Annotated in this window: 59 protein-coding genes, 1 pseudogene and 2 other annotated features (1 of these 62 running past the window's edge); of the genes and pseudogenes, 16 read left to right on the top strand and 44 right to left on the bottom strand. The window is 33.2% G+C overall.

Annotation, left to right across the window (positions count from 1 at the left end; translation table 11 throughout):
- From ACLTBU_RS00300 to ACLTBU_RS00270, 7 genes are all read left to right on the top strand, one after another.
- Nucleotides 1-40, top strand: partial view of a hypothetical protein gene (locus ACLTBU_RS00300; protein WP_249333181.1) — the end only. Its footprint begins 164 nt before the window's first position; only the last 40 of its 204 coding nucleotides appear in the window; its start codon lies off the left edge, out of view; the stop codon is at nucleotides 38-40.
- Nucleotides 41-219: 179 nt separating this feature from the next.
- A complete protein-coding gene (locus tag ACLTBU_RS00295) occupies nucleotides 220-1,023 on the top strand; it encodes a helix-turn-helix domain-containing protein (RefSeq protein ID WP_412217336.1) in 804 nt (267 codons plus the stop codon).
- Between the two features lie 25 nt (nucleotides 1,024-1,048).
- Nucleotides 1,049-4,156 carry a glycoside hydrolase family 2 protein gene (locus ACLTBU_RS00290; protein WP_412217030.1) on the top strand — a complete coding sequence of 1,036 codons (3,108 nt, stop codon included), beginning with the start codon at nucleotides 1,049-1,051 and terminating at the stop codon, nucleotides 4,154-4,156.
- Nucleotides 4,157-4,171: 15 nt separating this feature from the next.
- Nucleotides 4,172-4,810: a nicotinamide riboside transporter PnuC gene (gene pnuC, locus ACLTBU_RS00285; protein ID WP_177669932.1), complete on the top strand. Its 639-nt coding sequence runs from the start codon at nucleotides 4,172-4,174 to the stop codon at nucleotides 4,808-4,810.
- 701 nt (nucleotides 4,811-5,511) lie between these two features.
- A complete protein-coding gene (locus tag ACLTBU_RS00280; protein WP_412217028.1) occupies nucleotides 5,512-6,288 on the top strand; it encodes a pentapeptide repeat-containing protein in 777 nt (258 codons plus the stop codon).
- A 147-nt stretch (nucleotides 6,289-6,435) separates the two neighbouring features.
- A complete protein-coding gene (locus ACLTBU_RS00275; RefSeq protein ID WP_249333952.1) occupies nucleotides 6,436-7,479 on the top strand; it encodes a helix-turn-helix domain-containing protein in 1,044 nt (347 codons plus the stop codon).
- A gap of 266 nt (nucleotides 7,480-7,745) precedes the next feature.
- A complete protein-coding gene (locus ACLTBU_RS00270) occupies nucleotides 7,746-8,168 on the top strand; it encodes a hypothetical protein (RefSeq protein ID WP_249333950.1) in 423 nt (140 codons plus the stop codon).
- Nucleotides 8,169-8,502: 334 nt separating this feature from the next.
- On the opposite strand, the gene ACLTBU_RS00265 is transcribed toward ACLTBU_RS00270, so the two are convergent.
- The 7 genes from ACLTBU_RS00265 to ade form a co-directional block, all read right to left on the bottom strand.
- On the bottom strand, nucleotides 8,503-8,733 hold the full coding sequence (locus tag ACLTBU_RS00265) for a sugar ABC transporter permease (protein ID WP_249333948.1): 231 nt from the start codon (nucleotides 8,731-8,733) through the stop codon (nucleotides 8,503-8,505).
- Between the two features lie 433 nt (nucleotides 8,734-9,166).
- A complete protein-coding gene (locus ACLTBU_RS00260; RefSeq protein ID WP_412217025.1) occupies nucleotides 9,167-11,554 on the bottom strand; it encodes a valine--tRNA ligase in 2,388 nt (795 codons plus the stop codon).
- Between the two features lie 61 nt (nucleotides 11,555-11,615).
- Nucleotides 11,616-11,880, bottom strand: a binding site (T-box leader).
- A gap of 201 nt (nucleotides 11,881-12,081) precedes the next feature.
- The gene (locus ACLTBU_RS00255) at nucleotides 12,082-12,609 is read right to left on the bottom strand and encodes an HAD-IIIA family hydrolase (RefSeq protein ID WP_412217024.1); all 528 of its coding nucleotides are present in this window, start codon (nucleotides 12,607-12,609) and stop codon (nucleotides 12,082-12,084) included.
- Between the two features lie 190 nt (nucleotides 12,610-12,799).
- Nucleotides 12,800-14,557 (bottom strand): arginine--tRNA ligase, encoded by a 1,758-nt coding sequence (gene argS / locus ACLTBU_RS00250; protein ID WP_249333943.1) that lies wholly within the window; start codon nucleotides 14,555-14,557, stop codon nucleotides 12,800-12,802.
- A gap of 57 nt (nucleotides 14,558-14,614) precedes the next feature.
- Nucleotides 14,615-14,833, bottom strand: a binding site (T-box leader).
- Between the two features lie 44 nt (nucleotides 14,834-14,877).
- On the bottom strand, nucleotides 14,878-15,483 hold the full coding sequence (locus ACLTBU_RS00245; protein ID WP_412217021.1) for an NUDIX hydrolase: 606 nt from the start codon (nucleotides 15,481-15,483) through the stop codon (nucleotides 14,878-14,880).
- Nucleotides 15,484-15,571: 88 nt separating this feature from the next.
- A complete protein-coding gene (locus tag ACLTBU_RS00240) occupies nucleotides 15,572-16,453 on the bottom strand; it encodes a YitT family protein (RefSeq protein WP_177669948.1) in 882 nt (293 codons plus the stop codon).
- Between the two features lie 101 nt (nucleotides 16,454-16,554).
- Nucleotides 16,555-18,264, bottom strand: coding sequence for an adenine deaminase (gene ade / locus ACLTBU_RS00235; protein ID WP_412217019.1), 1,710 nt, complete (start codon nucleotides 18,262-18,264; stop codon nucleotides 16,555-16,557).
- Between the two features lie 384 nt (nucleotides 18,265-18,648).
- On the opposite strand from ade, the gene ACLTBU_RS00230 reads away from it, so the two are divergent.
- Nucleotides 18,649-19,371, top strand: coding sequence for a tRNA 2-thiocytidine biosynthesis TtcA family protein (locus ACLTBU_RS00230; protein WP_177669952.1), 723 nt, complete (start codon nucleotides 18,649-18,651; stop codon nucleotides 19,369-19,371).
- Nucleotides 19,372-19,375: 4 nt separating this feature from the next.
- On the top strand, nucleotides 19,376-20,437 hold the full coding sequence (locus ACLTBU_RS00225; protein WP_177669954.1) for a tyrosine-type recombinase/integrase: 1,062 nt from the start codon (nucleotides 19,376-19,378) through the stop codon (nucleotides 20,435-20,437).
- A 36-nt stretch (nucleotides 20,438-20,473) separates the two neighbouring features.
- Here the strand turns inward: ACLTBU_RS00225 and ACLTBU_RS00220 are convergent, their stop codons facing one another.
- Nucleotides 20,474-23,710 (bottom strand): hypothetical protein, encoded by a 3,237-nt coding sequence (locus ACLTBU_RS00220; RefSeq protein WP_412217018.1) that lies wholly within the window; start codon nucleotides 23,708-23,710, stop codon nucleotides 20,474-20,476.
- Nucleotides 23,697-26,153 (bottom strand): efflux RND transporter permease subunit, encoded by a 2,457-nt coding sequence (locus tag ACLTBU_RS00215; RefSeq protein ID WP_412217017.1) that lies wholly within the window; start codon nucleotides 26,151-26,153, stop codon nucleotides 23,697-23,699. Before ACLTBU_RS00215 ends, ACLTBU_RS00220 begins: the two co-directional genes overlap by 14 nt.
- Nucleotides 26,154-26,320: 167 nt before the next feature.
- Here ACLTBU_RS00215 and ACLTBU_RS00210 point away from each other — a divergent pair, with 167 nt between their 5' ends.
- The 3 genes from ACLTBU_RS00210 to ACLTBU_RS00200 all read left to right on the top strand — a co-directional run bounded on the left by ACLTBU_RS00210 (nucleotide 26,321) and on the right by ACLTBU_RS00200 (nucleotide 28,633).
- Nucleotides 26,321-26,887: a TetR/AcrR family transcriptional regulator gene (locus ACLTBU_RS00210; RefSeq protein WP_177669959.1), complete on the top strand. Its 567-nt coding sequence runs from the start codon at nucleotides 26,321-26,323 to the stop codon at nucleotides 26,885-26,887.
- A gap of 118 nt (nucleotides 26,888-27,005) precedes the next feature.
- Nucleotides 27,006-27,620: a transcriptional repressor LexA gene (gene lexA / locus ACLTBU_RS00205; RefSeq protein WP_412217333.1), complete on the top strand. Its 615-nt coding sequence runs from the start codon at nucleotides 27,006-27,008 to the stop codon at nucleotides 27,618-27,620.
- A 74-nt stretch (nucleotides 27,621-27,694) separates the two neighbouring features.
- Nucleotides 27,695-28,633, top strand: coding sequence for a tyrosine-type recombinase/integrase (locus tag ACLTBU_RS00200; RefSeq protein ID WP_412217014.1), 939 nt, complete (start codon nucleotides 27,695-27,697; stop codon nucleotides 28,631-28,633).
- Nucleotides 28,634-28,682: 49 nt separating this feature from the next.
- Here the strand turns inward: ACLTBU_RS00200 and ACLTBU_RS00195 are convergent, their stop codons facing one another.
- Complete coding sequence (locus tag ACLTBU_RS00195; protein WP_412217013.1) at nucleotides 28,683-28,949, bottom strand: hypothetical protein; 267 nt, start codon at nucleotides 28,947-28,949, stop codon at nucleotides 28,683-28,685.
- A gap of 23 nt (nucleotides 28,950-28,972) precedes the next feature.
- On the opposite strand from ACLTBU_RS00195, the gene ACLTBU_RS00190 reads away from it, so the two are divergent.
- Nucleotides 28,973-29,353 (top strand): helix-turn-helix domain-containing protein, encoded by a 381-nt coding sequence (locus ACLTBU_RS00190; protein WP_412217011.1) that lies wholly within the window; start codon nucleotides 28,973-28,975, stop codon nucleotides 29,351-29,353.
- A 5-nt stretch (nucleotides 29,354-29,358) separates the two neighbouring features.
- Nucleotides 29,359-29,790 (top strand): hypothetical protein, encoded by a 432-nt coding sequence (locus ACLTBU_RS00185; protein WP_412217009.1) that lies wholly within the window; start codon nucleotides 29,359-29,361, stop codon nucleotides 29,788-29,790.
- A 46-nt stretch (nucleotides 29,791-29,836) separates the two neighbouring features.
- Here the strand turns inward: ACLTBU_RS00185 and ACLTBU_RS00180 are convergent, their stop codons facing one another.
- The 9 genes and pseudogenes from ACLTBU_RS00180 to ACLTBU_RS00140 all read right to left on the bottom strand — a co-directional run bounded on the left by ACLTBU_RS00180 (nucleotide 29,837) and on the right by ACLTBU_RS00140 (nucleotide 36,432).
- Complete coding sequence (locus ACLTBU_RS00180) at nucleotides 29,837-30,244, bottom strand: arsenate reductase ArsC (RefSeq protein ID WP_412217007.1); 408 nt, start codon at nucleotides 30,242-30,244, stop codon at nucleotides 29,837-29,839.
- Between the two features lie 4 nt (nucleotides 30,245-30,248).
- Nucleotides 30,249-31,130 (bottom strand): annotated as a pseudogene (gene arsB / locus ACLTBU_RS00175) (ACR3 family arsenite efflux transporter); the annotation flags it as partial.
- Entirely contained in the window at nucleotides 31,093-31,593 is a 501-nt protein-coding gene (locus ACLTBU_RS00170) for a hypothetical protein (RefSeq protein WP_412217006.1), read from the bottom strand. The pseudogene arsB and the gene ACLTBU_RS00170, both read right to left, overlap by 38 nt.
- Nucleotides 31,594-31,831: 238 nt before the next feature.
- Nucleotides 31,832-31,999, bottom strand: a complete 168-nt coding sequence (locus ACLTBU_RS00165; RefSeq protein ID WP_412217004.1) for a hypothetical protein — start codon at nucleotides 31,997-31,999, stop codon at nucleotides 31,832-31,834.
- A gap of 43 nt (nucleotides 32,000-32,042) precedes the next feature.
- Nucleotides 32,043-33,260, bottom strand: coding sequence for a hypothetical protein (locus ACLTBU_RS00160; protein ID WP_412217003.1), 1,218 nt, complete (start codon nucleotides 33,258-33,260; stop codon nucleotides 32,043-32,045).
- Nucleotides 33,261-33,325: 65 nt separating this feature from the next.
- A complete protein-coding gene (locus ACLTBU_RS00155; RefSeq protein WP_412217001.1) occupies nucleotides 33,326-34,732 on the bottom strand; it encodes an N-acetylmuramoyl-L-alanine amidase in 1,407 nt (468 codons plus the stop codon).
- 54 nt (nucleotides 34,733-34,786) lie between these two features.
- Nucleotides 34,787-34,918: a hypothetical protein gene (locus ACLTBU_RS00150; RefSeq protein ID WP_412216999.1), complete on the bottom strand. Its 132-nt coding sequence runs from the start codon at nucleotides 34,916-34,918 to the stop codon at nucleotides 34,787-34,789.
- 62 nt (nucleotides 34,919-34,980) lie between these two features.
- Nucleotides 34,981-35,175 carry a hypothetical protein gene (locus ACLTBU_RS00145; protein WP_412216998.1) on the bottom strand — a complete coding sequence of 65 codons (195 nt, stop codon included), beginning with the start codon at nucleotides 35,173-35,175 and terminating at the stop codon, nucleotides 34,981-34,983.
- A 1,008-nt stretch (nucleotides 35,176-36,183) separates the two neighbouring features.
- Nucleotides 36,184-36,432: a hypothetical protein gene (locus ACLTBU_RS00140; protein ID WP_412216997.1), complete on the bottom strand. Its 249-nt coding sequence runs from the start codon at nucleotides 36,430-36,432 to the stop codon at nucleotides 36,184-36,186.
- Nucleotides 36,433-36,540: 108 nt separating this feature from the next.
- Between ACLTBU_RS00140 and ACLTBU_RS00135 the strand changes: the two genes are divergently transcribed.
- Both ACLTBU_RS00135 and ACLTBU_RS00130 read left to right on the top strand, forming a co-directional pair.
- Nucleotides 36,541-36,789 carry a transposase gene (locus ACLTBU_RS00135; protein WP_412216995.1) on the top strand — a complete coding sequence of 83 codons (249 nt, stop codon included), beginning with the start codon at nucleotides 36,541-36,543 and terminating at the stop codon, nucleotides 36,787-36,789.
- 149 nt (nucleotides 36,790-36,938) lie between these two features.
- Complete coding sequence (locus ACLTBU_RS00130) at nucleotides 36,939-37,700, top strand: IS3 family transposase (protein WP_412216994.1); 762 nt, start codon at nucleotides 36,939-36,941, stop codon at nucleotides 37,698-37,700.
- Between the two features lie 94 nt (nucleotides 37,701-37,794).
- Here ACLTBU_RS00130 and ACLTBU_RS00125 read toward each other — a convergent pair whose 3' ends face one another.
- The 25 genes from ACLTBU_RS00125 to ACLTBU_RS00005 form a co-directional block, all read right to left on the bottom strand.
- Nucleotides 37,795-38,259 carry an NUDIX hydrolase gene (locus tag ACLTBU_RS00125; protein ID WP_412216993.1) on the bottom strand — a complete coding sequence of 155 codons (465 nt, stop codon included), beginning with the start codon at nucleotides 38,257-38,259 and terminating at the stop codon, nucleotides 37,795-37,797.
- Nucleotides 38,260-38,340: 81 nt separating this feature from the next.
- The gene (locus tag ACLTBU_RS00120; protein ID WP_412216992.1) at nucleotides 38,341-39,402 is read right to left on the bottom strand and encodes a phage tail sheath C-terminal domain-containing protein; all 1,062 of its coding nucleotides are present in this window, start codon (nucleotides 39,400-39,402) and stop codon (nucleotides 38,341-38,343) included.
- Nucleotides 39,399-39,836: a DUF6838 family protein gene (locus ACLTBU_RS00115; RefSeq protein WP_412216991.1), complete on the bottom strand. Its 438-nt coding sequence runs from the start codon at nucleotides 39,834-39,836 to the stop codon at nucleotides 39,399-39,401. The genes ACLTBU_RS00120 and ACLTBU_RS00115 overlap by 4 nt, the downstream gene beginning before the upstream one ends.
- On the bottom strand, nucleotides 39,833-40,273 hold the full coding sequence (locus ACLTBU_RS00110) for an HK97 gp10 family phage protein (RefSeq protein WP_412216990.1): 441 nt from the start codon (nucleotides 40,271-40,273) through the stop codon (nucleotides 39,833-39,835). The genes ACLTBU_RS00115 and ACLTBU_RS00110 overlap by 4 nt, the downstream gene beginning before the upstream one ends.
- Complete coding sequence (locus ACLTBU_RS00105; RefSeq protein WP_412217331.1) at nucleotides 40,260-40,601, bottom strand: phage head closure protein; 342 nt, start codon at nucleotides 40,599-40,601, stop codon at nucleotides 40,260-40,262. The genes ACLTBU_RS00110 and ACLTBU_RS00105 overlap by 14 nt, the downstream gene beginning before the upstream one ends.
- A gap of 76 nt (nucleotides 40,602-40,677) precedes the next feature.
- The gene (locus ACLTBU_RS00100) at nucleotides 40,678-41,388 is read right to left on the bottom strand and encodes a DUF4085 family protein (protein WP_412216989.1); all 711 of its coding nucleotides are present in this window, start codon (nucleotides 41,386-41,388) and stop codon (nucleotides 40,678-40,680) included.
- Nucleotides 41,389-41,455: 67 nt separating this feature from the next.
- Nucleotides 41,456-41,749: a head-tail connector protein gene (locus ACLTBU_RS00095; RefSeq protein WP_412216987.1), complete on the bottom strand. Its 294-nt coding sequence runs from the start codon at nucleotides 41,747-41,749 to the stop codon at nucleotides 41,456-41,458.
- Complete coding sequence (locus tag ACLTBU_RS00090) at nucleotides 41,749-42,972, bottom strand: phage major capsid protein (RefSeq protein WP_412216986.1); 1,224 nt, start codon at nucleotides 42,970-42,972, stop codon at nucleotides 41,749-41,751. The genes ACLTBU_RS00095 and ACLTBU_RS00090 overlap by 1 nt, the downstream gene beginning before the upstream one ends.
- A 67-nt stretch (nucleotides 42,973-43,039) precedes the next feature.
- Nucleotides 43,040-43,978 carry a helix-turn-helix domain-containing protein gene (locus tag ACLTBU_RS00085; protein ID WP_412216985.1) on the bottom strand — a complete coding sequence of 313 codons (939 nt, stop codon included), beginning with the start codon at nucleotides 43,976-43,978 and terminating at the stop codon, nucleotides 43,040-43,042.
- A gap of 267 nt (nucleotides 43,979-44,245) precedes the next feature.
- Nucleotides 44,246-44,491, bottom strand: a complete 246-nt coding sequence (locus ACLTBU_RS00080; RefSeq protein ID WP_412216984.1) for a hypothetical protein — start codon at nucleotides 44,489-44,491, stop codon at nucleotides 44,246-44,248.
- A 63-nt stretch (nucleotides 44,492-44,554) separates the two neighbouring features.
- A complete protein-coding gene (locus ACLTBU_RS00075) occupies nucleotides 44,555-45,139 on the bottom strand; it encodes an HK97 family phage prohead protease (RefSeq protein WP_412216983.1) in 585 nt (194 codons plus the stop codon).
- On the bottom strand, nucleotides 45,117-46,403 hold the full coding sequence (locus ACLTBU_RS00070) for a phage portal protein (protein ID WP_412216982.1): 1,287 nt from the start codon (nucleotides 46,401-46,403) through the stop codon (nucleotides 45,117-45,119). Before ACLTBU_RS00070 ends, ACLTBU_RS00075 begins: the two co-directional genes overlap by 23 nt.
- Before the next feature lie 17 nt (nucleotides 46,404-46,420).
- On the bottom strand, nucleotides 46,421-47,965 hold the full coding sequence (locus ACLTBU_RS00065; RefSeq protein WP_412216981.1) for a terminase large subunit: 1,545 nt from the start codon (nucleotides 47,963-47,965) through the stop codon (nucleotides 46,421-46,423).
- 131 nt (nucleotides 47,966-48,096) lie between these two features.
- Nucleotides 48,097-48,525: a phage terminase small subunit P27 family gene (locus ACLTBU_RS00060; RefSeq protein WP_412216980.1), complete on the bottom strand. Its 429-nt coding sequence runs from the start codon at nucleotides 48,523-48,525 to the stop codon at nucleotides 48,097-48,099.
- A gap of 171 nt (nucleotides 48,526-48,696) precedes the next feature.
- Entirely contained in the window at nucleotides 48,697-49,653 is a 957-nt protein-coding gene (locus tag ACLTBU_RS00055; protein ID WP_412216978.1) for a copper amine oxidase N-terminal domain-containing protein, read from the bottom strand.
- Between the two features lie 425 nt (nucleotides 49,654-50,078).
- Entirely contained in the window at nucleotides 50,079-50,432 is a 354-nt protein-coding gene (locus tag ACLTBU_RS00050; protein ID WP_412216977.1) for a hypothetical protein, read from the bottom strand.
- Nucleotides 50,433-50,658: 226 nt separating this feature from the next.
- On the bottom strand, nucleotides 50,659-50,913 hold the full coding sequence (locus tag ACLTBU_RS00045; RefSeq protein ID WP_412216976.1) for a hypothetical protein: 255 nt from the start codon (nucleotides 50,911-50,913) through the stop codon (nucleotides 50,659-50,661).
- 332 nt (nucleotides 50,914-51,245) lie between these two features.
- The gene (locus tag ACLTBU_RS00040; RefSeq protein ID WP_412216975.1) at nucleotides 51,246-51,728 is read right to left on the bottom strand and encodes a copper amine oxidase N-terminal domain-containing protein; all 483 of its coding nucleotides are present in this window, start codon (nucleotides 51,726-51,728) and stop codon (nucleotides 51,246-51,248) included.
- A 66-nt stretch (nucleotides 51,729-51,794) separates the two neighbouring features.
- Nucleotides 51,795-52,673: a stalk domain-containing protein gene (locus tag ACLTBU_RS00035; RefSeq protein WP_412216974.1), complete on the bottom strand. Its 879-nt coding sequence runs from the start codon at nucleotides 52,671-52,673 to the stop codon at nucleotides 51,795-51,797.
- Between the two features lie 60 nt (nucleotides 52,674-52,733).
- A complete protein-coding gene (locus ACLTBU_RS00030) occupies nucleotides 52,734-53,528 on the bottom strand; it encodes a hypothetical protein (protein WP_412216972.1) in 795 nt (264 codons plus the stop codon).
- Nucleotides 53,529-53,933: 405 nt separating this feature from the next.
- The gene (locus ACLTBU_RS00025; protein ID WP_412216970.1) at nucleotides 53,934-54,452 is read right to left on the bottom strand and encodes a GNAT family N-acetyltransferase; all 519 of its coding nucleotides are present in this window, start codon (nucleotides 54,450-54,452) and stop codon (nucleotides 53,934-53,936) included.
- A 471-nt stretch (nucleotides 54,453-54,923) separates the two neighbouring features.
- On the bottom strand, nucleotides 54,924-55,190 hold the full coding sequence (locus ACLTBU_RS00020) for a hypothetical protein (protein ID WP_249334468.1): 267 nt from the start codon (nucleotides 55,188-55,190) through the stop codon (nucleotides 54,924-54,926).
- 159 nt (nucleotides 55,191-55,349) lie between these two features.
- On the bottom strand, nucleotides 55,350-56,198 hold the full coding sequence (locus ACLTBU_RS00015; RefSeq protein WP_412216969.1) for a stage II sporulation protein P: 849 nt from the start codon (nucleotides 56,196-56,198) through the stop codon (nucleotides 55,350-55,352).
- A 110-nt stretch (nucleotides 56,199-56,308) separates the two neighbouring features.
- Nucleotides 56,309-56,638 (bottom strand): HNH endonuclease, encoded by a 330-nt coding sequence (locus ACLTBU_RS00010; protein WP_412216968.1) that lies wholly within the window; start codon nucleotides 56,636-56,638, stop codon nucleotides 56,309-56,311.
- Nucleotides 56,639-56,696: 58 nt separating this feature from the next.
- The gene (locus ACLTBU_RS00005; protein WP_412216967.1) at nucleotides 56,697-57,503 is read right to left on the bottom strand and encodes a CPBP family intramembrane glutamic endopeptidase; all 807 of its coding nucleotides are present in this window, start codon (nucleotides 57,501-57,503) and stop codon (nucleotides 56,697-56,699) included.
- Between the last annotated feature and the right edge of the window lie 168 nt (nucleotides 57,504-57,671).

The following is a 57,671-nucleotide window of genomic DNA, read 5'->3' as shown; positions in this document are numbered from 1 at the left end:
GTTTACAACTTTTGGTATTTGGCAAGCTCATATTAAATAAGTAAAAAATCCTCGTAGTAAAAGAACTACGAGGATTTTTATTTGAAATACTTACTTAAATGGTTGTTCCGAAAAATATAAAAGTTTAAGAATGTTTTCCTATAATTTTATAGAAGTAGTAGGATGGAAGAGCTAAAATAAATATAGAATTTTATTTGTTTTTAATGGGAGGTGAGTTAAATAGTAAGCATAGACAATATAAATTTATGCAAACTAGAGTTTTGTGCCAATTATATTTATGATGAACATTTTCATGATGAATATGAAATAAATTATGTCAATTTAGGAAGATGTATCATGACTGCAGAAGATAAGAATGTTGCGCTTAGACAAGGGGAGTGTATTATTATACCTCCTTCTTATCGGCATAGTTTTATGGTAGATGGTATGCAAAAGTGTCAAATTACACAATTTGGTTTTAAGTTATTAGAAGTAAACGAAAAGCTGGATTGTCTCATATTGTTTAAAAGTAAACAGCCTTATTTTAAGATTACCAACTGTACAGATGTTCTAGAGAATATGAATAATCTGTATACATACTCTAACTACAGCAGTTATGCCGAATATAATAAACTTTTATTTAATATGGAGGTACAAAAGCTTTTTATTCTTTTATCCATGCATATAGACAGAATGCGTTTAATTAAACAAAAGTGTGAAAATAACCTCTTAGAAGCAGTCCTATCTTATATGGATGACCACTATGAACAAGATATTCATATAGAGGCGTTAGCTAGGACTTATAAAATAAGTTCACGATATTTAAGAAGACTTTTTATGGAGCAGGTTGGTTTTAGTGCCGTTGAATATATGACTATGCTTAGGATAGAAAGAGCTAAGGATTTATTAAAAAATACGTCAGTATCTATTTCAGATATTGCCATGAATGTGGGATATAACAGCTTTCAATATTTTAGTCTAATTTTTAAAAAGAAAACAGGTGTTTCACCAAAGGATTTTAGGAATCAATATAGGATGAAATAAGGTAAAGTATAAAAGGAGATATAAAATGATTAGAAAAGCAGATTTTATAAATAAAGTATGGCAAACGCCTCTTTTACCGCCTATTCCAGCCCAGCTAGAGGGGAGTTCATGTAGTAGCCTATGTTTGACCAATCGTATAAAGAATGAATGGCAATTTTTATTTGAGGAAATCAAAGATATTCCTTCACCTTTTGCTAAAAATCAAGATTATGATTTTAATACAGTTGATGAAATAAAATGGGACGAGATTATTGTACCAAGTTCTTTGATAATGCAGGGATATGATATTCAAAATAATGTGGAGTATTACTATAGACGAAAAATTACTATTCCAAAAGAATATGCTCAAAATAGAGTCTTCTTAAGATTTGAAGGCGTCTATTCCAATGCACGTATATGGGTCAATAATCAATATATCAAAACACATGTAGGCGGCTTTACTTCATGGGATTGTGATATTACAGCACTTGCACAGGAAGAAGAAGTAACGCTTATTGTAGGTGTCGCAGATATAGAAGGAGACCATCCTGGCGTATGGAATCCAAATGGGCAGGTGATTAGTGACTCTGCTTGGGCAAGTTATTATGCACATCATAATATTGGAGGCATCCTGCGCGATATTACACTTTATGCACTGCCTAAAAACTACATTGCAAGAACACATATAGATACTATTCTTGATGATGCGTATAACGATGCTGTTTTAAAGATTGATTTACAGTTATATACAAATAATGAGCCTATACAAATAAAGGCTGAATTATTAGATGAGCATAATCAGCTTATGGTAAGTGAAATTCATTCTATTGACTTAAGCTATTTAGATACATGGATCTTCCCAAAAGATCAACTTATAATGCACCCAGATGAAAATTGGAAAGCAGAAAATCAAGAAGCTTATGAGAATGATAGAAAGTTTGAGGCACGCTATATTGACCAGTATTCAGATAAACCGTATGAATGTAATACTTATTCTGTATGCCTTGAGATGGATGTAGAGGGAGCAAAATTATGGGATGCGGAACATCCACATTTATATAAAGTGAAAATATCCTTATGGGATGGTCATGTAATGCTTCAGGAGAATCATCATAAAGTTGGGTTTAGACAAATTTGTTATGGGGGCATGCGTCATACAGATGCCAATAAAGTTTATATCAATGGACATGAGATTAAATTACGTGGTGTATGTAGACATGATGTTTCTCATTTATATGGTAGATCTTTGACTAAGGAAGATATAAGAAATGAAATCCTTGCTTATAAGAAAAATAACATTAATCATATTAGAACCTCTCATTATCCAGCCTCACAGTATTTATTAGACGTATGTGATGAGCTAGGCATTTATGTAGAGCAAGAGAATTCAGCATGCTTTAAAGGAGACAATGGTTATGATATTTATAATCCACCGCAAGACTTTGTAAATAGCTTTGCTGAAATGATAGAAAGTAGCAGAAATCATCCATCTGTTATCATCTGGTCCTTAGCCAATGAGTCAGGCTTTGAACGTACTTATGCATTTAGAACAGAGTATGACTATGTTAAGATAGAAGACCCAACAAGACCGGTTATATTTAGCTATCCTTATACAGTTAAGTCAAATCCGGTGCCATATGACCTTTATAGTCAGCACTATGCATCGGTAACAGGTTTGTTAGGGAATGATAAGATGCCTATATTACATGATGAATTTGCACATGTAGCTTGTTATAACCTAGAAGACTTGATACGTGATAACAGCTGCCGTGAGGCTTGGGGAGAAAGTATTAAGAAAGGTTGGGAAAATATATTTAAAACAGATGGTGCCCTTGGATGTGCTATATGGGGAGGGATTGATGATGTGTTTTATATACCAGAGGGTACAAGTGAGTCACATCAGCATCATTCAAAAGGTAAAGCTGCAGGATATGGTGAATGGGGAGCTGTACTTGATGCTTATAAACGAGAGAAGCCAGAAGCTTATTTAACTAAAAAAGCCTTTTCACCTATACGCCTTGATGCAGATAGAAGTACTTTGGGTAAGGATATTATACTTTATTTAAGAAATTGGTTTGATCATACTTCCTTAAAAGAAGTAAAGATGATTTGTACAGATGAAAAGGGAGATCTACTTTATGATGGCTTTATTCAGGAAGATATTCCCCCTCACCAAGATGGTGTTATTAAGCTATTAGGGGCTAATGTTCAAGGCAATAGCATAAATGTAAGCTTTTATTATAACGATCTCTTAATTGATGCATATCATTTAACACAAGTAGTATCAGTAGATTCTTTAACAGAAATAAGTTTAAAACAATCCTTTGAGATAGTAGAAAATAGGGACAAGGTTAGTATAAATACACCTTCTGCCTCTCTATACTTTGATAAGCATACAGGCAAGGCTTCTTACTGTAAATCAGGGCAAATGGACCCTGCGGTAACTGGACCTTACCTCTATATGAATGAACAAGAGGTAGCAGTAGTGCAAACGGAAGAGGTTATATACCAAATAGAAAATGGATTAGCTGTTATGACGCTGCGTGAAAGATATGATAACCTGTCAGGAGCTTATATTAAAATGATTTTTGACGGGGTGGATCTACATACTTTTATAAGTATCCTAGATGATGATACAAAGCTAGAGCAAGTGGAGCAGCTTGGCGTAAGATATAGATTGCTTGATAAGGTTGAGGCTATTTCATGGCATCGTAAGGGACTGTACTGCACTTATCCTGAACATCATATTGGAAGAAATGAAGGGACTGCTTATTTAAGAAGGTGTAATAGTGATATGCTTAAAGATGAGTATGGTGTAAAACCTGAATGGTGCTGGGAACAGGATATGGCAAATTATTTCCTATTTGAGGATAATAGTAAGGGAATCACCAATGATTTTAGAACAAGACGTAATCATATTCAGGATTATACTGTTCATTTTGTAGATGGTAGTAACTTATGTGTAACACCAATAAATAGTCATCTAGGAGCATTCGTAGAATATGATACGATAAATGAAAAATTAATACCTCACTTACAAATAGCACTTGGAGATTATTATCCAAAATTGGCATGGGGAAATTATTGTGGTGAGCCGTTAGACATTCCGCAGGAAAACACACTAGATTTCAAGCTTGTTCTTTGCAATCTATAAGAGGCATAGAAGATAATGAATAATAAAAAATATAGATTAATACTCCTTATACAATTCATTATTATTTTACTATCCGGTATTTTTTCAAGTGATACTTGGTATGCCATAGGTGTTTCTATTATAGGTGTGGTATTTAATTTCCTTGTATCTTTGAATAACCCAGTAGGATTCTTATTTGGATTTGTCTATGCCATTACAAATGGAATACTAGCTTATAATGGACAGATTTATGCCACTTTTATATTTATGCTCTTTTTACAGGCACCAATGGCCCTATATAGCTTTATAAGTTGGAGAAAAAAGAAGGAAAGTACAGAAGCTATTATGAAGAAAATGTCTTTTAGGCAAAATAGTATGTTAGGGTTTGCAATGATTGCCCTAGGCATTGTGATGTATTTTGTGCTTCAACTCTCTAATAGTACCAATGTACTAGTTGATAGTGTATTCTTTGTATTTAGTGTGAGTGCTTGTTTATTGCTCGCATTCTGCTATAAAAATGCCTATATGATTACTTTAATGTCAGGTGTTTGTGGAACGATTTTATGGACTTATCAGATGCTTGAAACAGGAAGTGGCTTTTCTATTGCAGCCTTTTATCTAATTGTTTCTATTAATTCTATAATAGCTGTTTATGAGCAATATATCAAAAAATAGATAGAAAAATCCTCGTAGTAAAAGAACTACGAGGATTTTTACAATATAAGCTAGCATAAAACCATCCCCCTTAATAATGGTTTTATGCGGGTTTTTTGTGGCAAAACTTAAGTAACTTAAGGTTTTACAAGAGTAGAATGAATAGGTGAGACATTTCTTATATAAGGCTGTAGGTACTAGGTGGGTATGACCAAGAGGCTATAGGGGAAAGGGATGCCACTGCATGTATCACCTTAAGACTATTGGGGTAGCACGTAGGACGCTAAGACTTAGGATAGATGAGCCTAATCTTATTCATTTGAAACTGGTAAAGTCTTGAGTACTTATATATAGGTGATGCCCCTTGCAACAAGAGCTGCCACGACGCTTGCTGCAAAGTTCATGTAAGTGAATGAGCTAGAAGTTAGAAGGGGGGACTAACTGTTTACTCAACAACTTACAAGATGTAGGATATGAAACTGGCCTAGGATTCGTTTCACGTCCTTACACTTATATATATACGGATAAGTATAGCAAATGCGTCATAAAATTATAAAAAATTTTATTAACGTCAATTAGAAAGTATGATCCAAAAGAATAGTAAAGTAGCAAAAGATGAACCTTACTTTATACTAGTATATAGATTTATAAAATTGTATGATAATATGTAATTATATTAATAAAAAGGATTTGAGCAATAAATCCTTATAGGAGAAACTTAAATGGAAAAATTATACAATGCCTTAACTATAGATTGCCAAAAGTGTTGTGGGCTATGTTGCATTGCATTATACTGCACTAAAACAGATGGCTTGCCTTACGATAAAGTAGCGGGTACACCATGTAAAAATTTATTGCCAGACTTTCGTTGTCACAGTCATCATGAGCTTATAGAAAGAAAATTAAAAGGCTGTCTTTCCTATGATTGCTTTGGAGCAGGTCAAAAGGTTACACAAATAATTTACAAAGGGGAAGACTGGAGAAAGAGCCCTCATTGCCGACAGCAGATGTTCGAGGTTTTTCATATTGTTACACAATTACATCAGATGCTATGGTATTTGCTGGAGACTTATAGGATGAGTAATAATCAAAAGATGCAAGAAGACATACGCACACTCATAAGGAAGAATGAGCATATGACAACATTATCCCCTAATGAAATTCTGATGCTAGATATAGAGAGTTATAGAAAAAGCGTTAATACTATTTTAAAAGGCATAAATACTAGTCAGCCTAAAAAAGTAGATTATATGGGGAAAAACTTTAAAAGGGCAAATCTTGATGGGAAAGATTTCAGCATGTCCTTTTTGATTATGGCTAATTTAGAAGGGTGTAGCTTAAAAGGCACTAACTTTTTAGGAGCAGATCTACGAGATACTAACATTCAAAATACAGATTTAAGTGAGAGCATTTTTCTAACACAAATGCAGGTTAATGCCGCAAGAGGAAATAAAGCAACTCAATTACCAAAACATTTAACGAAGCCTACTACATGGTAGAGACAACTCCTATTTGACTCAACTTACGTTTGAGTAGACTCTAGAAATGCTTTATTGTTTAATGAAAGTATATACCTTAAAATAAAGTTGTAATGAGGCGGCCGAATTATTCAAGTATTAAATAGTGGTAAGATAGGAGAAGCAGGCATGAAATTAGAAATAGGTAAATGTATTAAAAGCCTACGATTGCAAAAAGGCATTACACAAGAAGAACTTGCCAATTATTTAGGGATTTCTTACCAAGCAGTCTCTAAATGGGAAACAGATGCTAATACACCAGATATTGCATTACTTCCACAGCTTTCTATATTTTTTGGTGTGACAATAGATGATTTCTTCAAATTATCAGATGAGGAGCATTTTAAACGTATAGATAACATGTTACTGAATGAGCGTATTATTTCAGATGAAGGGTTTGCCTATGCAAAGAAGTTCCTAAATGAATTGCTTATGCAAGATTCACAAAATATAGAGGCACTTTGTTTATTGTCTAAACTTTATAACCATAGGGCAAAATCAGATCATGAATTAGCTAAAACCTATGCTAAAGAGGCATTACTTTATGAGCCAACTAATCGCTCTTTACATGTAAGACTGATAGAAGCTAGCCAAGGTATTACAGGAGATGGTTATATTGATAATCATTCAGAACTCATAAAGTTTTATCAGAACTTCATTATACAGAACCCAACATATATAACAGGGTATATTATACTCATTAACCAGCTTATTGCTGATTCTAGATTTAAGGAAGCAGAGCGAGTGATTAAGCAGGCTAGGAAAGTAGAAGATCGTTATGTATTCTATATTTTTGAAGGAGATATACAATTAGGCTTAGGACATAGAGAAGAAGCAGTTGAAATATGGAATGAGACAGTTAAACGCTTTACCCATATATGGCAAGTATACGCATGTCGTGCAGACCGTTTCTTAAAATTAGATAGAGTAGAAGAAGCCATGAAGGATTACCATCAGTGCTTTGATATGCAAGAAAAACCTAGATTGGTAGATGGATTATGTTCCCTAGCACCTTTATATGAAGAACGAGGGGAGTATGAAAAAGCAATAAAAATATGGGAACAATACATGATGGTCTTACAAGAAGATCATGGTATCACAACGGGAGAGGCACTCGATGCCCCTATGAGAGAAATTGAAAGATTAAATAACTTAAAAAGCTCCTCTATTTAATAGGGGGCTTTTAAGTTATTTAATCTACTTATTTTTTTAATTTAGTTTATGTAGAAGGCATATAATTTATTTAGTTATTTTTGTAATGAAAGTTGAATATTTCTGTAAATTTTATTGTAAAAATATAATGAATATGATAAATATAAGAATATATAGAACAAAGAAAGAATAAAAAAGAAGAATATTATTATAATAGGATTGCTCAAGGAATTTGAATACTCGAATAACCATACTGTGAAAAGATAGAGAAAGGAATAGAGAAAACTATGAAAAAGAATATAGGATACATGGTAATTATTATAAGTATCATTATTATATTTATGATAAGTAATAATTATGGTAATAAGCCCTTTGAGCATCTCGTAGCAGATGAAATAGGAGATATTTTATTAAATACAGATTTTAGTGATGTAAGTGTGCGTATTGAAGAAAGTGAACATATAAAAGTGCTATCAAGACTTCTAAAAAGGATTATTATTCAAGAGGAAGAAAGGCCTAATAAATATGAAGTAAGTATGATACATTTTACGTTAAATATGAAAGATGGTAATAAAATACAATTAAGCCTTTGTAATCCTTATCTATTGATAGATGGCAAAAGCTATAAAATGAAATATGGTGCTGGTGAACAATTAAGAATGCTATGGTATCAGTATATACAGAAATCTCTGGTAGAAACTTATAATTAACATAAAGATCCTAGGGGATTGAAATATATGTTCTAAAATTTTATTAGATTAAAAATTAAGAATGTAGAAAGTACAAAAGGAAAGTGTATAATACATAAAAAAATATAAAAAGAGTGCCCCATAAGGTACTTTCAGTTACTTATACAGTAAAAATTTCGTAAAACTTGTGTTTCGCGAATAGTTCATTATATAAGTAAATCGCTCTTCTTATACCTAAAACCCACCTATAAGGCTTCCTGTTCTGCTATTAAACAATTTGTTTTATAGGTAGGGTTTTCTATTGTCAACAGTATCTGATATTGTTGAAAAAAATAACCATTTGTCAAGATATCTTTTATAGCGTAATTCTGCACTTAGAAGGTTTTTCTTTCTTATACAATACAACTACCAAATCACCTTGTTGAGGACAAATATTGCTTGCACTGATATACTTTCTTTTTTTATAAGTAGTTTCATTCACATTGTATTGAACTGTTATTAGATGTGGAAATTGTACCTGATTAATAACTTTGAGTCCCCCTAGTTTAATAACAGAAATCACAGTTCCTTTTACGCTATCTTCCATAATTATCATCCTCCTTAAATTCTCAGCTATTGGCTTATAAGAATATCATTAATTAAGTATAGCATATTCCTAATTAATAGGATAGTATAGTTTATACTAAAAATTCTGAATTTATACAAAGTACAATACATATAATAGGGTTATCTATACTCTATATATACAATATAGATAACCCTATCAATAATAATACTTATAGAGATTTAGGTATAGATAACTTGTATTTCGCGAAGAGTTACTTGTATAAAGAAAACCGCTCTTCTTATACCTAAAACCCATCTATAATGTATAGTGACATAAATGTGTTAATATATTGTTTTTGACACAAAAGTGTTTACATTTAACTTCCTCTCTTCTATCATGTATAGAATATAAAACACGGTTAATCTCCAAGTGGATCTATTAACTATGTTTTATATTTTATTAGTGCCTAAGTCTATCGCGTATTAATTATAAGATCTCCTATTGTGCCACAAGCTTTAATATCTTTTGATTCTCTTATAAAGTAATCAATATATATTGCATCCGTTATTATTATAAATTCTTTTAGTTCAGTCTTCATAGATAAATTATTCTCTGATTTATATTTCCGTATTTCTCCTAATACCCTTTTCAATTCAATTCCAAACCCTAGAATACTATTATTTATTTCCTCGTTAATTTTCCACTCCATCAGATGTATAGAAATACATTTCTCATATACTCTGAAAAAGCTTTGATAAATATACTCTGTTTGATGAGGAATATAGATGGCATATAACTTAAGAATATTAAGCAATGCATAATAAATAGTGTATTGTGCAGCACATCTTTCTTTTTCACCATGAATATGGGGTTTATATAATCTATCTTTTACAATTTCTAAATAATCATCACAAAAATCTTTCCAAAACAAGTCATCTATTTCGTGTCTTGCTAGACCTATTTCATATTGGTCTAACAATTTAGTGCATGTTAGCATTGTTTGATTTATTCGCTCTAATATCCATTTATCTGCTGGAAGTAAATGAGGTTTATTTTTACAAAGTAATAGGTTTTTATCAAAATCCTGTAAATGCATAAAACTAAATTTACTTGCATTCCATAGTTTATTCATAAATCTCTTTGAGGGCATTAACTCTGATTCAGAAAAAAATGTATCAGCCCCAAGTTTTGTATTAGCGGCCCAATATCTCAAAGCATCAGCGGAATGTTCTGTAATTAATGTTTTGGGAGAAAGTTTACCATTATTTTTGGATTTACTTATCTTCTCTCCTTTTTTTGCAAGAACAAATCCTGAAATCATGATGTCCTTCCAAGGTAGTTTACCCGTATGATATAAGCTTCTAACAATAGTATAAAATGCCCAAGTTCTTATAATTTCATGAGCTTGTGTTCTAAGGCTCATTGGGATTTCTAACTCTAATCTTTCGTCATGCTCGTGCCATTTGCGATTAATTTGTGGTGTTATAGATGAAGTGGCCCAAGTATCCATTACAGCAGTTTCAGGGATAAAGGTAGTTCCACCACACTTACAGATAGTTTTAGGGGTCTCTCCTAAAGGATTAATAGGTAAGTCTTTTTCTTGTGGAAGAATAACGGCTCCACATTTCTTACAGTACCAGATTGGAATAGGTACTCCAAAATAGCGTTGTCTCGAAATACACCAATCCCATTTTAGGTTCTGAACCCATGAAATATAACGGTTTTTCATTGAGATTGGATGCCAATTAATTTCATCAGCAGCTTGTAGATAACGATCCTTATCAGTTAATATATCAATGTACCATTGTTTAGAAGGAATAATTTCTACAGATTTTCCACAACGCTCATGTGAAGCTACTAAATGTGTCATTGTTTCTTGTTTGATTAATAGGTTTTGTTTAACTAGCTCCTCAATGATAATTTCTCTTGCCTTTTCTACTCTTAATCCTCCAATAAAAGGAATTTCATTATCGATTGTTCCATTAGGCAAAATAACTTTTTTGTAAGGCAGCTGATATTTATCATACCATTTTGTATCTGTTATATCTCCAAAAGTAGCACACATAACAATTCCGGTACCCTTATCTAATTCAACGTTATCATCTCCTAAGATAGGAATTTCATGTTTGTATAAAGGTGTAATAGCTTTCTTTCCAATATACTTTTTATAACGTGAATCTTGACTATTGATAAATAAAGCTACTACGCCATACAGTAGCTCAGGTCTAGTGGTTGCTACTATTAGTTGTTCATTGTCTACTTCAAATGGTATATAGTTAAAACTTGTGTCCTTTTCTACTGTTTCTAATTCAGCTTGAGCAATAGATGTTTGACACTCAGTACACCATAGTACTGGGGCTTCTTTGGTATAGGCTTTTCCCTTCTTTACGAGATCCAAGAATAGACGCTGAGAAATACGTGTTGTTGTAGGATTGATTGTTTCATACTGTAAATTCCAATCAACTGAAAAACCCATCGATTTCCACAAAGATGTAAATTCATGTTCATATTTTTGAGCTACTTCAGTACATTTTGTGGTCATTTCTTCTCTAGATAAGTTTCTGGCTAATAAATGGTATTCTTTTTCTACTAGTCTTTCTGTAGGTAAACCATTGTCATCAAAACCAAAAGGATAGAATATGTTATATCCGTGCATTCTTTTAAATCTAGCAATTATTTCTGCCTGAGTATAAGAGAAAATATGTCCTATGTGCAATTGTCCACTTACTGTTGGAGGTGGCGTATCAATAGAATAAGTTTGTTTCTGGTTATCATATCTATAGCTATAAATATCATTCTCCTCCCAAAGTTGTTGCATTTCTTTTTCAATGCTTGCTGCATCATAATGTTTTTGCATCATTTCATCCTCCTTTAGATTATAAAATATAAAACAAAAAACGCCCTAAGCATATGTCAAATATGCTTAGGGCGAACTCTTTATGTCCGTGGTACCACCTAAATTCAGATGAAAATCATCTGCTCTCGAACAGTGCGGGATGTGTAGTTATAAATCCGATACTGCTTTCCTTTTAACGGTGGAAATTTCCGGTGAAGTCTACTCTGGGGAATCCCTTTTCATTTCACAGCTCAAAGGCTACTTCCATACTCTCTTCATGAAGATTTTCACCATCCATCTTCTCTCTGCTAATCCAATGAGTATGTACTCCTCCTCGTCAATGCTTTGTCTTATATTTTTATTAATTGTACCTTTAATATTAAATATTGTCAATAATATCATGAATAATAGTTTTTGGTAAATTTACACACTAATCAGTTCGTATATTTCATTTAATATTATGAGTTGAAGGGTGAATTATTAATGAGTAGTCTATAGCTGCCCAAATAGTGCGAGAATTAGATATATGATTTTATAGGTGGGTTCTTATGTTATTTATTTAATAACCAATTCATTGCGTCTAATAGGTTTTTAGCAGTATACATAGGTTCAAAGTCAATCCATTTATGACGATATTTTCCTAAAGCTTCTTCTCCTGCCCCTGTTTTAACCAAAATAGCCTGCATACCAGCTTGAGAGGCTGCTAACATATCGCTCCATCTATCTCCTATTACGACGCAATTTTTTCTATTCAATTGATAGGTCTGAGAGGCTGTTAATAACATTTCTGGACTAGGCTTGCGGCAAGAACAATTTTCAGTATGGCTATGTGGACAGATATATACTTCTCTAAATCCAAAGCTTAATAGTTCGTCTTCAAAAGCCTGCAGTGTACATTCTCCTTTTGAAATGCCTGGTTGATTAGAGAAGGCAAAAAGAGGTATATTATATCTCTTAGCAAGTTCAAGTGCCTCTTTGGCAAAAGGATAGAGTTTAAATGCTCCTGGATAGGTTACAGAAGCATCTCCACCTATGGTTCCATCTCTGTCAATAAATAAAGCTTCAATGTTACGATACATTTTATTATCCTCCTAAGCAATCATTGTTTATTTGCTATAAGGTACTGGTGTAAATATTTAGAATTTTCATTCCTCTAAGTTAGTAATGACTTTACAGGCACCATGTTCTACTTTATTATTTTAAATAAAACAAATACTATATCTTTAATACCTATATAAAATAGCATTGAAATTTTAATAGGTACATTTATTACATTTTATGAGGAACTTCTATACCAAGAAGGTCTAAGCCTGTTACAAGCATTTCCTTACAAAGTGCAGTAAGTTTAAGCCAAGATTGTTGTTTGGAAATGTTGGATTCTGTAAGTATTTTATGTTCATGGTAGAAACGATTAAATAAGTTACAAAGCTCATAAAGATACTGACAAAGTTTATGTGGGCTATATTGCATAATACTTTCAGGAACGAGTTCATTAAATAAAGCAAGTTTAAGCATCAGTGCACGTTCCATTTCACTACTTGGAGCATCTATCTTACTTCGGACATCTACTAGAGAGGCTTTTTCTAATAGAGCACTCATACGTACTGCAGTATAAAGAAGGTAAGGTCCTGTATTACCTTCAAATGAAGTGAAACGTTCTAAATCAAAGACATAGTCTTTTGAAATTTGATTGGATAAATCTCCATATTTTAAGGCAGCAAGACCAATTTGTTTAGAGATTATAAGGGCTTCTTCTTTTGAGATAGCTTTATTCTGAGCAACCTTGGCATAAACTTTTGTATGAACTTCTTCAATTAGTTGCTCTAATCTCATTACTCCACCATTTCTTGTCTTAAAAGGTTTACCATCTGTACCATTCATTGTACCAAAACCTAGGAAGGTAAGTTTTGTTGTAGGGGGAATAAGTTCAGCTTTTCGAGCTGTACGGAAGACTTGTTCAAAATGTAAGGATTGTCTTTTATCCACAATATAGATAACTTCATTTGGGTTAAAGAGCTGTTTTCTCTCGATCAAAGTCGCTAAATCGGTTGTACTATATAAAGTTGCACCATCAGATTTCACTAAAATACAAGGTGGCATTTCACGTGTATCGGCATCTTCCTTAATATCTACAACTACAGCGCCATCATTTTCATAGGCTAGCCCAAGTTCTTTAAGATTTTCAATCATTTTAGGAATATAAGGCTGAGCATCACTTTCCTTTTTCCATAAATCAAAGTGTACGTTTAAAGCTGTGTAGTTTTTCTTCAGGTCATCTATAGAAACCTTTAAGATTTGCTGCCATAAAGCTTTGTAGCCAGGATGGTTCTGTTGGAATAAAAAAGTGATATTTTTTGCCTCAGACATAAATTCAGGATGTTCTTTCGCATAGCTACTTGCCACAGGATAAATTTCTTCTAATTCTGAAATTGTAAAAGGAGCCTCATTAGGATAATCCGCTTTATACGATGCATCAAAATAAGGAAGTTCTGGGTGACGCTTTTTTACTTCTGCAATAATAAGTCCAATCTGAAGTCCCCAGTCACCTAAATGGACATCTCCTAATACGTTATAGCCTAAAAAACGATACATACGTTTAAGACTTTCACCAATAATAGCTGTTCTAAGATGTCCTATATGAAGAGGTTTAGCAATATTAGCACCGCCGTAATCAATAATAACCGTTTCTTGGTTTTCTATAGGGGTGCATCCAAATTGCGGGCTAAGAGCTACATTATTTAAGTAGCTTACTAAATAATCATCCTGCAGTGTTATATTGATAAAGCCTGGAGCAATATACTGGATTGTTTCAAAGTAAGATTGATTTTGTAAATGTTCTACTACTTCTTTTGCAATAAGTATAGGGCTTTTCTTATAAGCTTTCGCAGCAGCTAAAGCCCCATTACACTGAAATTGGCAAAGGTCAGGTCTATTAGATAGGGTTACCTGACCATACGTATGGTTATAGCCACACGATGTAAAAGTATTGCCTACAAGTTCTGTAAGCATAGATAATAAGGTTTTCATAATTTATTAACCTCCTATTGGGATTTTAGGGTATAAAAAAACCGCCTCTTATATGAAATAAGAGACGGATTCATTCCGTGGTACCACTCAAATTGGTCTTATTTTAAGACCCACTCATAACTTTAACGCAGTTAACGGCATATCCTACTTATTTAATGGGTTCAGATAGGCTTCTGATAAGGTCCTCTTCTCTTAATGTGTAGTGTAGGACTTCCACTCTGTTCCTACTCGCTGGGAATACATTTATTAAGATACTCTCCTCGTCATAGAATTTGAAATATTTCGTTTAGTATATAAAGTATTTATCTATTTGTCAAGTTTTATTCTGTAAATAAAGCACTACCTAGCTTTACAAAACTTTGTAAAAGTAGATACGTCTTAATATCTAGTTTTTCACCGCTTTGTAAAAGCTTCTCGGCATCTTCTCTCGATACAAGGAAAGGCTCAATATCCTCATCAGCCTCTAGATAATCTATAGATACTTCTCCTGTACAAATGCAGTACATGAGGCATACAGACTCATCTGTCATACCAGCAGAAAGATAGAGTTTATCTTGAGCCTTTACAAGAGATACAAGCTCAAGGCCTGTTTCTTCTTTAAGTTCACGACCAAGTGTTGTTTCTGGTGTTTCATTAGGGTCAATAAGACCAGCTGGTAATTCATAAATATAATCGTTAAGTGGTAAGCGGAATTGTTTAATCAAAACCAGTTTATTACTTTCCTTATGTAGAGCTGCAATGACAACGGCATCTGTCTTTTCTTCACCTTTATGGAAGTATTGCGTACTTAAAGTATCATAGTCTTTACGTGAAGCAATCATCCAGTGTTTAGTCATACCCTTTTTATTTTCATATTCAGCATCATAGAGGTTTAAAAATCTAGTCTGAGCTAGGGGTTTAAGTTTACGAATGGCATTTGTATGCATAAAGATCTCTCCTATTTTAAATTGTATAAATCCTTTACACAATAGTAACAGAATTATTCTCACTGTGCAAAGGATTTAACTTAAAAAGCTACATAATAGCACTATAATCTTCAATAAAGCCTTGTCCAAGTACTTCTCTTACATCAGCAATAACCACAAAGGCTTTTTCATCAATTTCTTGAATCAGGGTACGCAGTTTAGTAATTTCTTTCTGAGATACAACAGCAAAAAGCATTTCTTTAGATTCTTTAGTATACATACCACGAGCACTCAGCCCTGTTACACCACGAGGGAGCTTTTCAATAATGGCTTTAGAAATTTGTTCATTATGAGAAGACATAATAAAAACAGCTTTAGCATAATGGAGACCTGCTAGTACATTGTTTACAACACGGGTACTGACAAATACAGCAACAATGGCATACATAGCTTTATTAGCGCCAAAAACAAAAAGACCTGTTAAAAGAATAAGACCATCAATACCTAGCATGAGCTTGGCAATAGGAAAGCGTGGATGATTAAAGCGGATAATGGAAGCCAGCATATCTGTACCACCTGTACTGGCTAAATTACGTAGCACTGTACCTATTCCAAGTCCAGAAAGTGCACCGCCAAAGATACAGCATACCAAAAGGTCATCACCTACCCAGAAAGGATTAGGAATATGTTCTACGATACTTAACATCACAGATACACCAGTAACAGCTAAAGCAGATCTTTTGGCAAAGTTAAAGCCTCTTTGTTTAATACTTATAGCAAATAAAGGGATGTTCAAAACAATATTAGTAACCCATACAGGAATTGTAAAATCTAGGAATTCAGTAGACACAGTTTGCAAGATGATACCAATTCCGGCAATACCGCCAGTTACCAGTCCGTTAGGTGCAAAAAACCAGTTAATGCTCAAGGCAATTAAAATGGTACCTAATAGAATCTGTAAATAAGGATTAGAAAAATAGGATTTTTTCATAATGCCCTCCTTTAAAAAGAAAAATAAAAACACTTACCTTTAGTGTAAATGGTAAGTGTGTATTTATACCTATTTGTTGATGAATTTTATTAGAAATAGGATTATTCAGAAATAAATTCAACTGGAATATGCTTAAAAGCACCTACATCAAAGAGTCCTTTATCTGTAATTTTAATTTCTGGAATAACAGGTAATGCTAAGAAGGCTAATGTCAGGAATGGGTCAGCCTGTGGATTAATGCCTAGCCCCTTAGCGGCATCTAGCATTTCTTTAAGTTTATGAGTAACTTGTTTGGCACTTAATGTACTAATTAGACCTGCAATTGGTAAGTTCAGATGATCAAGCACTTTTCCTTCTGATACAAGGACGATTCCACCTTGTTTTTCAATTAAAGTATTGACTGCCAGTACCATATCTGCATCATTATCCCCTACACATACGATGTTATGAGAGTCATGTGCAATAGTTTGTGCAATAGCACCATTTTTAATAGAGAAGTTTTTAAGAATGGCAACAGCTTTATTCCCTGTATTGTGATGACGCTCAATTACAGCAATTTTAGAATAAGTTTCATTGGCTTTAAAGTAACCGTTTTCCACTGGTACTTCTTCTACAAGTTTCTTAGTAATAATCTGTCCGTCAATAAGCCCGATGACATGTGCTTTAGATTGTGATAAGGAAATGATTAAATCTTCTTCAGAAATTGGGTCACAATGTACTGTGTTTTGAACTGTTGTATAGGCGTCGTAACGTTTTGCAGTAATAGATGGTTCTTGTTCATACCATTTTCCCTTAGTCATAACACGGTTTACTGCTACTGTTTCAAGATTATCTAGGATAACAAGGTCTGCGTCATACCCTGGCGCTAAGGCACCTTTATGACGTAAGCTATAAACACGTGCAGGATATAAGGTAGCCATACAGATGGCTTCAATTGGGTCAATTCCTAAGCTAATACTTTCACGGATATTGCTATTAATATGGCCATCTTCAAAGATATGTTCTAAGTGTTTATCATCTGTGCAGAATACACAGTTTGTAAGTGGTAAATGAGTTTTGACAAGCTCACTGACAATATCATTTAAATTGTTAGCAGCTGTACCTTTTCTAATTTGAACAACCATACCGAGTCTAAGACGTTCTATAACCTCTTCAATCTCACTACATTCATGATCTGTATGGATACCTGAGAAAGCATAAGCTACAAGGTCATCTCCCTTAACATGAGGGGCATGGCCATCTACAATTTTATCTCCAGCTACTTTAATTTTAGCTAAAACAGATTCATCTCCAAAAAGCACCCCAGGATAGTTCATCATCTCACCCACACCCAATATACGTGGATGGTTAATGTACTTCTCCATTTTAGCAGCATCTAAAATAGCACCGCTACTTTCCATTGGTGTAGCAGGTACACAAGATGGAAGCATATAGTAAATAGAAAGGGGTGCCTGCTCACTTTCCTTAAGCATATAGTCGATACCATCAAGGCCACTTACATTGGCAATTTCATGAGGATCCGCAATAAGAGTTGTTGTACCAAAAGGTAATACAGCATGAGCAAATTCTGAAGGTGAAATCATGCTTGATTCAATATGAAGATGACTATCGATAAAGCCTGGTACCACATATTTTCCTTTAAGGTCTATTTCTTCTTTCCCTTCATAATGTCCAATACCAATAATTTTATCATTACAAATGGCTAGGTCGCCTTCTATGATCTCTTTTGTAAAGACGTTGATGATACGTCCGTTTTTTAATACTTGGTCTGCTTTTTCTAGTTTACGACATACATCTAAATAATGTTTCATAGACTGTCTCCTTTACCATCTTTTATTTTTTAAGGACTATCTTATCAGAAAGCGTCCACGTTGTCATCTAAATTTCGTATTTTATTAAACTTTCTACTTTATGCCCTAAAAGTAGAAAGTTTAATAGACATTCTTTATACTAAGAGTATACTTGAAGAAAAATCAAGATATAACCTTATTATAAAATTTCATCGAACTTTAACAAAAAATAAACAATACATTTTGGTTCATAGTTCGGATAAGTATCAAAAATACCCGTCAATATAATTTGTACTCAAAAATAAATGTTCGGATTTTTGAGTTTTGCTTTTATCTCAAAGGTAATACCTTTATAATAAAATGAGCTAGAATAAGGGATTACCCTAAACTATGGAGGACTTATAAATGAAAATTCAACATTTGCTTAGCTACGCCAGACGTGCGATACAAGATTATCATATGATTGAAGAAGGTGACCGTATTGCGGTAGGTATTTCAGCAGGTAAGGATAGCCTAGCACTTCTTCTTGCCTTAAGACATTTACAATACTTCTATCCTAAGAAATTTGAGCTCGAAGCTATTACAGTTTCGTTAGGCTTCGATAACTTTGATCTTTCAGGTGTTATTGCTTTTTGTGAAAAACTAGGGGTACGTTATACGGTATATGAAACAGAAATTGGAAAAATTGTATTTGATGAGCGTAAGGAATCTAATCCTTGCTCATTATGTTCTAAAATGCGTAAGGGAGCCTTAAATGATAAAGCTAAAGAGCTTGGCTGTAATAAAATTGCGCTTGGACATAACCAAGATGATATTAATGAAACACTCCTTATGTCCCTATTCTATGAAGGGCGCATTCATACCATGAGTCCTGTTACTTATTTAGAGCGCGCAGAACTTACTATTATTAGGCCCCTTATTTATGTGCCTGAAAAAGATATTAAATATTTTGCAAAAAAAGAAGGCCTTCCAGTTGTGAAAAGCCCTTGTCCTGCAGATGGTGTAACAAGACGTGAGACAACAAAGCAGCTTATTTATAAGTTAGAAAAAGAAATTCCATCTTTATCAAGCCACTTATTTGGTGCTATAGAACGTAGCGAAATTGACGGATGGAAAGCAAGGAGCTGATAATATGTCAAGCTATAGTGAACAACGACAAATTCATTTAACTAAAGTATTACGTGAAGTCATTAGTGAACTGCCTCCTTATACTTTTGACTTTTTCAGAGGGCTTGAACATACAACGAGTATGAATACCCGTTTAGCCTATGCCTATGATTTAAGAGTATTTTTTGACTACCTGCATAAGGAAAATGAATCTTTTAGTAGGTTGGAATCCTTTAAGGAGATTACGCTTAAACAGCTAGAGGCTCTTTCACCTAGAGATATTGAAAAATACTTAGAATACCTTTCTTATTATGAGAAAAAAGACGATGAAGATGAAACAATTAGCCATCAAAATGGACAGAAGGGGAAAGCTAGAAAGTTAGCAGCCCTTAAAACCTTCTACCACTACTTCTATAAGCAACAACTCATTACTTTTAATCCTACCGCCTTAGTAGATATGCCTAAAATTAATGAAAAGCCTATTGTGAAACTGGAGGTAGATGAAGTAGCAAGACTTCTTGATATTGTGGAAGAAGGCACTGAGCTGACAGAAAAGCAACAGCGTTATCATGTCTATACTAAAAAAAGAGACCTAGCCCTTATTTCTTTATTGCTAGGAACGGGTATTCGTGTATCTGAATGTGTAGGTCTTAATATGGAAGATGTGGATTTTAACTATAATGGAATTCGTATTACTAGAAAAGGTGGAAACGAAACAATTATTTACTTTGGTCAGGAAGTTGAAGGTGCGCTTCGTGACTACATGCAGGAGCGTAAAGAAAAGGTATGTAAAGATGGTGATACCCCGCTCTTTCTTTCTTTACAAAATAAACGATTGAGTGTACGTAGTGTTCAAATTCTTGTAAAAAAATATAGCAGTCTTGTGACCCAGCTTAAGACCATTACACCGCATAAACTACGTTCTACATATGGGACTCAGCTTTATCAAGAAACAGGCGATATTTATCTCGTTGCTGACGTTCTAGGACACAAAGATGTTAATACGACGAAAAAACACTATGCTCAAATGGATGATGCTAGAAGAAGAATGGCAGCATCTATTGTCAAGCTTAGAGATATAGAATAAAAAAGCTCACAAGTAATTGTGAGCTTTTTTATGATTTTAGGAAATAGACTGTGTAATAGAATCTGTTCTTTTTGAATGTATTGACTTAATAAAAATAATCAATAGAAGTATAAGCACGATAGGTATTATAAAGAGACTGGCTAGTGCTGTTGGAGGATTATTAATGACACTAAGTACGCAATGGTTATAATCTATATCAAAAAGAATATATTTCCCATCTTGTTTAGTATCTACTTGGACCCATTTCTCATCTTTTAGTAAGTAGATTTGGACATTTTTTGTATCCTCTGGAACAAGGTAACGTAAAGTATGAGTCTTATTCCCATCATCAGGTATAGTGATGGACCACTGTTCTAGTTGCATTTGATTCTTTTGTAAGAGTGGGGCAAGATGATTACTTTTTGTTAGAGTTAACACATCTGTTGGAGTAAAGAGGCCATCTACTAACATAATAGGCATGGCATCATTTCTTCGCTCTTTACTTTCTAAGGTAGAGCGTAAAGAAGTATAGATTGCTTCTACATCCTGATCAAAGGTAAGATGTGTAGAATCAAAGGCTTCCCAAGTACCTAAGTAGCCTTCTTTTGGAGGTACTTGAGGCAGCTTCTTAGCATCTAGGCTATCTCCATAAGTAAAAGGCACCTTTTCCACTACCTTGTTATCGACTAAAAAGTTTAATGTAAACTCTGAGAAGATAGAAGGCATACCTTCTAATTGGATAAAGTCTTCATATGCCAATGGTTCGGATTTACCTGCATAACTAATTCCATCAATCCCACCAAGGGTATCGCTTACAAAAAAGTTTCCTTGTATCTGTCCATCACTTTCGATATCACCTGCAATAGAGCCAAAATATTCATCAGCGCTATTAATACGTACAAAGGCACGGCAATTCAACATATCCCTACCTTTGCCAGCAATTCCACCTATATATTCTCCACCTTCTAAAACACATTTTGCATAACTAGAGCGAATTAATGAATAAGATTGGCCGGCTATACCACCAATATAGTTACCACCATCACTGATAATTTTTCCTTCAGCTATAGAATCAACTACATAGCCAAGCTTCATAGTTCCAACAATTCCACCAACACCATCTTTTTTTGCTTTAATTTCTCCTTTATTGTGACATTCTCTAATAACTGCACGTGTTTGAAAGATAAAGTTAAGGGACTTATTCCCTTTTACTTCTATATCATCTTCTGGATCAAAGCTTCGTTCAATAGCTATGGCTCCCGTAATACCACCTACATTAATATCTCCTGATACAATGCCATTATTCAAACAGTTTGCGACCTTGCCTTCTGTTTGTTCTTGAGTATCAGCATTTGATATATCTTCTTTATACTCCTCTGATTTTATATCAAATGAAGTAACCTCATTAGTTATATCTAGCATAGTATCAAATACTACAAAAAGCTGATCAGTAATAGCCTGTATATCATTGAGAAGAATATGACTTTGCTTATTAAACATATTATTGAGCTCAGATAAAGCATTTGAAGTCTCTCCAAGTGCGTCACAAAGATTATTTTTTGTCTCTTGGTAGTTACTGTCACTTGTTACAAAACTCACCTCAGGCTGATCAGCTAGGTATTCTACTAATGAGCTTAATTCTGTAAATGTATTGGTTAAAGAATCAGCCGCATTTTCCATACTGTCCATAGATTTACTCATAGCATTTATGGATTTATCTATATAATGATTTGCATCATCTAGCACATCAAAAACTTCTGATAAATGAGAAGTTGCATACTCTAAATCCCTAAGTGAACTATGTAATTCATTTCTACTTCGATCTAATGCATCAATTGCTTTTTGGATAGAATGTATGACACCTTTTAGATCACCACTTACTAAATATTCCATAGACGTATTAATGAGATTTAAGCCATCATTAAAAGAGACTAATGCATGGTCTGCAGATCCTATAGCTGAATGCATATATTCCGTGATATTCTCTAACTCATCTATACCCTCATCAGTACTATCTGTAACTTTTAGCATATACTGGAGTGCGTTTTGAATAGGCTGGATAGATTCTTCTATGTAACGAGACATATCCGTTAAAGAATTGGCTACAGGTATTAATCGATCTAATGCCTCGGACACAGTGGTACTTACTTCATTGACAGTATCTACGTTTTGATTAATCATCTCTTCTGTTTGATCTAAAAGGGATTGTGTATGATTACGAGCCGTATCTACATGGTTTTGTATGGTTGTAAGCTGACTAGAGATTAAATCTGAACCATCATGACTATTTGCCGTTGCCTTATGCACCATATTTTGTAGCACATCAAGTTCCTTGCTAAGTTCATCTAATTTTGATTGAGAAAAGGTAAGAACTGTATAGGGTTCCATCTGTCCCACAATCCCCCCTACTTCTTTACGTCCATAGACAGACCCTTCGTTATGACACTCTGTGATATAACCAGATTGGCGTCCTGCTATACCCCCCACATTATATCCAATATGTTCATATCCTATTATGCCGCTGTTTATGCAATTTTGGACAATACCCATATTTACACCAACTATGCCACCTATATCACTAACGTCTGAAGTTAGATCATTAGCTTCTTTCATAGGGTTTATACCCTCATGCACAATCTTTTCTACATTTATATCCTGATTGATAGCCTGTGTATTGACACTAGCATTATTGGTACAACGTAGAATAGTACCCATGTTCTCTCCAGCTATACCACCTATTTGATGCTCGCCATAAACTATACCAGATACCTTACAGTCAATTAATTTACCAGAAGGTTCATTAACACCTACTAGTCCTCCTATATACTTAGCACCATTTATTACCCCTGTGAAAGTACAATTTTTTACAAGCCCTTTATTTCTGCCTACCATACTACCTATATAAGTCTTAGAGCCTCCTGGGGTGACACTGCCTTCCACATTTAAATTTTGAATGATGGCGCCTTCTTGTACATAACGAAACAACCCTTGATGTGAACCATTTTCTTTTAAATCAAGCCCACGTATAGTATAGCCACCACCATCGAAAGTACCTGAAAAAATGGGGATGGGCTTAAAACTGGTACCAGTTAAATCAATATCACCTGCTAAAATAATCTGTTTGTTGTAAGACCAGCTATCTAAAGTACATTTTTTTGAAAGGTCTATAAGATCTTTTGCGTTTGAAATATAGATGCTATTATCTTCCGCTCTTAGTTGAACAAAAGGGTAGATGAAGGAAAGACCTATTATCATCATTAGAAAGAATGCAGTATATTTTTTAATTTTTCTCATAGCACTCAAACTCCTTCCCGTCATTTGCTGGTTCTTCTTGCCTTATTTCCTTTGAATCGACCATGGCATGTACTTCTCCAGTAATAACCCCACTTATATCTGCATCTACTATACCAGAAACATATCCTTTTACTCTTCCACTCACATAAAGTTTACCACTTGCTTTTTGTAAGGGGGCTTGCTTTCTCTCAGCAAATGCTGTTCGCTTAATAATACTATCACCAAGAACTAGTATTTGAGGTAAAACAAACATAACTAAAACCATCGAAATAATAGTACCTCGTCCAAGGCATACACCAATAGAAGCAATAGTCCCATCTGTTGTAATCTGCCCAATGAGAATACCTGCCGATGCTAAAATAGCTCCAGATGTAATGATAGTAGGGAAACTCTGGTTTAAAGCTTCAATAATAGCTTCTTTTATAGGCATAGACTTTTTTAGTACCATATATCTACTTGTAATGACAATAGCATAGTCAATATTAGCCCCCATCTGGATGGAGGATACAACTAAATACCCTAAAAAGAATAAGCTTGTATTTTGAAGATAAGGAAATGAAAAATTCATCCATATACTTGCCTGAATAACAAGAATAAGCAACACAGGTAATCCAGCTGATTTAAATGTAAACATTAAAATACCGATAACAAATAAGGCCGATAATATACTAATAATGATATTATCCATACCAAAAGTTGAGGATAAATCGTAGTTACTCGTTGAATTACCTACTATATACACTTCCTCTTCATAATACTGAGCTGCCTCATCATGAATAGTCTCTAAGAAGGCGAAGGTCTCATCACTTTCCTCAGGCAAATTCAGATAAATAAGCATACGGCTATATTGCTCGCTCATTAACTGAAGTTTTGCATCTGTAAGCTGATTATTAAGATCTTCTAAAGTATCCATCAGCTCATCTTCTAAAGTGATATAGCCTTTATCCACTTGGTCATATAGAAACATGAACATATCAATTAAAGGGACACCATATTCACTTAAACCGTTTACTACTTTGCCAAATGCTTCATCATGTACAGCATAAGCTGAATAAAGAAGTTTTGCTGCCTCATAGTCTAAATCAATGAGTTCAGCAAATTGTCTTGGTGTCAAAGAGGCTGTAAGCATATACCCATCTATGGCTTCAGTATTTGCAAGCCCTAAAGTAGACTTTACTTGTGCATAACTCTCTAGCTTATTGAGTAATTTACCTTCAGCTTCATAGTCTCCTGAAGGCACAATGAGTGCAACCAGGTTATCTGTTCCAAAGGATTCTTTAATTCTATCCGCTGCAATTTGCGTATCATTTCTGCGGGCCGCACGAAGATCTGTTGTTCCATAAACATAGGGGCATTTGTTAGCAAAAATAAAGGCTAAAACCAATATAACCAGAAAAATAGGCGGAATAATATACCTAGTTTTTACCACGAATTTCCCTACTATATTAATGGAAGGCACAAAGTTTTTGTGTGATGTCTTATCGATGATTTTACTAAAAAGCATGAGTAAGCCAGGCATCAAGGTAAATACTGATAGTAAGCTTAGGAGAATTGATTTAATTAATACAAAAGCTAAATCTTCACCTATTTTAAAATGCATAAATATAAGAGCACCAAGCCCTGATATAGTAGTCAAACTACTTGAAGAAATCTCTGGGATTGCTTTACTTAATGCAATGATACAGGCTTCCCTAGTAGGAAGCTGTTCATGTTCCTCACTAAACCTATGACATAATATAATAGCATAGTCAATGGCTAAAGCTAGCTGAAGGACTACGGCTACAGAATTTGAAATAAAGGATATCTTTCCTAAAAGGAAGTTAGTCCCCATATTCAGGACTGCAGCTACAATAAAAGTAATAATAAGAACCGGAATCTCTCCATAGGTTTTAGATGTAAAAAGTAAAACTACGATAATAATAAAAGCAGCGATTACAATGATGATTTGCATTTCACGGGCAAGTTGATCTGCCAAATTTACGCCTATAGATGTAGAGATAGAAGTATCATAAGATGACACCCTATCTCTTACCTCATTCATAGCAGTCATACTGATAGGATCATCTTCCTCCCCCTCAAAGGTAAGAGATAATAACGCAGAGGCATCTTTGTAATGGTCTATTGTATGATCAAATTCAACCTTAGTTACACCCTGAATTTCTTTTAATTCATCTGCGATTACTTGTGCATGTTCATAGGATATATTGGAGATCATAATATTCGCTGTTCCAAATGTAACAAATTCCTTATCCATTACTGTTAAGCCTTGACGGGTTTCTGTATCCTCAGATAAGTAAGCTGTAATATCATTTTCAACATCAACCCATCTCATAGAAAAGAAGCAAAATACAATGGCTAAGATATACATGAGAAAGAGCAGATTACGTTTGTCAACAATAAACGCTGCAATCTGCTCCATTACAGTTGGTTTTGTTTCACTCATCTAAAAACTCCTTCCTTGATATTATAATACTGATACATGTGAAAAATAATTGACACATGTATATTTTCTTATTATACTAATTTTCATTAAAATAAAAAGGCTCAAATAGATGAGTTTAGACACTTAATTGACATTTAATCATGAAGTGTCTCCTAAAGGAGTTACACATGGAAAAGAAAATAGATTTAAGAATATTAAAAACGTATAAAGCTTTAACAACTACTTTTTTACAATTACTTGAAAAAAAACGCTTTGAAGATATTACAGTTAATGAACTCTGTAATCTAGCCATGGTTAGGCGAGCAACTTTTTATAAGCATTTTGCCGATAAATATGAGTTTTTTATCTTTGTTATTAGAGAGACACAACAACAATTTTATAAAGAAAATACTATTACATTTGGTGATGAAAGATCTAAAGCATTTTACCTCAATCTTCTTCGTAGAACCATTTCATTTATCTCAGAGAATGAAAAACTTATTCAATCAATTTTGCAAAGTAATATGACATCTTCATTATTAGATATCTTATCGGAGCAAATTTCATTAGATCTAAAACTAAAATTCAAAGAAGATGAACGAAATGGTGCGTTACTTATTGCCCATCCAGAAATTCTAGCACATTTTTTTACTGGTGCCTTAATGCAGACTATTAGATGGTGGATTACACAGGAGCATAGAATATCAGAAGAAGAACTCATCGATCAGCTTCTTAAAATCTTAAATGACTTCTAAACAAAGCTTACATTATCTTATTGTCATGATAAATTTTTTAGAACTTTAATAGCGAACAAACGTTTGATATGCTATATGAGATATGCTATAATAGATAAAACTGATGTGAACTGAGGGAATAAGGATGAGTGAGTTAAGTACGAAACAACAAGAAATACTAAGTTTTATTAAAGAAGTAAGTACAGATAGGGGGTATCCACCTTCTGTACGTGAAATTTGCCTTGCAGTAGGACTTAAATCCACTTCTACTGTGCATAGTCATCTCAGTAAACTTGAAGATAAAGGCTATATTAAACGTGACCCAACTAAACCACGTGCTATTGAGGTTATTGATGAAACTAAAAATTGGCTTACTGATCATGTAACACCTGTTCCTGTTATTGGGACTGTTACAGCCGGTGCACCTATTTTAGCAACTGAACATATTGAAGAATACTATCCTCTTCCTAATCATCTTGCAAGAGGTGGCGATGTTTATATGCTACGTGTGAAGGGGGAAAGTATGATTAAGGCAGGGATTCTAAACAAAGATTATATTATTGTACGTCAGCAAGAGCATGCAGATAATGGAGATATTGTTGTTGCTTTACTAGGTGATGAGGTGACTGTTAAACGCTTCTTTAGAGAGAAGAACAGGGTAAGACTCCAGCCTGAAAATGATACCATGGATCCTATCTTTTGTTTAGATGTTAAAGTCATTGGCAAAGTTATTGGTTTATTTAGAGAGATGTAGTATTTGCAATGGTTTGAAGTGAAATTTACACTGTGTGATTCTAATTTTTTTAGATGAGGATGGTGTATTTTTTTATGAAAAATAAGCGTAAAAAGGTTATTAAAATTAAGACTGTAAACGCTACAAAAAACATGGCAGAAGCTAGAGAAGAATTTTTGTTAAATTGTAGGGCTAGAAATCTTGTGAACGATACAATAGTGAACTATGAAAAAGCTACACGATACTTTATGGATTTTATAGGAGAAGATTTTAATATTTATGATCTTACCAAGGTAGATATGGATAACTATATTGCAAATTGTCTTGAAAGAACAATTGGTAATACTGCTCGTTCCTACTGTAAGCTCTTGAAGGTATTCTTTAAATATCATGATTTAGATATTAAATTTTCTATGCCCGACGAAAGTTTTAAATTTAAAGATATTTATTCAGATGAAGAAATTAATCTACTTCTACAACCACCTAAGAATAAAACTTTTGTATCTATGCGCGATCACTGTATCATTTGCTTTCTCCTTTCTACGGGTGTGAGAAGAAATACCTTGATAAATATTAAAATTAAAGATATTGATTTTGAGAACAATCTAATTTTCTTGGATACTACTAAAACAAGAAAGCAATATCATATTCCTATGAGTACACAGCTTAAACGAGTGTTAAAACAATACCTATCTATATGGCGCTATAACGAGGACACAGATTACCTCTTCCCTAATCAATTTGGAGAACAATTAGGTCGGCATGGACTCACTATGTTAGTAAATAGATATAATCGTTCGAGAGGTGTAACTACAACAGGTGTTCACAGATATAGAAATACCTACGCTACTAATTATGTTAAAAACAAAGGCGACATATTTCGCTTACAGCACCTATTAGGCCATAGCAAAATTGAAACTACTAGACGTTACGTAACCCTTGATATTGAAGATTTAAAAATGGATTATGACAAGCTTAATATCCTTGATAATTATGTCAATATGAATGTAAGGAAGAAAATAGGTAAGAAATAAATCGTTAAATAAGTATAACTGGATTAGGTTAAATGCCTAATCCCTTTTTTTAACTTATTTCTTCAAAAACCTCTCTCACATAAGTACACCCGTTCACACTCTTTGTCACCTTATAAGCATCCTCATGCTCCCCTTCTCCCTTAATTTTGTCATAAACATACCACTTCATACAATCAGGTTGCTCATTGATTAAATCATAGGATTCTAGTATTTCCCATAAGTCAGCATTGTAATATACATTGAGCTTTTGATATTTTGTTTCTGCATAACTAATATATCTTTCTAAGCGTTTACTTATTTTATACCCTTTATACATAAAATCCCTCCCAATAAATTAGTGTGGATAAAAAGGAACTATGGGAAAAAGCTGGTAGGGAACTTAGGAATCTTCGTAAAGGGACAGGCCTATCTGTTTTTAAAGTAGGTCGTGCTATTGGAGTTTCAGGCAGCTATATAAGCCAATTTGAACGTGGTAGTTGTGCCCCATCAGAACCCACATTGATAGCATTAGGGCAATTATATGGTGTGGATCAAAAACAATTATTCAGTCTATATAACAAGCTACCCAATGATGAAATCAATGTAATTATGCAATATCCTGAATTAAGGCAACTCTTTATAGATGTGACAAAAGATAAGAATTTTAATCCTGAAAAAATGAGCAAAGTGATAGAAGAGTTCAAAACTATGGCAAAAGAGTACTATAACAAAGGAGATTGATTGAAATGTTCCAAAAGCTTCTTGATTTATATGAAGTATCACTAGTAAAGCTGTTTGGCTATAAAAACGCCGTACGTGTTGAAGAACTGGCTTATGGCTTAGGTATGATATTTATAGGTATGATGATTATGGCTTTTGTTTCAGCTTTTTTTATCCTTAGACTACACTCTCTTGAAGATTTTGGGGAAAGCCAAGTTAAAATTTTGAGGGTAGATAATGGGAAAAAATCCACTCAAATTATAAGTATTAGAAGAAACATAAAGGAGGCATTTGAACAATTACTCCTCCTCTCTTTTAGTCCATTCTTTACAATAAAAAGATTTACTGCTAGGGACGAGAGACGAACTAAAAGATTTTTAAGGATTATGCTAGTTATAATGGTTATAGTAATACTATTTGCGATTGTTTCTAGTTGGACTGTGTTGGAGCCTTTATAGGTATAAAAAAAGAGGCAGTGTGGTTAACTGTCTCTTATATCATATTTCAAAATGTATTGTTAAGAATTCTTCTTTTAAGACTTTGTATTTTTTCCTCTATTATCTTTGCTGTCATAATAAACTCTGCATCCTCTTTACCAGATGGGTCATCCAGTCCCCAATCTTCTCTATGCTTACATGGTAAGTTAGGGCATTGTACATTACACCCCATTGTAACAACAATATCTACCTCTGGTATATCTACTAAGAGCTTACTCTTTTGTGTTTCATTCATATCTATTCCATGAAGCTCTTTAATGATTCTTACTGCATCTTGATTGATTTGAGGTCTTAACTCTGTACCCGCTGAATAACTTTCAAATACATCTGAAGCTAAATGTTTCCCTAAAGCTTCAGCCATTTGTGATCTGCACGAATTGTGAACACATATAAATGCTACTTTCATCTTTTGCATAAATTTAATTCTCCTTTTTGTCAAACCATCCTCTGGTGTTATTTGCAATTTTAACTAAAATAAGCATTATAGGAACTTCTACTAATACACCTACTATTGTTGCTAATGCTACTGGAGATTGTGCTCCAAATACTGCTATTGCTACTGCTACTGCTAGTTCAAAGAAATTACTTGCTCCTATCATACCTGCTGGCGAAGCAACCCTATGCTCTAATTTCCATACTCTTGCCCATGTATAAGTAATAAAGAAAATTAAGAACGTCTGAATGATAAGTGGTATTGCAATTAATACAATGTGCAAAGGATTACTAAGAATTACATCTCCTTGAAATGAGAAAATAATAGTCAACGTCAATAACAGACCTATAATTGTTACATTGTTGAACTTCTTAATAAATACATTCTCTAAGTAATTTACATCCCTTTTCTTGATTACAAAATGTCTTGTGACCATTCCAAGCACTAAAGGTATCACAACAAATAAAACTACTGATAAAAACAATGTAGCCCAAGGTATACTAATGCCACCTATTCCTAATAAAAATCCTACAATAGGAACAAACGCAATTAATATAATAAGGTCATTAGTTGCCACCTGCACAAGCGTATATGCAGGGTCACCTTTAGTTAATGAACTCCATACAAATACCATAGCTGTGCATGGAGCTGCTCCTAATAATACTGCTCCCGCTAAGTAATCCTTTGCTAAATCAGCAGGTATAATGTCTTTGAATATAACATAGAAGAATAACACAGCAATCCCATACATAGTAAACGGTTTGATAAGCCAGTTGGTTACCCATGTTATAACAAGCCCTTTAGGGTTCTTGCCTACGTTTACAATACTCTTAAAATCTACTTTTAACATCATTGGATAAATTCTCTGTACTAATAACATTTTCACATTTTAATCCATTCCAAGAATGCTTTTTATCATATTCCCAAACAGCAAAGAATTGAGTAGCCCCACAATCCGTTTCTATGCAATCTCTTTTGTATATATTCCATATACGGTAACAATTGCTATCTTTATCATTGACAAAATCATAGATATATTTATCTATTATAGTAGCAGTATTTGACCAATCATGAAAATCTTCTACCTTTTGCCATTTTAAAAATTCATCTTTACTTATATAATAATTTTTGTCAGTAGATTGATTAAAACTATTATAAAACAAAGTAAAATCTCCTTCAGAGACTATTATACTATTATTAAATGATTCATTTTCATATGACTCATTAAAAAGATTACTATTAGTGTAATTTGAATAAGAGGCACAGCCACTCAATAAAAATATAATTATACTTATTACCAATACCATACTTAATATTTTTTTAATTCTCATTATATCTGTCCCCTAGTGCATTAAATAATTTAGTGAAATTCCAGGCATTATGTGGATCCTATTAATTTATTAAATATTTCAATCTAACAACTTCTTATAACTAGTTATCATTATTATTTTTACTATAAAAAAGCAAACTAGTCATAACGGCTAGCACTTCAATATTTAGAAATATAACAAACTAAAAAAGTAGCTATAACTTGTATTTAGAAATATTCTTTTATGCTTTAGTTAATTCTCAAATAATATCCTCTGTATTATTTTTTTCTTCCTTCACTGCCACTTTTGTTACATTAAATTCACCTGCTTTAGATTGATTAACGATATAACCTTGAGTTTGATCAGTATTCAGATAAATATAAGGCATAATATCACCAATTGACATTTCATCTAAGATGTCTAGCACTATGCATATCTCCACACCTATAGAATAACTATTTGCTCATCTGTTAATTTTCATAGTACACAGGAACATTAAAAAAATCTGTTTTTTGTTTTCCTCCATCAGGATATTCACCTGTCTTCTCATGTTTTATCCAATCGTACAAAACAGGGCCTTCTTCAAATAACGCCAACGATGCAGAGTATCTCTTATTTACCAAAGGTTCTACATTAGCCAGTACTGTTGCCGAAATGTCATCTAAAGATTCTTGTGCTCCTTCTATGCACATTAAAACCACATCATAGTTAAAGTTCTCTTCTTCGATGAGATCATAGGCATATTTCAGATATTCCTCAACCTTCAAATACTCTTCTTTAAGTTTTCCGTCTGGTAGCAAGCGGAGACATTCATCAAGTATATTTATTAAATGTTGTTTATTTTTCCCCATTAAATCAATTAAGTTTGCTCTTCCATAATCTAATGCAATAAGAAATTGCCTCATTTCATAAATTGTGTCACTAAACTCTAAATTTTTTTCTTTTAAATGCTCTTGTTTTTCAATTGTGACTGTTGAAAGTTCTTCAGATATGATAGCTTCTAGCTCTATACAAAGATCTTCCAAGCTATAGTTTGGTATTGGTGTTTCTAAAATTACTTTATTAATTATAGCAATCGTTTCAGGTGAATATTCTCCACCTAAGCTCTTAGTAACACCAAAGAGTTCACCCTTAGAGTATATAGCAGGTGAGAATACTCCTTCTAGAGGTGTTTTAGTATCTATCGGATAGTCTATTCCGTAGTAAGATAAGTCACTCAACATTTTAACAGCTATTTGCAAGGAATAAACATCATCCGCTTTTAACGGAGCTTCCGAGTACTTGTCGGCAACCGTTTCCAAGGTGTATTGAATTAACTTTTGAATAGTAGTCAAATCTTCTTGAAAAACAAGAGAATCTGATGCATTTATTATGTTTTGGAGGTCAATTATTATTTGTTCTAAATTTCTTTGTGCTTGAGTTTCTAATTTAAAAATCATTCCTGGAAGTCCATATCTAATTTTCGCAAGTTCCATAGTACTTAGTCCTTCTAGCATTTCAGCTCGAAGTATTTCTATTGTTTTTTGAGAACCTAACTCACTTTCCTCTGAAACATCATGTTGAATTGTTGGTGTTTCAGTTATAGGTGGTACTATAAGCGGTTCTTTAGGCGTAGTTATAGTATTTCCAACACACCCTGTCAACATCCCTGTTATAATTATCGGAATAACAATTAATCGTTTTCTCATATATGAGCCCCCTTCTTTATTTGGATACAAATATACTCTACAAAAATAATACTATAATTACCTGACTAAAGATGATTAAAAGTTTCCACTATTGCTTCGTATACCGCATAAGCATAAGCATTAGTAAATGCTTCGTCACCCAAACAAGATGCATCTGATACATTGGATAAAAATCCCCCTTCAATAAGTACTGCTGGCATATTACTCATCTTAAGCACCCATAAATCTGGACTAGGTTTAACCCCCCTATCTTTTAATCCACAATACGCAATTAGTTTTTCTTGAAAAAGACTTGCAATGCTTTCATTTACATCACCATTAGTATCTGGGTAATAGTGCACCTCTGTTCCATTTACCTCTGAGTTACTAGTAGAGTTATTATGAATACTGACAAATAAATCCGCCCCTATATCATTTGCTATAAAAGGTCTTTCCTCAGTGCTAACGCTTATATCTTCGCTTCTAGTTAAATACACTTTAATATCTGTATTGTTTTCAATTAAATCCTTAACCGCTAAAGTTTGCTTTAAATTCACTTCTTTTTCTATTAAGTTATTAGCTATAGATCCTGGTGCTTTCCCACCATGACCTGCATCTAAAAAGAGGATTTTATCATATTTGTCCTTCGGCTTTATAAATTTAATTTCTAGTTTTTTTGCCTGTTCATCCAGTTCATATTCATAAATTCCATTCATATGTAAAACAAATTGGGTAGTTAAGGTATTCTTAACTTCTATATACTCAATTACAGTATCTTGAATCATCATACTCCCATTATTAAAAGAGGTCTCATAATTATCACCTAGGTCTATTATAATCTTTTTATTCACATAATCATTTTGTATGATTAGTTGCTCTTTTATAACTTCTTCCTTCAGGTCAATTAATAGTTTGGGAGTTGTGTTCTCATATCGTATATTCCCTTGATTTACCCCTACAACTGTATCATCTGCCGAGTCTTCGCTTTCTTCTTCTGGTTCAATTTCAGGTACTTTTTCAATAGGGGCATTTATATAGATTGTTCTATTTACTCCGTCCCAATATACATCAAATCCTAATTGTTCACTGATAAATCTTAGAGGCACCATAATTTTATTGTTTATTATTTTGGCAGGCATATCTAAAATAAACGTAATACCACTTACCCATGCCTCAGGATGATTCATCTCTAATATGATTACAGTATCTTGATATGCAATATATACTTTCTTTTCTTCTTCTTTCCATTCTATAACAGCTCCTATAGCTTCAAAAATTTCTCTTACAGGCACTAAAGTAATTTCTTCTATTTGTATGGGTGGCATAGCTTGTGTTTCTACTAACATATCATCTATATATAGAGTAATCGGTGCCAACTCATAAAGATATCTGTTGCCATCACATACTAATTCCATCGGAGTAGCATAAACATTAGTCATTCTAACACTCAATAACACTGCTATTACCATTATTAAACACAACTGCTTCTTCACAACATAATTTCCTTCCACTATCTCTTTATATTAATATTCTTAAGTCCCAAATTTTTAGTTGATTTTGTAAGTGCTGTTGGCAATCTTAATAATCTCTTCTTCTTGTATTTCATCTCCATTAGGTTCTATTTTGATTGTCATAACTATAGATTGATAGGTACTTGGTGATACTTCCTTTCCTTCCAAGTTAAAACCATTATAATATTCTATCGGCAAAATCTTTTGGTGTATTTCTAAGATATTCTTCTCTAAATAAGTGCTATCAAATTCTTCCTTATATATGATTCTATTTCTTCTCTAATTTGTATTTCTTGTATCCTGTATAAGTCAGATTCTGTATTTAGGTTGTCTTTGGAACTATTTAGTTCTTCAAGTTTTTCATCATCAACCTTATTTGTAATCTTTTGTTCTTCTTTGTTACTTTCATTAACTTCGTTTACCACTATTACCTCTTTATGACTTGTACAGCTTACCAGCAAGCTTCCCCACATTATGGTTACTGCTATCAAAAAAATCTGTTTTTTAACCTCATATTCTAGCCTCCCTCTTTCTTATAAAAATCGTTTTAAAATCATAGTATTCACAATATATGACAATTATACGACACAAACCCTTATTATAAAAGTTTAACTTTATATATTAATTAAAATATTCTATTTATCTACATCACAATTGCTTTTATTCCACCCTTCTTTTAATCTTAGACTTTATTAAACAATATTGATGACATAGTATATAAAAGAAGCCCCGTCCTTTATAAATGCAAAGGATAGGGCTATTCGAGAAAAGATATTAATTATTTAATAGATAATTTTTCATATCTATATGTTTCGAATCTATCTTTACATCATTTTTCTTAGCTTTAGGACGTTTGTCTGTTTTTCCTTTGGTTAGTAGCTGAAATACTTTTGCCCTATCTCTTGCTCACTCATCACTTTTGACGTAGCTAAATTCATCACTTCTTCAATCGTTGAAATAATTGTATCTGTAGTAAAATCACTTGTTATCATTTGAATGCTATGCAAAATATTTTCTTTAACTTGTTGATTATTTTTTGTTCTTCACTCGGCATAAATGCTTCAATTTCTAAAGCAGACGCTTTCTGCCTCTCTGCGTCTATTTTTGCGTCAATTTCTCTTTCTGCGTTCCTCAAGATTTCACTTCTTTGTTTTTGTATATAAGGATTATTTAAGTCATTTAGCAATTCCTTAAGTCCTAGATAATACTTGTCTACACTCTTGTGTACATAATCTGCATTGATTTCAGGCTTGACTTTCTTTTTGCGTATATAATCAATCTGCATATATATATATTGAAATTAACTGATCTATAATTCCCTTAGTTTCATCAAATAAGGCTTCTATCAACTCATCCGTAGGGGTAACAATTGTATCAAACCACTGATACTCCATTAACTTTTTAACAAGTAAAGAGAAGTATCCATAATCCAATCAACAACTATGAGCTTTAATAACTGTACCTACCCTACGTCCTGTTCTAAATTTTGAAAACATCATCTCATACGCATCTTCTGTACCAACAACTGCTATCGCAACTTTAGTTCTATTCGCAAGAATCATAAGGCTTTCAAATGAACTTTCTCTCGTTCTACTAAAATCAATAAGTTGGATCTCATCTTCCAGTTCTTCATGAAATGGTAAGGAGTACCTAGCTTCTCTCAAAAGTGTAACTGCTGTCATCTTTTCACTTCGTCTAAAAGTCAACTGATGCTAGAATAAAAAATGGACACACAGAATGGGAATTTCAGTTATAATAAAAATAATTATTATGAACCAGAGTGTCCAAACATGGCTAAAAAATATGACAAAGAATTTAAACTTCATGCAGTAAAGCAAGTAACTGAACAAGGTAAGACAGCAGCACAAGTATCTAGAGAGCTAGATATTGCTCAGCAAACATTAAGTAAATGGAGCCAAAAGTACAAAGAAGATCAATCTGAACTTTTTGTAGGTTGTGGTAATCTTAGAAGTGAAGATAAAGCGTTGAAAGATCTTGAAAAAAGATTAAGAGATTTAGAAGAGGAAAATGCTATCTAAAAAAAGGCTATGAGCATCTTTGCAAAAGACCTGAAGTAATTCATGCCTTCATTCATAAACACCAATACATATATCGTGTAGCAAAGATGTGTAAAGTACTAGGTGTTTCTAAAAGTGGTTATTATATGTAGCTTAAAAGACCTACATCTATGCAAAAGAAAGCAAAAGCTAAACTTATAGCTAAAATTAAGTGTATTCATATCCAATCAAGAGGAATCTATGGCAGCCCTAAAATTACAGAAGTATTAGCATCAGAAGGGGTAAAAGTTTCACAGAAAACTGTGTCTAATATTATGAGGAAAAATAACATTAAATCCAGGACTGTAAAAAAGTATAAAGCTACCACTCATTCTAAACATAACCTACCTCTATCACCAAACTTACTTAACCAAAACTTTAAAGTAGATGCCCCAGGTAAGGCTTGGGTAACAGATATTACATATATTTGGACAAGTCAAGGCTGGCTCTATTTAGCTACCGATATGGATCTTTTTTCACGTCGAATCATTGGTTGGGCTATGGATAAACGAATGACTAAAGAATTAGTAATTAGTGCACTGCAGAAAGCTATCTGGCGACAACCACCTAAGAAGGGACTTATCCATCACTCAGATCGCGGCTCACAGTATTGCTCGAAAGCTTACCAGGCCTTATTAGATCACCACGGTATTATTTCTAGCATGAGACGAAAGGGTAATTGTTATGATAATGCTTGTATTGAATCATTCCCTAGTATTATTAAGAAAGAATGGATTTTTCATGAGAAATATCGCACTAGAGCCCAGGCTATGGCAAGTATTTTAGACTATATATTACATTTTTATAATTGCAAAAGAATTCATGGGACTATAGGCTATAAAACGCCTATCGCTTATGAGAAGGAATACTACAAACAGAAAAAAGCTAGCTAACTAGAAAATCTCCGTTTGTAGTGTCCATTTTCTTGACATAGTACCACTTTCTTGTGGTATAAAAAATAGGGCTCTTTAAATGCCCTAATGTATTTTAAATGCAACTCATTTCAACTATCTTCTTATCCACCTCATCAAACTCACCAATTTCTGTCTTAAAATCCCATAACATAATCTGAGTCATTTCATCATTTGAATTAAATGCTTGTATCTCATCAACTTCTTGAAAATAGACTGCATTATATTTTATTCTTTCTTTATTTTTATCATAGATCTTAAAAAGACCCTTAAAGTTCATATCATAAACTTTTTGATTAGTCTCTTCAAATAGCTCTCTTATTGCACACTGTTTATAAGTTTCACCATTTTCTATTCCTCCTGCTGGAAATTCCCATTGATTTCTCCATTTATTATAGGCAATTAAATATTTACCTTTGCATTTTATAATAGCAAAAGAACCAGTAATTGGAGCAAGCTCTTTATTTTCAGCCAATGCCTCTTCACTAATAACTATGTACTCCAATAGTTGTTGCCCATTTTTATTTTCTGCTAGAATCATACTTTTGTACTCCTTAATACATTTTTTAAATATAATAACATTTTCAAATTAATCTTTCAATTAAATACAAATACTAGTGATTCAAATACTCACATTCAATATGATATCCTCAATAGCATCCAATATCTTAATTTGTGACTTCAAAAAAACCTTATCCCTTGTATTAACCTTTTTAATATCCAGTTCTTTCATCTTTTCCACATCTACACCAATACTCTTAAGATAGTTCCTTTGTTGCTCTACATCAATCTCAACCACATTCTTAAACTCAGCATCTAAGATGCCCTCTAACACCAACTGGTCAAGATAGGTCTGAATCGCTGTTATCAGCACACATTTATTATCATAGCTATTAGAATACTTTCCAATATAACTATCTTCACAAGTCTTTTTAATATCATCTTCAATCATGTGCATAGCATCCACAATTTTTATCTTCTTAAAGGACTCCCCTTTATCTTGTGTGGTTGTGGTAAAGCTATTGACTCCTCTCGCAATTTTAGCCTTTTCTCCATCATGATATAGGATAAATTTCCCATCTCCAATAGCCTCATCCATTTGCTCTTTAGTCAGCTGGTCAAATCCTATTACTTCTTTAAGTGGTGCAAAAGTTGCACTAATCGTCATAGGTGTTCCAGCCAAAAGGCCAGCTATTCGTGAGGTATATTCTGATGTTGTGTAATCTCCTAATGTAGTTTTTATATTAGTAGTTGTAAAGTTGATAACCTTTTCTGTATCTGCTGTGGTTGCATTAGGTAAGACTACCTTACATTTTTTATTTAGACCTGTCATCCACACAACCATACTAGCTACATGTCCACTCTCAATCTCTGGAATAACTAGATAATCCCATTTAAGAGATTCCACTACTTCTTGAGCGTGACTATAATCCTCTTCCTCACCTCTTCTAAAAATAATAATGACCTTCTTAGGAGGTTTGATATATCCCATGAATGCCAACTGTATGTATTCTTTTTGTTTGTCTGTGAGTTGTGCAATACCAGCTGCATCTTTTATATTGTTTAATTCATGTACTTCTTGTGTTTCTCCATTCAATACAAGTGCCACTATACCACGTTCGCCTCTTTGGATAGCTGTTGCACCTGTCTGTTTGAAGTTAATCATCACGTTTGGTAAACTCATTTATTGCTCCCTTCTATATGGTGTTCAATGGTTGTGATAAGTTCATTATCAGGTTCAAAATTAATAAGCTCATGATAAGTAATACGAAAAGAAAATTGGTAAACATCCTTTTCAACTTTCTCAATCATACTATCTTGTATTGTAAAGTGCCTATCTTCCACACTTAAGCAAATACCAAAGGCTTGCTTTAACTTTGACATTACCTCTAGGCATTTAAGGCTATCCTTACAATCTGAAAAATAGGAAATAACAATGAGTAAGTTTATAGATATGTAATTCTTAGTTTGGGTTTCACTTTCAATCGGTAGTATTGTGGTAAAAAAGCAAGGTAACTTGTAGCCTTCCGTTACCTCGTCACCATAAATAGGTATGGCTGGATAAGTATTTTGTAGCACATGAATAACGCCTTTTAATAGATCCTGATAGCCTATCATAAAAGTTTCTTTACCACCCTATTCACCATTTTTTCAGCTTGTTGTGGGAGTTCCTTTTCAAACTCTAACGTTGTCCTTTTAACCATATGCTTACCAGCTACTCTTTCACCTGTATCTTTTTTCTTTCTACCTCTTCCACCTACTACAATTCTATGCCCACGTTCTACTAAATGAAAATGAGGGCTGGTTGACCTAAACTCTACATATAGGTCTTTACCATACCCCTTCACTTTACTTACTTTATAGGAATTAATAAGTTTCTTCTTACTCGTACCTTGTAGTCTTTCAGGTGTTTTCTTCTTAACTTCTTTCCTAAATTGATTTCCCATTTTAGTTAAAAGCTTCTCTGATTCGTCAGGATAGCTCTTCGTAACAAAAGATAATTTCTTCTGTAAGTCTGTTAGTCCATTCAACTGGAATACATCATTCTTTGCCATTCCTAATCTCCTTTGAAGTGGCTGTAATCTCTAAAGCAAAATCTCCCTCATCCACATTAATAATCTCTGTGATATGAAGGAGTTTGTCTTTATACTTTATTTTCATGTTAGGTGTTATGCCTCTATGATATCTTGTTAAAATCCTATAGACTGTTTCAGGTCTTAATCGTTCTTCTAAGGTTTGTTCAAATCCTCTTATGGGCATAATATTAGCCCACATAGTTTTTATTGGTTGCTCTGATAGGATTGTTTGCCCTATTGAGTTAGTTGTTTCTGTGTAGGCTGTGAATGTTATTCTTTTGTTTAGTTTTCCTGCGTTGAAATAGATTTTATCACCTACTTTCTAGTCTTATAGAGAAGGAGAAAAATACTTATTCATAGCAAATAAATACATTAACCTTATTTTACTTAAAGTAAGCATTCTTAAATCTAAATGTAAAATATCCTAACTTCATACTCTGGCTTTGTATTAGTACATGTAATTCATATTCATTCTGTACTTTATAAATTTCATCGTAAATCCACCAACATCGCTCTAGAGGCATATCTAACTCTTCTATTACTGCGCCTGTAAATTTTGCTTCAGTTAAAGTAGTAAATCCCCCTCCATTATCAAATGTAAGACATATCTCCCCTTGGTCTCGTTTAAATTCTGTTATGATACAATCATGGAAATGAATATTACTTATCATTTCAATATCTAGTGTCTCTTTAACTTTATCTATGTAATCTATATAGTCCTGTCTAGCTTGCTCAACTATTTTCCTATTCTTGTCACAGAACTTGCAAATTTCCCCTATAATTTCTTTTGTAGCATTTTGTAATGTCAAAACTCTAATATCAGCTACTTGCTCTAAAATATATTGAGGTAGATTCTGCTCTAAGTATTTTTTATTATATCTAAACGCTTCCTCAAACTTTTGAATAAATAACATTTCTTCAAATTCTTCTGGACTAACTTCTTTCCATGAGTCTAGAAATTCCTTGAGCTGAGCATGATATAATTTTTCAAAGTATACTTCAGAAAACACACCCGCTTCTTTACATTCTTTTAGCCTTAAATCCATATTAGTTTGTTGACTTGCTTTGTACCATTCTTTAGTATAATATTTCACCCTATTTTCTCCTTTTAACATGTATATATCTGACTAAAGATTACTATTATTCCTACCCAAAAGTCAATTACAACAAATTCACACTATGCCTTCCTAACAAAGATTCCAACATCATATTCATCCTCAAGTTCAATCTATCATTTACATTTATTGTCCTATTATCATAAAACTCTGCTACTAGCACCAATACTGCAATAGTAAGGTCTTCACTTTCTTCAAGCTGTTCTAAACTCCGACCTGTATATTTCACAATATAATCTTTTGCACCTTCTAAAATGGCTCCAATGAGCTTATCATCTTCATCACTATCTTGTCTAAGGTTTTCCTTTACAAGAGGAACATCAATCTCTGATAGATTCATTAAGCTACCTTGCTCCTAGTTTTCGCTACATTCGAAACTGTACCAATGACCATTGCCTCACCTAAAGCCTTTTTAATATCTAACCTCATATTTGCTTTAATAGCAATTTCATCTCTGATAAATCCATATTCAGTAGACTTCTGTAATGATAATGCTTTTCTTTCACCTACAATTAAGGCACGTTTTAGGTCTCCAAAGAAAATAGCAGACCCTGTTTCATTAAGTTCAGCCACATGCTCATTAATAATAACTGGTCTGCCAAGAAGAGTTGTGTGTGGTCCTACTGGTGATCTATTAAATGATGTTACAAGTACTGGTTTACCATCTTCAAACTTCATATCGGTTAAGGCCTTAGCTGTTTGGTCTGAAATAACCCAAGTTGCTGTGTGGCGATAACGAATAGGGAGGGCAAAGTACATTTCAGTTAGAGTTTCAGGTGTAAGTTTAGCTGGTAACTGTACTTCTTTCACTCCATCATCCACACTAAAGTCATTAAGCCCATTCACCTTATACTCTTCATTTCCTTTTACAATCAGCTCATCCAAAGTCAATCCATATGATTCAGCTAACTGTCGCATTAATTCTCCCTCCACATTGTAGCCAGTATCTTCAATAGCTTCTTGTGAAAATGTAATAAGCGTTCCAAACTTGTGGGCTTCTAGCTTGATTGGCTCAAAGGTTGCCACTTGCTTTGTATATTCTGCAAGCTCTTTCATAGGGACAAACTTTCCTAACTTGTTTGCCTGTACTGGAATTTGATGTTTACTATTTCCAAAGCGTTCATGACGTACAGCCCCATATAAAGGTGAGATATAGGCAAGCTTATCTAAGATGTAGTCTGCAAAAGTGGTCTTAGAAATAATCTCAGTTGGTGCATTACCTGAGCCTACTGCCGTATCTGAAAAGGTATGTGTTCCATCTCTCACTTCTCTTGTACCAATTTCAATTTCTTTATTCGCATCAGCTTGTAAGGCTCGTATTTCATCTAATAAAGAGGGCTCATTTTGCCTTGTCTCTGTTGCTGACTCTTTAATTGTAGTCATTAATGCTCTAGCTTCTTTTTGAGTTTGGATTGTGGCATCAATCTGATTCACTTCATCTGTATAGCCATTAATCTTATCTAGTTCCTCCTTTGAGAAGGCTCTCTTCTCTGTTTCAGCTACATTCATAATAGCTTCAATTTGTTCAATTAATTTGCTTCTTTTTTCTAGTAGTTGTTTCATTCTGTTGTCCTTTCTAGTCTAATTTAATTATAAAAAGAGAGCACCTATTTCTAGATGCCCTTTTACCTCAATTTTTTTGGTTCACTTTACCCGCAGTTAACTCTTCTTCTAATCTTATTATATTCTGCCTATGTTTTTCTGCCCCGCCTTCAAATCCCTTAACCTCTAACCAGGATACAATTGCCTTCCACTGATTTAACTCCTCCTGCTTTCTTCCTAATCTTTGATAACAAAATACTTTACTAAACATCCAATGGATATACTTATCAGCTAATTCAATAGCCCTATCCCAGCATTCAAAAGCTTCTTCATAACATTCTAGATGCTCATAGAATTCTCCCATATAGCCCACCATATCAGATTCATTAGGAAATTTATTAACTGCCTCTTTTGCGAACTTTAGCCCTTCTTGGTATTTACCCGTTGAGCTATACACTTGTAACATTAAATCATATACTTGCACATTTTCTGTATCTTCTTCAAATATTTGTTTACACAATGTCATTGCTTCATCATATTGACCTAGTTGTGTCTTTAATGAAACATAGCAGGTTAATGTATTATAATACACTTCACTTTTACTTTCCTTTTCTGCTTCAATAACCCTATCATACATTTCAAAAGCTTTTTTCTTACAATCATTCATATGATAGTGATATAAGTAGCCATACTCACAAAGTTCTTTATTGGTGCATTTTCCACTTTCAATAAGCTTTCTATATTCTTCTTCTGCTCTTAGAAAGTTTTCCATTGTCCTTGATGCACTATATATCCCAAATAATCGATCTGCATATGATTCATAGGGGTCAATCTTATCTTTTAACAAGTCATCTACTAATACTTCTAGTACCCTTCCCATTTCTGATAAAAGCGATATATCAGGTAATGCCACATCATTTTCCCACTTACTTACTGCCTGGTGAGATACATTCAACAACTTTCCTAGTTGCTCTTGCGTAATCTGTTTCGCTTCTCTTAGCTTTTTAATGTTATTCCCGATTTTCATTATCTTCCCCTTATTCTATTATTTTCTGCGTTCTCATTTAATTTTATACATCTCATAAATTTCTCTCAACGTTGATAATTTGATTATACAAGAAAACATACAGTATTCAACAACCTCTTAGATGCATCTTTTCAACTACCAGTTGCATACCTACTTATTAGTTTCCTATTGGAGTAATAATAAAAAAGTACACCTCATGGATGTACTGTAATAGTTAATTAATTTTTGTTATCTCTTGTAAAATAGGAATTTGCTAAAAAAGTTAACTTATAACACATAATCGATTATAATGTCTTCCCAAATATCATTGATATTATTTCCTTCAAGTATAGTACATAATAACAATTCATGTGATGATATAAAATGTTGAGTTTCCTTCGTTTCTTCACAGTATATGTACCAATCATTATCCCCCTTTCTGCTCTCAAAATAATGTTTTCCATTATAATTAAATTCTATTTCTCTTCCACTTTTTACAGCTTCAAAAAATTCCCTTTTGCTTCTGTTCAACATCCTATTCCTCCCATCAAATGCCGATGTCTTTAGGTTACATATCTACTTTCTATTATAGATTAATTAACCGAGTATTGCATTCTTTAATAACCACACCTTAGTAGCTACTAAGCTTCTTTGATTTTCTATCTCCTCCGCATTTTCCTTCACATCAGGCTTATCCCTGATGCATCTTTGCTCCATATCTTCACTTCTTACCTGAACAGATGTTGCAATATAAGCTGGCTCAATTGTTAAAAGGGATACTTCCATTAGGTCAATCTCCTCTAAAGTTCTTTTAGCCACACTACCTTCTTCTTGCCAACTATCACTCAAAGCTCTAAAACCAAAAGACCATCCTTTTAGATTTCCACACCTAGCCTCTTCTATAACTTCATGGTCACTTATGACTGCCTTTGCATGAAGTCCAATATTATCTTCTCTAAGTTCTAAAGTATTATCACTTGTGCTTGCCAGTTTTCGCCTTACATCGTGGTTCAGTAACATATCTATATTACTAGCTTTTTCTAAAGCTCTTTGAAATACTGTGGGTGCGACTTTTTCAATAAATTTACCTTTCGTACCATAAAGTTCCTTCGAATACCTATCAATAGCATTAACATAACCACTAATTTCAAGCTTTCCATCACTTCTCACCTCTATCTGCATCTTTTTCACCTCCTTTCACCGTACTGGTTCCACTTGCACTATTTTGCACTACATTGGTTCCAGTTTGTGTAACTGTGGTGTTTGTATTTGGTGTATAGATTTCTCCTGATTCAATATGCATCAATACATCACCTAAGCTCATCTTTACGAAGTTTAATGATTCAATCTCGTTCAAGTCTTCTTCAAAACGTACCTCTGATGGTGTCATAAACCCATTCTTTAGGGCAATCTCATAGGCCTTAAAGCGTTTTTCAATATCACCTTTGTTAAGCTGCTTTGTATCAAATGCAAAATAATATTCTCCTTGTTCTTCTGTAGTAAGAAGAGCCCTATTAATTGCCTTCTCTAGCTTATTTATAATTGGCATAATAGCCAGCTTTACAAAAGCATCCCATACATCTTGAGGAATAGAAGAATCAAACATATTGACTGGTACATTAAAGAGCTTACAGATATCTGCATCAATAGCATTTTTAGATTCAATCATCTGCATTTCTGCACCTGTTTGTTGCAATTCATGATAGGTAATACCTTCATTTAGGACAATACAATCATTATTTTGTTCATAGAGTCTTTTCCAAGCTTTCTTTAATTCTCCAATAGCTTCTGCAGTCAATCGCCTTGTACTTTGTAGAACGCCACGCTTTACGCCTCCATTTCCCATGGTTTGAGTGGTATAGTTCATATTGTCTAAGGCTTGTTTTAAAATGCTATTACACTCAGCTACAATCCCTTTTCCCTTTACTCCATCAACTGTATTCTTAGTGCAAATAATAAAGTTATCAGGATTAAAGTTCTGCCCCTGGATATTTATTGTCACTGTCTTAAAGATGATGTCAGGTGAGTACAAAAGAGAGATATCAGTTGTAGGAATATAATGAAGTGACCACTTGTCCTTTGAGTAGCCTAACCCACACATATAGACATAGCAGGCTCCATCCAATAGGTAATCTCTCACCATAGCTTTCTTAAGTTCATCACCACTCATTAGGTCATTAGGTGCATCATTAAGTAAGTCAATTCTTTTATCTCCTTTTACTTCTTCCACACTACCCTCTAATTCCTTATATAGCTTTACTTCTAAGTTAGATATGACATTACTTATAAGCTCCACATTGGCATATACAGAAGGAAGGCCTATGGCTTGGTCACGTGTAATAGTATTCTTTTTTATATTGGGTGTTTCTGTACCTTCTAGGTGTAAGTCTAATTCTTCATTTGTAACTTCAACCCTTTCCTTTTGAAAGAAGTCTCTTAAAGCCATTTCTCATCTCCTTCCATTTAGAATACCTGAACAACAAAGTCCTCTTGAAGCATATCTTTTTCAAGGAGATACATAGCATTAATTAATGAAGCCACCATATCTATTTTCCCTGTCGATTTCTTCTTGTTAACGTATCTGTTCAGGTTCGTATCATATAGACACCTTGCATTCGCAAAGTTAATTTCTAATAATCGGTTACGCTCATAACCAAAGTGTTGTGTAAGGACAAGTTCCTCTAATAATTTAGTCGGACTATGTAATACACTTGAGTGCTGCTTGATTTCTGTCGTTTCATAGCCATTAGTTTCTAGCTTTTGGGCTGTACTAAGGCAATTGTAGCGATCAAACCCTATTCCCATGATAACCACGCCGTATCTTTTTTCTAACCCAAGTATAAAGCTTTCAATAAAGCCATAGTCAACTACATTTTCACCACACGCAAAGCAATTACCATTTCTAATCATAGCCTGATAATCTACCTTTTCAACCCGAGTCTTTTCTTCTATCCTATCAGCTGGTATGAAAGCCCACACATTCGCATAAACCTTGCCACCTTCCTCAGTAATCATCGCTACGGAACAGTTATCCGTTGTCATGGCTAAGTCAATGCCTATATAAACCTGTCTACCACACCAACTAAATGGCTCATGCAATCTACACTTTCTTACTTCTTCTGTAGGAATATAGATTTCTCCTATCATCCCATCAAGCCATATATTAAGATGTTTACACTTAAAGGAGGTTAACTTAGCCCCTCCCATCTCAAGTGCCTTTTTATATTCACTTTCTAGGTATTCCTTGCCATCCTCTAGGGTGCTTTGCAAAGGATTAGCCTTCATGAAGTTCTCTACTGTCATTTCATCTTTTTCATCTAAGCTGTAGAGCATAGCAAAGAGCTTTTCATCTTCTACCACACCATCAATAACCTTCTTGCTGTAATCCGTCCACTCAAGAAATGGGTTCTGTGTGTTTGGGTAGCTAGTAGAAATTAATATTAAAAGCCTATTTTGAACTGATAACATACCTGAAGTCATAGATTCAATAAGTCCACCATCTTTAGCCGCTCCAACTTCATCTATACAAGCGGCTGAAACTCTGAGCCCATCTGTCGTATTAAATTCACTGGATAAGGCCTTAAGGGTATTTTGATTTAACTTACATGTAATGATATCCCTTTTAATATCAAACTTATCCTTGATATATGGACTAGACTCAAGTAGCTTTTTAGTTTCATTATAGACAATCCTTGCTTGATCTCTTGTGTTTGCACATAAATAAAATTCACTATACTTTGGTTCTAGTAACATCAAGATAATCATAATCATGGAGCTTCCAACTGATTTACTATTTTTCCTTGCTATCCATAACAAACAGACCTCATATCTTCTCTTTTCAGGCTTATCCTTCCTCTTCCAGCAAAAGATATTGAGTACAAAAAAATACTGGTAGCCCACACAAGCCTCATATAACGATTGGCCTGCTACAGCTCCAGTAGCAAAATTAATTAGTTTCATGATGTTCATTATCTTATCGGCTGTTTCATAATCAAAAAAGTAATCCATCTCTTCCTGATGGTCTATCTCATAAATAAACTTTTTACTTATTGCCTTTATGTACCTATTAGTTGGAAATTTTCCATCCAGTACATCCACAGCATACCTATAGGCCTTTGATTCTTTAAATTCCTCTTTCGTTATTTCTTACCACCTCCCAGTATTGTCAGAAGTGGATCTGTTTTCTCAGCTTCAGCACTACAGTTAATATTTGCTATCTTTGCCCTTGCCTGTGGGCTTAGGCTTAACTCATTACACATCCTGAAGAAATCTTTCATATAGGCAGTTCTTATTTTTATATGTGGGTTTGGATTCCCCTCTAGGTCTACTACACCATCTTGATTAATCGCAACTTCACACGCTTGGATACGATCAATGTTTATAGCTGTTTGAGCTAATAGGTACACATCAATGTTACCTAATACTCCTGATTCTTTGAGGTAATCCACAATTATTCTAAAGTGCTTTTTCTGCTGTAATGTCAAGTATGCTGGTGCACGTATTTTATCACTATCTCCACGCGACTTAGCTTCATACTCTAGCCTCTTATCAATATCAGTCTTACTCATATGTCCAGTTCTTGTTGTAATCCTTTTAGTTGGTCTTGCTATGATATCACCTTCTTTCTATATTGAAAGTATAAAAAAAGCCTATATGGTATTTATATAGACTCATTATTTGTTCTCAATTAATAAATTAACTATTTTATTGGTTTCAATGAGTATCTGAACTATATTTCTCTAACAAAACTTTATTGTCAATATCAAATAATACAATATCTTTATTAGAGAAAGGGGGGGGGTTGATCTTATTCCAATCTCATTAGTTTCTAAAGCGAAGAAGTCTGTCCAAATATTATTTAGATAGTATACTGCATCCGAAGAAGTTTGTTGTAAGAACATTACATAATTCAAATCAACGGGATTTGGCCAAGAACCAAACTCTATTTTATCCTCTGGTTTTGCATCTCCAATTAGTTTAAATAGGGGGTGTGCATCTACATTGAAAGAACAATTTTGTTTAACTTGTCGCCCCCATGTATTGACAGCAACTCCATCTATTATGGAGTAGTACCTTAATGAAACGATAGGTTCACCTTCCCATGTTCCTTGATATTCTAGAAAATAATCAGCATTTGGAGTTTCTAAAGGAAAGATGTATCCATGCATAGTAGCTTTGATTGAAGGAATGTTATAAATTCTAGGCACCTCTAACATAGCAAATCTTTTTTCTACTATATTGCTGCTATTTAAAGCTCTATGTACTTTATAAGCTTCAGAATTAGCATCATAGATGTTTATAAACTTGTTCTCATTATTATAAAGTACTACTCCATTTAGAGCCTCTACAAGCGGTCTGAATGGAACATAAGTTATTCCGTTTATCAATTCTGGAGCTACTAAAAGCTCTTTAACTTCCTCATTATGTTTATATTCAAGAGAGCCAACCGTAAACAGTACCTTATCATCCCCTTTTGTAATACTTATTTCTTGAGTCTTTTTATCCCAACCTACACTAGCTAGTAACTCTTCACTACAGAACCTTAGAGGTATTAGTGTATTAGAGTCTTTTAAGATTATCTGAATGTCTTTTAATTCTCCATTTAAAAATAAATCTGGTGTGCCTTTTGCAAAAACCTTAATAGATATTAATACAGCAAATATAAAGCAAATCTTTCTTATAAATTTTTTCCTCATATTATTAACCCCTCACTTTAAAATTTTTTATCTTTACTTATAAATTACCTAATTTATTGGCTTTACATTTTTTCAAAAACCTTTATATGTCGTTTGATTCAGAATAGTATAACACAAAATATCATCTATTAAAACACTAAGAATCCAGCCCTTTTCTACACATTTCCATGCCTTTTTTACATCAAAAAGAGCCCTTTTCAATAGTATTTTCCACACTATCAATTAGGCTCTATCCATTGGAATAGTTAATACCTATTTTATTTATTGCATCTTTGTTGTAATACTTTTCGTTGGTCTTGCCATGATTTCACCTTCTTGCTGTATTTTAGGGTATGAAAAAAAGAGCCTATATGTAGTATTTATATAGACTCATAATTATCGTTCTTATAATTTTAAATGTTATCTAGTTAGACATAACTAAATTACTATCTCCCTATCGTAAATGTACCTATTATATTTTCTTCATCTTCATCATAGAGAGACAATACCCGATAGCTAGGTTTACTATTTTGCCATGCTATAGCCTCTTCAGGTGTCTTAAACTCTGGATCATTTAATTCCTCTGTTCTAACATATCCTACGGTGCCGTCATCACCCTTCGCTAACATCAAATCAGGTTCATATCCAATCGTATCCACTTTATTAGTCCCATATGTTTTACCATTTTTATTGATTAAGTATTTTTCCGAATTACTATTGGCAGAATTATTTTCAATTAAAATTAAAGTTAAGATTAGTACTATCCCAGTAGTTATACATATTTTACTTTTTGACTTCATAAATACCTCCCTATTTGATAGTATTTTTCTGAATTATAACATATTTATTAAAGTAGTACTACCTAAAAAACTTACTTTTTTACTCCATTCCTATTTTCACATCATAAAAGGTTATTAAAAAGAGCCTATATATAATGATTCATACAGACTCAGTGTTTATTCTTACTATTTAGTTTAGGCTAATCAATTAACTATTTTATTGAGTATTTCATACATCTACACATATTTATTCTCCTAATTTACATGTTACAGTTTTTTCTATTTGTTCAGTAATACTATAATACTTGAATACTAATGCTTTATCTGTTTCCCAAACCAACTTGATATCATCTTCGTTTAAGTGCATATCACTTTGAAAAACATAACCTTGATCTACCTCTGGAATGAGATCTAGAATACGAGTTACTTTCCCTGTGACTAGATCTACAACATGAATAGTTCTTTCATACCTACCCATTATATAGTGTGGCCGTATTTTCATTATGTCTAACTTTAACCCTTTTTGAAAATCATTTAAATCATATGTTTGAATAAGGCTTCCGGTTTTATCGTCATAAAACTTTAAATTACTTTCATCATTTAAAATAATGAAATCTTCCAATTCTATAATGCCGTTATCACCTGTGTAGTAAATTGGTTTTTCTATTTTATCTATAATCGTTTCATCTTTTATATAAAAAGCTGTACTCGTTGAAGCAGTACCAGCTGCTCCTTGTACCGTTTGACCTACTGAAACAATTTCACTTCCATTTTGAGTTGTATGATAATCTATATATGTAACATCCGAATATTCATTTAACGTATTAATTTTTGCTAGAACTTTTTTCCTTCTGTAGTTCTAACTAAAAGTTCTTTATTTTCTTCATCTAGTGTATATTTTCCTTCTAAGTTTACTGTCTGTGTTTTTCCATCCCAAACTACATCCAAATTTAATGCTTCCCCTACAAAACGTAATGGAACATAGGTTGTCTCTTCTATTACTTGTGCAGGGACGTTAAGTTTAACCTCTTTGCCATTAACTTCCGCTTTATCGCTATCAATAACTAATCTTATACTTGTCCCACCTTCAATAATATCAATTTGTTTAGTTTCTGAGTTCCAATTTACCTTGTAGCTTAAAAACTGGGATAAACTTCTAAGTGGTAGAAGTACAGTTCCTTCTATTTTCTGTGGTTGCTGTTCTAACTGCATTTTTTCCCCATTATAAGAAACATTAATAACACTTTTTGCACTACATGGAAGAAGCATAATTGATGTTAAAACGACTATCAATAGCTTATTAATTACTTTTGACAATTTTATTCACTCCTTCATATAAAAGACTTGATAAAATATCTACTACTTAAATGAACGATTTTAACACTATACAATCGTATTAGATATAGTTTCCCAATTTCCTATATGCAATAAATCTATTAGTTCATTATAAGCTTCAGATGTAAAGCTATACCATTTAGCGTTCATTACATCTCTTATCATATAAACACCTGTACTCATTCCGAAGGATAAGCCTTGATAAATTTCAAATTGTTCTACCGGTTGATTTTCGCTATTTACAAAATAATAACCTCTTAATAAAACATAGGAATCAGGCTCATCTATCATATAAGTACGGCTATATACATTTGGTTCAGCTACTTCTTCTTTCTGTGAGTTATGAATGATTTCATGGGTTCTTGTTGTGCACAAATTAGACCTATTCTCTAATACTTTGCTTCCCATAGTCATCCAATATTCAGTTTGTAATGCTGAGATAGTTGTATCATGTGATTTTAAAACAGATGAGCTTATATCTATACGGCTATCCTTATAATCTACTTCAAGTCCAAATGCTTCCGAAATAAATCGTAAAGGTATCATGGTTCTGCCATTCTCAATATAAGGTGCTGCATCAAGTTGTATATCTTCCCCATTTTGTTTTGCTTCTTTTTTGCCTATTGTTAAAATAATTTCTGTGTTGTCATTGTTTATTGTGATAGTTGGATTATTCCAAACTGCGTTAATTCCTAATAACTTAGTAATTGTACTCAGTGGTGCATAGGCCCTTTCATTTTTGAGCTGTGGTAATACATCCATATAATATTTTCCTTCAACATTACCATTTGCCCCAATATAAGTATAACTTTGAGTTGTTATTTCAGTACCATCTATATAAAGCTCTAGGTTCTCCTTAGCTAATATAGGAATACTACTTTCCATTATTACAGTTACTCCTAACAAAATTGCCCCTAATCTTTTCATTTTGTTCCTCCTATCAATTGATTGATGAGTATAAAACTTATATTTCATCTCATAAAATAACTATTTTATTGTTTCTCTTTTTTCAACGGAAATCGAATATAATCCATCAGATGTCGTAAAATGTGTTAAAATCAACCCATTATCCAAAGGTACTTCTACTTGAATCAAGGAATCAGTATCATGCATAGCTTGGATAATTTGTTTCGAAAAATCCTTATTAAACATTAAAGTTAAAAGATTTTGTAGTTTTTCAATTTCGAATATATCTACATGTGTATTGATTATTTCAACACCTTCTTCTGAAAAGACAGTATAATCTAAATAAGGAAGCTTATCTTCTTCTATTCTAATAACCTCATCATCAAATAATCTAATTGGTAGTGTAAACCCCATTACATCGACAGTTTTATTTTTCAAAGATTCGGTATGGTATGTAAGTAAATTTACATTACCAGTAGTAGCTTCCCAAACAGTTTTATAGTCTAAGTATTTACATACACTTTTAATAGGAATATATAGTTCTCCATTAGAGTTAATAGCATAAGCACCAGTTTTCTTACCATTCCAAGCGATAGAATTATCTTTATATTCTATCTCAAAAAAAGAATCTTGAGTAGGAATGCAACGCTTAATATAAGTAATGGATTTATTTGTTTTTATCGGAGGCTCTGAGGCGAACATATCTAAAAAATCATCTGCTCTCATATAGGAAACTCCATTTTTGAGTAAAATATCATACCCGAAATCTTTACCATTGACCAATAACTTATTATTATCTTTTGCAAATACCGATGTAACACAGGTTATCATTAGAGTAAAAACTAATAGAACTTTTGATAAAACTCTACTTTTCATAAAAATATCCCTCATTTCATAAAATATCTAATCTGTTGACTTTACATTCTATCAAAGTCTCTTACACCTTATATTATACAGAATATTATAACATATAAGATTACATATTAGAATACTAAGAATCTAGGCCCTTTTCTAACCATTTTTATACCGTTTCACATCAAAAAGAGTCCTTTCAACAGTATTTCCACACTGTCAATTATGATCTATCCTTTAAGTTGATAAAATCTATGTATTATGTATCTAGTTATTGTTAATACACTTTTAGTTGATCTTACCATGGTGTTGCCTTGTTTCAGTATTTTAGGACATGAAAAAAGAGCCTATATGGAATATTTATATAGACTCGTTATTTGTTCTCAGTTAATAAAATAACTATTTGCATGTCGAGAATGCTAAAAATACTTATTCTAAATCGAGCTTGTATGTATAATTGTCGTATGTAATATTAGTTCCTTGTTTATTGAAAGAACCTTCCTTTTCTATAGTAAACCCTAACTTTTTTATTACTGCATTAGATGCAATGTTTTCTTGTGCAATGTCTGCTGTAAACTTGCGGCCCCCTTTGGCATAGCCAAAATCAATTAATGCTTGAATAAGTTCTGTTCCATATCCCTGTCTCCAGTATTGCTTATGGATACAGTACCCCAAGTCCCAATGCATCTTATCTTCCATAGGTACAATACTACCTGTTCCTACAAACTCATTGGTATCCTTTAAAAATGCTACAAAAGGATACCATGTTTCATCTTCCTCAATCCCTTTAGCAAAATTCATATACTTTTCATCTGCCTTATCTCTCGGTGGATCTCCTAAATATTTTCCTATTTCATCGTCTAGCCACATATCAAGACATAATGGAGCATGCTCCTCCTTTGTACTCTTAAGAATCAATCGTTCAGTTATCAAATCATTTGTTAGCATTACTATCCCCTCACTTTTTGTTCGCTAAATAAATTATCTAATTTATTGGCTTTAAATTTTTTCAAAAATCTTTATAAGTCTATTTATTCATGATAGTATACCATATTTTGTTTGATATTAAAACACCTTGAATTTGGAGCTTTTCTACCCATTCCCTTGCCTTTTTACATCCAAAAAGAGCCCTTTTCAATAGTATTTTCCACACTACCAATTAGGCTCTATCCTTTGGCATATCTAGTTTTATTCTATTTTCCACACATCATACCCTCAAAATTTTTCATTTTAGGCATTGTGTTTAAATGGTTGGGCCCTCGTGGTAGAGATACCCCTATATGCTAATATATTGGCTATAGGGGGGGCTTATAGATTTCCCTATTAGATCTTCATATACTTCCCCCATCAAGCTTATACTGACGATATTTTAATACCTACTACCAATCCACCACACTACTATCTTTTCATTTTACAAAGTTATCTAAGCTTCTCACCACAAAATGGGCAATGTGTAATAGACTCCATTCTTCCATGCCTAACTCCAAAAGATTTTCCACAGTACGGACATCTCCAACATATAAAACTTATTGCTGCTGATACTACCATTAAACCTATTCCTATAAAGAATTGAGACATTACTACACTTTCTTTAGACTCATAGATAAATATAAAAGCAGAGGCTATAAAGCCTAGTCCAAAGTACAATAGAAATAATGCTATTTTTCTCCACCTAAATATATTCATATAATCACGCTCCCTGTATAAGAACATTATATATCAATATTCAAATTATTTCACCTACTTCCAATCTACCTTGCTACTATCTCCCTATCTGCAAATTACAAGTCCTACAAACAAAAAAGAATACCTTCAATTGGTATTCCTCTCTGCTAATTAAGTATATCATTTAGTTACTTTTTCTAAGTTTAAAACCTCTGCTAAAACTTCTGTGAATGGCTGAATTGCATTTATAGCTTCTTCTAATGTATCATTGTCATTTCCAATATCCACTACTAATGACTTAGGAACTAAATGTAAGTTATATCTATATGGTTTTACTAGTACATAAGGAATTAAATTAGGAGTTAGCTCATCACTCTTGCATTTCATTTGAGCACTAAAACTAAGATTATCTTCTATGTAAGGATTCGAATATGTTTTTGAACTACCTATCGTCCCAATATTTTGATCGATATTAAGTCCACTTACTACATTAATTTTTGCTGTTGATTTGCCATTCATTAAAGTAGCTGATGGTTCTACCGCTCCATCCCTCTGAAGATCAATTATTACTTGTATTGAAGGATTTTCTTTAAGAATATCTTCTATAATAGGTTCCATTCTCTCATAAGCACCTACCACACTAGCTTGAGTATTTTTCTCATCTTTATAATGTAATACAGATACTTTGTAATTTTCTTCTAGAACACGTTCCAACTCATCTCCTACATCTAAAACACTACCTTTTTTATCACCTGCATACTCTTCTTGTGGATGTGTATGAATAATTAATATTTGTGGACCTTTTGTCGTAGTTTGAATGGACAGGTCCTTTTCAAGTAATTTGCTTACATTTAACTGTTCCTCCACTTTAACTTTTATCCCTACATCAAAGTTTCTAAATATATTCATATTCTTATCTACTTTTTTAGAAACCTCTGGTGCATTTGAAACAGATGCATAGGCAACACTACTAATTGATATTATCGCTATCAAACTTGCTGCAATTAATACTCTACGATTAATTTTCATGTTCTTCCCCCTTAATAATTTATTTCACTATCACCTTACACACTATGAACTTTTCCTATTATTTATGTACTAGCTCTTTCAGTTTTAATCTTTTTGTAATATTTCAATTACTAGTCTTTTATATTTTTATCACCGGCCTGCAAGTTACAAGTTCTACAAAGCACTACCACATTATCTTCATCTAACCTTAATTCAGGATAATCCTTAAACGATTTGATATGATGCCCTTGTAAGTTATCCGTTACAATCAACTTCCACTTACTCCAGCACCTTTCACAATAAGGATGCTCTTTCACTTTCCTGTTCCTGAGTTTCTGCCACGCATAAGATGAATAAAAGCGTCTCTTCTCATCTGATACTTTCCTATTATATTTGGGTGCACATTCACACCTTTGTTTATGTAAAATGATGTTTCCACATCTACTGCAAACTTTTTTCATGATATTTCTCCAATAAAAAAGAGTAATCACATTGACTACCCTCATATATTACCATTTACTATTTTATTACTTCATGCTTAACATTCTTAAATAATATTTTTGATATGAAATACGCTGATACACCTAAAAATATTAATCCATATATTCTCTCCCCATTTATCAAATTTACATTACCGGAAACAATGCCAATGGATTCATTTCTATATGCATCTCCTAGCATGAGTGTATTTACATTGTTCCAAACTGAATGCATAACACCTACTAGAATTACATTTTTTGATAAGCTATATAAATATGTATAAGAAAAATTAACAAAAAATACACACCCAACTTGCACTGCTGTAAATATTATTGCGCCTCCTAGCCCTGCACTTAAATTAATCAAGAAAAATGCTGGTAAATGAAATAGGCACCAAACTATACCTACTATAGTATTTGCTTTCTTAAGGCCATACTTATGCTCTAATTCCACTAATAAATAGCCTCGCCAACCGTACTCCTCCCCTAATGTAATAATAGCAAAAGGAATACTCATAATCACTATAGTCAATATTTGTGTGATATTACTACTTAGATCACCCGTTAGCTCTCCTGTTCCTGTAACTAAGGCCATCATCCCACACAAGCTTATAATAGTTAATGGAAATATAAAACTAAATAATATACCCTTAATACTAGGTCGATAAAAAAGAGGTTTAAATGGTTGCTTAATAGACTTATACTTAATCATAGTTATAATAAACCCCAATATTGCTGGAACCATCATTATAATAGTAGTAGCACCTATCGCCCCCTGTGGTATAAAAATTAAACTTAAAACCCAACTTATACTTAATGTAGCTACTATAAATATTTTTTCAAACATTTCACCACTCCTTATTGTACTAATCACTTAATACAATAATACATTATAACTAAAACGTCAATAACTTTTTATTTAAGTATAATTTTTAGTATTTTTATTTTATATATGATAATACCCCCAGTATTTCTACTGAGGGTTAACTTAAGGAATGTAAAACAAAAAATATTT

Source organism: Zhenhengia sp. (assembly GCF_046966505.1).
GTDB classification, from domain to species: domain Bacteria; phylum Bacillota; class Clostridia; order Lachnospirales; family Cellulosilyticaceae; genus Zhenhengia; species Zhenhengia yiwuensis.
This window is presented reverse-complemented; position numbering and strand designations above follow the sequence as displayed.

Coding starts and splice junctions, on each gene's coding strand:
- ACLTBU_RS00290 (WP_412217030.1), top strand. CDS start 1,049: ATGATTAGAAAAGCAGATTTTATAAATAAAGTATGGCAAACGCCTCTT.
- pnuC (WP_177669932.1), top strand. CDS start 4,172: ATGAATAATAAAAAATATAGATTAATACTCCTTATACAATTCATTATT.
- ACLTBU_RS00280 (WP_412217028.1), top strand. CDS start 5,512: ATGGAAAAATTATACAATGCCTTAACTATAGATTGCCAAAAGTGTTGT.
- ACLTBU_RS00275 (WP_249333952.1), top strand. CDS start 6,436: ATGAAATTAGAAATAGGTAAATGTATTAAAAGCCTACGATTGCAAAAA.
- ACLTBU_RS00270 (WP_249333950.1), top strand. CDS start 7,746: ATGAAAAAGAATATAGGATACATGGTAATTATTATAAGTATCATTATT.
- ACLTBU_RS00265 (WP_249333948.1), bottom strand. CDS start 8,733: ATGGAAGATAGCGTAAAAGGAACTGTGATTTCTGTTATTAAACTAGGG.
- ACLTBU_RS00260 (WP_412217025.1), bottom strand. CDS start 11,554: ATGATGCAAAAACATTATGATGCAGCAAGCATTGAAAAAGAAATGCAA.
- ACLTBU_RS00255 (WP_412217024.1), bottom strand. CDS start 12,609: ATGTATCGTAACATTGAAGCTTTATTTATTGACAGAGATGGAACCATA.
- argS (WP_249333943.1), bottom strand. CDS start 14,557: ATGAAAACCTTATTATCTATGCTTACAGAACTTGTAGGCAATACTTTT.
- ACLTBU_RS00245 (WP_412217021.1), bottom strand. CDS start 15,483: ATGCATACAAATGCCATTCGTAAACTTAAACCCCTAGCTCAGACTAGA.
- ACLTBU_RS00240 (WP_177669948.1), bottom strand. CDS start 16,453: ATGAAAAAATCCTATTTTTCTAATCCTTATTTACAGATTCTATTAGGT.
- ade (WP_412217019.1), bottom strand. CDS start 18,264: ATGAAACATTATTTAGATGTATGTCGTAAACTAGAAAAAGCAGACCAA.
- ACLTBU_RS00230 (WP_177669952.1), top strand. CDS start 18,649: ATGAAAATTCAACATTTGCTTAGCTACGCCAGACGTGCGATACAAGAT.
- ACLTBU_RS00225 (WP_177669954.1), top strand. CDS start 19,376: ATGTCAAGCTATAGTGAACAACGACAAATTCATTTAACTAAAGTATTA.
- ACLTBU_RS00220 (WP_412217018.1), bottom strand. CDS start 23,710: ATGAGAAAAATTAAAAAATATACTGCATTCTTTCTAATGATGATAATA.
- ACLTBU_RS00215 (WP_412217017.1), bottom strand. CDS start 26,153: ATGAGTGAAACAAAACCAACTGTAATGGAGCAGATTGCAGCGTTTATT.
- ACLTBU_RS00210 (WP_177669959.1), top strand. CDS start 26,321: ATGGAAAAGAAAATAGATTTAAGAATATTAAAAACGTATAAAGCTTTA.
- ACLTBU_RS00200 (WP_412217014.1), top strand. CDS start 27,695: ATGAAAAATAAGCGTAAAAAGGTTATTAAAATTAAGACTGTAAACGCT.
- ACLTBU_RS00195 (WP_412217013.1), bottom strand. CDS start 28,949: ATGTATAAAGGGTATAAAATAAGTAAACGCTTAGAAAGATATATTAGT.
- ACLTBU_RS00185 (WP_412217009.1), top strand. CDS start 29,359: ATGTTCCAAAAGCTTCTTGATTTATATGAAGTATCACTAGTAAAGCTG.
- ACLTBU_RS00180 (WP_412217007.1), bottom strand. CDS start 30,244: ATGCAAAAGATGAAAGTAGCATTTATATGTGTTCACAATTCGTGCAGA.
- ACLTBU_RS00170 (WP_412217006.1), bottom strand. CDS start 31,593: ATGAGAATTAAAAAAATATTAAGTATGGTATTGGTAATAAGTATAATT.
- ACLTBU_RS00160 (WP_412217003.1), bottom strand. CDS start 33,260: ATGAGAAAACGATTAATTGTTATTCCGATAATTATAACAGGGATGTTG.
- ACLTBU_RS00140 (WP_412216997.1), bottom strand. CDS start 36,432: ATGACAGCAGTTACACTTTTGAGAGAAGCTAGGTACTCCTTACCATTT.
- ACLTBU_RS00135 (WP_412216995.1), top strand. CDS start 36,541: ATGGCTAAAAAATATGACAAAGAATTTAAACTTCATGCAGTAAAGCAA.
- ACLTBU_RS00130 (WP_412216994.1), top strand. CDS start 36,939: ATGCAAAAGAAAGCAAAAGCTAAACTTATAGCTAAAATTAAGTGTATT.
- ACLTBU_RS00125 (WP_412216993.1), bottom strand. CDS start 38,259: ATGATTCTAGCAGAAAATAAAAATGGGCAACAACTATTGGAGTACATA.
- ACLTBU_RS00120 (WP_412216992.1), bottom strand. CDS start 39,402: ATGAGTTTACCAAACGTGATGATTAACTTCAAACAGACAGGTGCAACA.
- ACLTBU_RS00115 (WP_412216991.1), bottom strand. CDS start 39,836: ATGATAGGCTATCAGGATCTATTAAAAGGCGTTATTCATGTGCTACAA.
- ACLTBU_RS00110 (WP_412216990.1), bottom strand. CDS start 40,273: ATGGCAAAGAATGATGTATTCCAGTTGAATGGACTAACAGACTTACAG.
- ACLTBU_RS00095 (WP_412216987.1), bottom strand. CDS start 41,749: ATGAATCTATCAGAGATTGATGTTCCTCTTGTAAAGGAAAACCTTAGA.
- ACLTBU_RS00090 (WP_412216986.1), bottom strand. CDS start 42,972: ATGAAACAACTACTAGAAAAAAGAAGCAAATTAATTGAACAAATTGAA.
- ACLTBU_RS00085 (WP_412216985.1), bottom strand. CDS start 43,978: ATGAAAATCGGGAATAACATTAAAAAGCTAAGAGAAGCGAAACAGATT.
- ACLTBU_RS00080 (WP_412216984.1), bottom strand. CDS start 44,491: ATGTTGAACAGAAGCAAAAGGGAATTTTTTGAAGCTGTAAAAAGTGGA.
- ACLTBU_RS00075 (WP_412216983.1), bottom strand. CDS start 45,139: ATGCAGATAGAGGTGAGAAGTGATGGAAAGCTTGAAATTAGTGGTTAT.
- ACLTBU_RS00070 (WP_412216982.1), bottom strand. CDS start 46,403: ATGGCTTTAAGAGACTTCTTTCAAAAGGAAAGGGTTGAAGTTACAAAT.
- ACLTBU_RS00065 (WP_412216981.1), bottom strand. CDS start 47,965: ATGGATTACTTTTTTGATTATGAAACAGCCGATAAGATAATGAACATC.
- ACLTBU_RS00060 (WP_412216980.1), bottom strand. CDS start 48,525: ATGAGTAAGACTGATATTGATAAGAGGCTAGAGTATGAAGCTAAGTCG.
- ACLTBU_RS00055 (WP_412216978.1), bottom strand. CDS start 49,653: ATGAGGAAAAAATTTATAAGAAAGATTTGCTTTATATTTGCTGTATTA.
- ACLTBU_RS00050 (WP_412216977.1), bottom strand. CDS start 50,432: ATGAAGTCAAAAAGTAAAATATGTATAACTACTGGGATAGTACTAATC.
- ACLTBU_RS00045 (WP_412216976.1), bottom strand. CDS start 50,913: ATGAAAATACGGCCACACTATATAATGGGTAGGTATGAAAGAACTATT.
- ACLTBU_RS00035 (WP_412216974.1), bottom strand. CDS start 52,673: ATGAAAAGATTAGGGGCAATTTTGTTAGGAGTAACTGTAATAATGGAA.
- ACLTBU_RS00030 (WP_412216972.1), bottom strand. CDS start 53,528: ATGAAAAGTAGAGTTTTATCAAAAGTTCTATTAGTTTTTACTCTAATG.
- ACLTBU_RS00025 (WP_412216970.1), bottom strand. CDS start 54,452: ATGCTAACAAATGATTTGATAACTGAACGATTGATTCTTAAGAGTACA.
- ACLTBU_RS00020 (WP_249334468.1), bottom strand. CDS start 55,190: ATGAATATATTTAGGTGGAGAAAAATAGCATTATTTCTATTGTACTTT.
- ACLTBU_RS00015 (WP_412216969.1), bottom strand. CDS start 56,198: ATGAAAATTAATCGTAGAGTATTAATTGCAGCAAGTTTGATAGCGATA.
- ACLTBU_RS00010 (WP_412216968.1), bottom strand. CDS start 56,638: ATGAAAAAAGTTTGCAGTAGATGTGGAAACATCATTTTACATAAACAA.
- ACLTBU_RS00005 (WP_412216967.1), bottom strand. CDS start 57,503: ATGTTTGAAAAAATATTTATAGTAGCTACATTAAGTATAAGTTGGGTT.